A 56,254-nucleotide genomic window follows, 5' to 3' on the forward strand; every position below is an offset into this window, starting at 1 on the left:
AAAGACCTTCCTCTCCGCCGTCGCCCTCGCCGCAACCGTCATCTTCTGGCTTTGACGATCAATGAGTCTGGACCCTAAGTACTGGAACTTGGCAGTCATGAGGTCCGGAGAATACTGACCGAGAGAGACCGCTTCCTGGCCACCCAACTGCGTGAGCAGTGCTCAGCCCCTCCTGCATAACCCTCGAAAACAACGGAAAAATCCGGCCGCAGTCGGATGGGGAGAACGCTTTCGCGGGGAAAAGTGGCGGAAGCGGTGGGATTCGAACCCACGGTGGAGTCTCCCCCACGCTGGTTTTCAAGACCAGAGCCTTAAACCACTCGGCCACACTTCCTGAGCCCCTCATGGGCGCTGTCGGGCGCAGGATTAGCCTGACTGCGATACCCTCTGCAAGAGGGGCTTTTCTGCCGATGGGCCAGTGCACCCTTTTCTCGGACCCCACCAATCGCTATGATGCCGCAAAACGCCATCAAGGGCGACAGGCAGAAACATTCCCGCAGGGGATCAGGTCAGACGCGCCCTGGCAGGGGCCGCGCGAAACGGGGGCTTGTATGGCACGGGCAGCAATCGGGCAGGTGATGCTTGCGACTTTGGCTTTCGGGGCGCTGGTTGCCTGTCAGCCCGGGCAAGGGCCTTTTGCCGCAAAGGAAAAACCGGAGGCTGCGGCCAGCGTCGCAGCCAAGCCCGCCACCTCGGTCAAGCTGGTGGATCGCGACGTCGAGGCACCCGAAGTGTTTCAGGTGACCGATCTCGCCCTGTGGGATGGCCGCCCGTCGCTGGGTGGTGTCTGGGTCGCATCGCCCGATGCGATAGACCCGGAACGGGTGATCCTGCGCAATCCGGCCAATGGCAAGTTCGTGGTGGGGGCCCTGTTCAAGCGGGAACGCGACAATCCGGGACCCAAGCTGCAGATTTCGTCAGACGCGGCGGCGGCACTGGGGCTGCTTGCCGGGCAACCTGCCAAGGTGAATGTGACCGCCTTGCGGCGCGAAGAGGCCCCGGCCGCCCCCGATGCAAAGAAACCGCTGCTTGATGCTGCCGAAGGCCCGTCTGATACGGGGATTGCCGCCGTGGCCGGTGCTGCCATCGACAAGGCCGCCCCGCCCGCCAAGCCGGGTGCTGCGCCGGTGGTTTCGTCAGGGGCCAAGCCGGTCGTGTCGAACCCCATCGCGGCAGCCCCGATCAGCGGCGGTCAGGCTGCCAAACCTGCGGCAACCGCCGCAAAGCCCGCAACCCCGGCCGCATCGTCTGGCAACCATCGGATCCAGATTGGCATCTTCTCGGTCGAGGCCAATGCCAAGCGCGCTGCCGATACCCTGGGCAAGGCAGGCATCACCCCCACGGTGAAAAAGGGCGAGACCCAGGGCAAACCACATTGGTCCGTCACGGCCACGGGCGGCGGCGACAAGGCGGCCCTTCTCGCCAAAGTGAAGGGTCTGGGCTTTACCGACGCCTATCTTCTGTCGAAATGACCGGCGGGGCCGCATGGGCGGCCCGGCCTGACCGGAGGGATCATCCCATGTTCAAACGTTTCGGCCTTGCACTGGCCTTGCTCATGTCCTCGGCCCCCACCTGGGCTTTTGAAACCCAGGCCACCGCCGCCTGGGTTTATGACATGACAACGGGCACGGTGCTGTTGGACAAGAATGCGCAGACGCCGATCCCCCCGGCCTCGATGTCGAAACTGATGACGCTGAACATGCTGTTCGAAGGGCTGCATGACGGGCGCTATCAGACCGGCACGGAATTCAGCGTGTCGGAAAAGGCCTGGAAGATGGGCGGATCGAAGATGTTCGTGAAGCCCGGCGACCGGCCCACGGTCGATGATCTGATCCATGGAATCATCGTCAATTCCGGCAATGACGCCTGTGTCGTTGTGGCGGAAGGCATGTCGGGCAGCGAAGAGGCCTTTGCCGCGCGGATGACCGAACGCGCCCGCGAATTGGGCATGGAGAATTCTTTCTTCGCCAATGCCTCGGGTTGGCCGGACCCCGATCATCGGATGAGCGCACATGATCTGGGCCTGCTCGCGGTGCGGCTGATCGAGGAATTTCCCGAATACTACCCCTATTTCGCGCTGACGGAATACAGCTATCAGGGCCGCGTGCCTGCCAACAGCCAGAACCGCAACCCGCTGCTGCGGATCAAGGGCGGCGACTGGAAGGCAGACGGGCTGAAGACCGGCCACACGGAGGAAGCGGGCTACGGGCTGGTTGGCTCGGCCGTGCAAAATGGCGGGCGGCGCATCGTCTTTGTGATTTCGGGGCTGCCGACAGACCGGGCCCGCGCCGAGGAAAGCGAACGTATCTCGAACTGGGCCTTCCGCGAATTCACCATGAAAACGCTGGCCAAGGCGGGCACCCGCGTGGCCGAGGCCGAAGTCTGGATGGGCGAGGCCGAAAAGGTGGGCCTGGTGCCCGCCGAAGATCTGGCCCGGCTGATCCCCGCCGTGGCGCGGGACAAGATCACCGCCGAAGTGGTGTATCAAGGCCCGATCAAGGCACCGATTGCCAAGGGTGACCCGCTGGCCGAACTGGTGCTGCATGTGCCGGGCATGCCAGAGGCGCGCGTGCCACTGGTGGCCGAAATCGACGTGGCCGAAGGTGGGTTTTTCACCCGGCTGACCACGGCAGCGCGGGTTCTGATGGGTCGGGTCTTTGCGCCGGACGCCCCGGCCACCTGATGCAGGGACGCTTTCTCAGCTTTGAAGGGATCGACGGTTCTGGCAAAAGCACCCAGGCCCGCCGGTTGGCTGATGCCTTGCGTGCCCTTGGCGCGACCGTGACCCTGACGCGTGAACCGGGCGGCAGCCCGGGGGGCGAGGACATCCGGCGGCTGGTGCTGGAAGGCGATCCTGATCGCTGGTCGGCCGAGACCGAAATCCTGCTGTTCACCGCAGCCCGGCGTGACCATCTGGAAAAGACCATCCGTCCGGCTTTGGCACGGGGTGAAGTGGTCATCACCGACCGTTTTGCCGACAGCACCCGGATGTACCAGGGCATATCGCGCGGTGATCTGGCGGTGACGGTGGACAGGCTGCATGATCTGATGATCGGGGTCGAACCCGATCTGACCCTGCTGATCGACATTGATCCCGAAGTCGGCCTGTCGCGCGCGGTGGCCCGTCAGGGCAGCGAACAGCGGTTCGAGGAGATGGGCCTTGCCCTACAGGCCCGGATGCGCGCGGGTTTTCTGGCGCTGGCCGCAGCGCATCCGGCGCGGTTCCGGGTGATCGATGGTGCGCGATCGCCCGATCAGGTTGCTGCCGATGTGCTGGCAACTGCCCGCGCCCATCTGGGGCTTTGACCGATGCCCTCGGTCTATCTGGCGGATTTCCCTGAACCCGACCGGGTGGAAGGCGCGCCGCATCCGCGCGAGACGACGCATCTCTTTGGCCACGCGGCACAGCAGGCCGAATTCCTGCGCGTGTACAAGGCCGGGCGGCTGCATCACGGTTGGCTGGTGACCGGACCGCGCGGCGTGGGCAAGGCGACGCTGGCCTGGAAACTGGCGCGGTTTCTGCTGGCCACCCCTGCCGATGATGGCGGCATGTTCGCCCCCCCCCCGCCCGAAACGCTGGATATCGCCGCCGACCACCCGGTTGCGCGCCGCATGGCTGCCTTGTCAGAACCCCGGCTGTTCCTGCTGCGGCGCGGGCTGAACAATGGCGAAACCGCCGTCACCCAGGATATTCTGGTGGGCGAAGTGCGCAAGATGAAGGATTTCTTCGCGATGACTGCGCCGGATGGCGGGCGGCGCGTGGCCATCATCGATGCGGCCGATGATCTGAACACCAACGCGGCCAATGCGCTGCTGAAATTGCTGGAAGAGCCCCCCGAAGGCGTGACTTTCTTCCTGATCTCGCATCAACCCTTTCGCCTGCTCCCCACGATCCGGTCACGTTGCCGCGAGTTGCGGCTGGGGCCCTTGGCTCCGGACGATTTGGCCGCCGCGCTGGCACAGGCCGGGGCCGAGGTTGGTGATGCGCAGGCGCTGGCTGAGCTCGCGGGCGGCTCTGTGGGCGAGGCTTTGCGCGTGCTGAACCTGGATGGTGCCGACATCTATGCCACCCTGGTGCAATTGTTCACCGCCCTGCCCCGCATGGATCGTGCCCGTGCGCTTGGCCTGGCCGAAACCGGTGCGGGCAAGGGCAACGAGGCGCGCTTTGATCTGGCGGTCACGCTGATGGATCTGTTGCTGGCCCGGCTGGCCCGCAGCGGCACCAGTGGCACGGCGCCGCCCGAAGCAACCGCAGGGGAAGCACGGCTGCTGGCGCAGCTTGCCCCCGACCCATGGGCGGGGCGGGCCTGGGCGGAACTGGCGCAAAGCCTTGCCGCCCGCGCCCGGCGTGGCAAGGCTGTCAATCTTGACCCTGCCGCACTTCTCATGGATATGTTCCTTCAGATCGAAAAGACGGCGGCCTTCCTCGCCGCAAGGTGATGCATGACCCCGCCCGAAATCATCGACAGCCATTGCCATCTGGATTTCCCGGATTTTGAAGGCGACCTGCCCCGCATCATTGATGCGGCCCGCGCAGCGGGCGTGCGCCGCATGGTGACGATCTGCACCAAGATGCAGAACGAACCCAAGGTGCGCGCGATTGCCGAGGCCTTTGACGGCGTGTTCTACGCAGCGGGTTTGCACCCGATGAGCGTGGCCGATCAGCCCGCCGTCACGTTGGATGAGCTGATCGCGCTGACCCGGCACCCCAAGATGGTGGGGATCGGCGAAACCGGGCTGGATTATCACTATACCGCCGACAGTGCCGAGGCGCAGAAGGTCTCGCTCCGGGTTCATATCGCGGCGGCACAGGAAACCGGCCTGCCGCTGATCATCCACGCCCGCGCCGCGGATGAGGATATGGCCGCGATCCTGACCGAATGCTGGCGCGAAAAACCCTATGGCTGCGTGATGCACTGTTTTTCATCCGGTGCGGCGCTGGCGCGGGCAGCATTGGATCTGGGGTTCTATCTGTCGATGTCGGGGATTGCGACCTTCCCGAAAAGTCAGGAACTGCGCGACATTTTCGCGGCGGCACCGCTGGACCGCATCCTTCTGGAAACCGACAGCCCCTATCTTGCGCCGGTGCCCCATCGCGGCAAACGCAATGAACCGGCCTATACTGCCTTCACGGCAAAGACGGGGGCATCGCTGTTCGGCCTGTCGGTCGAGGACTTTGCGGCGGCCACCACTGCGAATTTCGAACGTCTGTTCACAAAGGCAGCGATACGGGTGCCCGCGTGACCCTGCGCTTCACCATTCTGGGCTGCGGGTCGTCGGGCGGCGTGCCGCGTCTGGGGGGCGATTGGGGCGATTGTGATCCGTCCAACCCAAAGAACAGCCGCCGCCGCTGTTCCATGCTGGTCGAACGGCTGGGGCAGGATGGCGCGACGCGGGTCTTGATCGATACCTCGCCCGACATGCGAGACCAATTGCTCGATGCCGGGGTGGGCGTGCTGGATGCGGTGGCCTATACCCATAGCCATGCCGATCACGTTCATGGCATCGATGACCTGCGCCAGATCGTGTTCAACCTGCGCCGCCGTCTGCCGGTCTGGGCTGATGGCCCTACCCAGGGTGCGCTGATCGACCGGTTCGGCTATGCCTTTGTGCAACCTGCCGGATCGCCCTATCCGCCGATTCTTGATCTGAACACGATTGATGGCCCCTTCACGGTGGATGGCGCAGGCGGGCCGGTCACGCTGACACCCTTCCGTGCCGATCACGGGTCGATGGACGCGCTTGGTTTCCGGATTGGCGGACTGGCCTATCTGCCCGATGCCGTGGCAATCCCCGAAGAGAGCTGGTCGCATCTGAACGGGCTGGAGGTCTGGGTGATCGACGCATTGCGCCGCAAGCCGCATCCGACCCATGCCCATCTGGCGTTGGCGCTGGATTGGCTGGCCCGCGCGCGGCCGCAGCGTGGCGTTCTGACCAACATGCATGTCGATCTGGACTATGCAGCCCTTTGCGCCGAATTGCCGGCCCATGTCACCCCGGCCTATGACGGGATGCAGATTACCCTGCCCGCAGCATGAGCGCCCTGATTGACGTCATCCTGCCGGTCTTTCTGGTCATCGGCGCGGGCTGGCTTGCCGCGCGGCTGGGGCTGATCTCTGATGCCGCAGTCGATGGGCTGATGCGCTTTGCCCAGGGCTTTGCCGTCCCGGCCCTGCTGTTTCAATCCATTGCGCGGCTGGACCTTTCGGCCAATCTGGATGTCGGGCTGTTTGCCAGCTTCTATATCGGGGCCTTCACCGCCTTTGGGCTGGGTATTCTGGGCGCACGCTTACTGGGCCGCCCCGGGGTCGATGCGGTGGCCATCGGCTTTGCCTGTCTGTTCTCGAACTCACTGCTGCTGGGCGTGCCGATCACCGAACGGGCCTATGGCACCGGGGCATTGGCTGCGAATTATGCGATCATCGCCATCCATTCGCCGCTGCTTTATGGCGCGGGGATCACCTTGATGGAACTGACACGCGCTCATGGCCAAGGCCTGTCGGCCCGACGGCTTGTCGCGCAAGTGCTGCGCGCGATCTTCCGCCAGCCGATGGTCCTGGGCATTTCCGCCGGCTTTGCGGTGAACCTGACCGGGCTGCCCTTGCCCGGATTTGTGTGGGACGGGATAAAGATTCTGGGCAGCGCAGCGATCCCCACCGCACTTTTCGGGCTGGGGGGCGTTCTTTACCGCTACAAGCCCGAAGGGGACAGCCGGGCCATTGCGATGGTGATGGCACTTTCACTGATGATCCATCCGCTGATCACCTGGCTGCTGGGGAGTTTTGTATTCGCCCTGACCACCGATCAGATCAGGTCGGCGACATTGACGGCTGCCATGGCGCCCGGCATCAACGCCTATCTCTTTGCCCATCTTTACGGGGTGGCCAAAAGGGTGAATGCCTCTGCCGTCGCATTGGCCACTGCGGCCTCGATCGGCACGATCTGGTTCTGGCTACATCTGCTGCCCTGACCACAAGGGCAAGTCCCGCAACGTGGCGCAACGCCCCCCGCGCGCAAGCGCGGAACCAGTCCTGAAATGATCCGGGGGCCGATTGGCCCCCGGATCATTTCAGGACATCACAGTGACACCGCTTATTGCGGTGTCACACCGCGCAACCGTTCCGACCGCCGCCGCAGAACCTCGACGGTTGCCAGCAAGGCGATCGAGATCAGCACCAGGATCGTGGCAACCGACAGGATCGCCGGGCTGATCGCCTCGCGGATTCCGTTCCACATCTGGCGCGGGATGGTCTGTTGTTCCGGGCCTGCGATGAACAGCACTGCCACCACTTCATCAAAAGAGGTGACAAAGGCAAATAGCGCGCCCGAAATCACCCCCGGCAGGATCAGCGGCATCACGACCTTGAAGAAAGTCCGCGTCGGCGATGCGCCCAGCGATGCGGCTGCCCGGCTCAGCGATTGGTCAAAGCCGATCAGCGTGGCCGTCACCGTGATGATGACAAAGGGGATGCCAAGCGTGGCATGGGCAAGGATCACCCCGGTATAGGTGGAAGTCAGACGTCCACATTCCACCGCGATGATGCCACAGGGGTTGGAGTAGAAGAAGAACAGCCCCGTCGCGATGATGATGATCGGCACGATCATGGGCGAAATTAGGATCGCCATGATGACCCGGCGATAGGGCATTTCATTGCGCGACAGGCCCAGAGCGGCCAGAGTGCCCAGAACAGTGGCGACGATGGTGGACCAGAAGCCGATGATGATCGAATTCTTCGCCGCCTTGATCCAGGTCGCATTGGCCCAGCTGTCTGCCCACCAACTGCCATCCCGCGCGGCCTCGGGCGCGGCCATGCCTGCGGTCAGCAGCAGGTCATACCAACGCAGGCTGTAGCCCTCGGGATCCAGCGTCAGCATCTTTTCGGTAAAGGTGAAATAGGGTTCGGCATTGAAGCTGAGCGGAATGATGATGAGGATCGGCGCGACCAGAAAGAAGAATATCGCCACACAGATCGCGTGATAGGTGTAGTACCAGATACGCTCGAGCGGGTCGGCATAGACGGGCAAGGCCATTGCGGGTCTCTCTGCTGCGGGTCGGCCGAGGGCGCTGCCCCCGGACCCCCGGGATATTTGAACCAGGATAAAGGGCAGGCGCGACGGCGCCTCAGCCCAGTTTCAGTTTGTCGATGCCGACCAGACGGTCATAGAGCCAGTAGAGAACCAGAACCCCGGCCAGCAGCATGGCCGAAAGGGCTGCCGCCAATGACCAGTTGGATTTGGTCATGTGGAACTGGATCAGGTTCGAGATGAGCTGGCCATCGGCCCCCCCAACCAGTGCGGGGGTGATGTAATAGCCCACGGCAAGGATGAAGACGAGAAGCGATCCGGCCCCGATCCCCGGCAGGGTGAGCGGCAGATAGATGCGGCGGAAGGTTGTCCAGCTGGTTGCCCCAAGGCTGCGGGCGGCGCGGGCATAGGTGGGCTTGATCGTGCGCATCACCGAATAAAGCGGCAGGACCATGAAGGGCAGCAGGATATGTGTCATCACGATGATCGTGCCGGTCTGGTTGTAGATCATGCTGAGCCGCCCGTCATCCGACACGAGGCCAGCCGAGACGAGGATGTTGTTCACCACCCCCTGCCCCTGCAGCAGAACGATCCAGCTGGTCGTGCGCACCAGAAGCGAGGTCCAGAAGGGCAGCAGCACAAGGATCATCAGCAGGTTGGCCTTGGCCATCGGCAGCGTGGCCAGCATATGGGCGATCGGAAAGGCCAGTACCAGACAGACAAAGGTGATGATTGCCGACAGGATGAAGGTCTTGCCAAACAGCCAGAGATAGATGCGCTGATTTTCGGGCACCTTCTCAACGCCGCCATCGGCGGTGCGCTGGTAATCGGTGGCAATCAGATAGAAATCGGTGGTGTAGGGATGGGCGGCATCGCGCATGGCCTGCCAGATCAACGCATCCCCCCATTTTGGATCAAGCGCCAGCATCGCCTCCTTATAGCGCGGCTGCAGCTTGTCGGCACTCCGTGCGGCGGCAGTGAACAGGGACCGGGTTCCGGGCACGGTATAGTTGATCCGGGTGCCCGCCTCGCCTGCCGTCTTGTCGGCCTTCATCTGCTTCAGATCGGCGGCCAGCGCGGCGAAAGCGGCCTCATCGGGTTCGGCACCCGCTTCGGTGCTGTCAAACCACGCGGTCACCTGCGGGGATGCTTTGGAAAACCCGTCATGATGGATCGAGCGTTGCAGCATCTGGCCGATGGGCAGAATGAAGGTCACCACAACAAAGAGCAGAAGCGGCGCGACCAGCAGAAAGGCGCGGCGTCTGGCCCGTGCCTGGGCCGTTGCCAGCGCCGTCTTGAGCGGGCGGCCATCAGAGGTGGTAAGTGGCGGAGAAATATCAGTCATCGTCAGTCCTTATGCCAAGGCTGAAGCGCGGCAGGGCTGCGGAAGGAAAGCGGGCCGGGGCGTTTTGCTGCGCCCGGCCCGCTGGGGTCATCAGTTGGCGGCAAGCCAGGCGTTGAAGCGCTCGTTCAGCTCGGCATCACGGTCAACCCAGAAATCGGCCGAGGTCAGCAGGGCGTTTTTCAGGTTTTCCGGCGCGGTGGGCAGATGCGGCGCCATCACCGTCTTGCCGTCCTTGAACAGCAGTTCTTCCTTCATGGCCGACTTGCGGGCCGGACCATAAGAGATGTGCTGGGCCTGGGCGCGCAGACCTTCGGTCGAGGTGGCGTAACGGATGAATTCCATCGCCTGTTCCATGTTCGGCGCACCCTTCGGCACGACATACATTTCGTTTTCGTAGATCTGGCCATCCCAGACGATGTTGAAGGGTTTGCCTTCATTGATCGCTGCGGCAAAGATACGGCCGTTATAGGCAGTGGTCATCGCCACTTCGCCATCCGCCAGAAGCTGCGGAGCCTGAGCGCCGGCTTCCCACCAGACCACATCCTTCTTGATGGTGTCGAGCTTGGCGAAAGCGCGATCCACGCCTTCCGGAGTGCCCAGAACGGCATAGACTTCGGATGCCGGAACGCCATCCCCCATCAGAGCGAGTTCCAGAACGGCCTTGGCGCCCTTGCGCAGGCCGCGCTTGCCGGGGAACTTTTCCAGATCGAAGAAATCGGCTGCGGTCTTGGGGCCTTCCGGGAACTTGCTGCTGTCATAGGCAAAGACGTTGGACCAGATATCGGTCGAAACGCCGCATTCGGTGATTGCACCTTCCAGGAAATCCTCGGTCGCCGGGGTGCCGTCGGCACCCGCAGGCAGCGTAGCCGGATCGATGGTTTCCAGCAGACCTTCGTCGCACAGGCGGATCGCATCGGCATATTCAACCGAAGCCACGTCCACGGTCACGTTGCCGGCTTCGACCTGGCTCTTGATCACCGGGGCCGGGTTGTCGCTGTCGGTCATCACGGTCGTGATGCCGGTCTTGGCCATGAAGGGTTTCACATGGCCTTCGGTCTGGGCTTCGCCATAGGCGCCGCCCCAGGACATGACGGTCAGCGTGGTTTCTGCCTGCGCGGCATAGGCCACGACCGTCAACGCGGTGGTCAGGGCAAGAAGTTTCTTCATTGCAGTTAGCTCCCAGTTGTCTTGAGGTTATCGGACGATGTCTAAGCCGCGTCCTTGCAGCACCCGGATCGGGCCCGTGGCCGGGCCCGCACCGGAATTTCTTACATGGGGTCAAGCGCCCTGGCATCCGCCGGGTGCCAACCGACCTTGATCTTTTCGCCCGGGGTCAGGCGGGTCTGGCCCAGGGTGTTGCGCATCTTCATCACGAACTCATCCTGACCGGCAACCCGAAGAACCGCCCGCAGGATATCGCCCATATAGATGATTTCCAGCACGGTCGCGTCGATCATATGGGCACCGGTCGGCATCATCTCGGGTTTGAATTCCACGCGCTCGGGCCGGATCGACACCAGCGTTTTCTGGCCCTTCTGGGTCACGTTCACAGGGGTTGCATCAATCAGCTCGCCCGTGGCCAGACGCACCAGCGCCTTGCCGTCACCGAGTTCCTCAACCGTGCCGGGCAGCTTGTTGTTTTCGCCGATGAACTGGGCGACGAAACTGTTTTCGGGACGTTCATACAGGTCGGCGGGCGGCGCAAGCTGCTGGATCTTTCCATCGTTGAACACGGCGACACGGTCCGACATGGTCAGCGCCTCGCCCTGATCATGGGTGACATAAACCACCGTAATGCCAAGGCTTTCGTGCAGATGTTTTATCTCAAACTGCATGTGTTCGCGCAGCTGCTTGTCCAACGCGCCCAGAGGTTCATCCATCAAGACCAGCGCCGGATCAAAGACCAGCGCGCGCGCCAGTGCGATACGCTGCTGCTGACCGCCCGAAAGCTGCGCCGGGCGACGATTGGCAAAAGACCCCATCTGGACCATGTCGAGCGCGCGCTTGACCTTGGCTTCACGTTCATCCTTGCCCAAGCCCCGCACTTCGAGCGGGAAGGCCAGATTTTCACCGACCGTCATATGGGGGAACAGCGCGTAATTCTGAAAAACCATGCCGATCCCGCGCTTGTGCGGCGGCATCAGGTTGATGTTGCGGCCATCCAGCCGGATTTCGCCATTCGTTGCGGTTTCGAAGCCCGCAAGCATCATCAGACAGGTCGTCTTTCCCGATCCCGAAGGGCCAAGCATGGTCAGGAACTCACCCTTGCCGATGCTCAGGTTCAGATCCTTCACGACAAGCGAAACGCCATCATAGCTTTTCTGCACGCGATCAAAAACGACGAAACCGTCGCTGAGGGCTTTGCTCGTCACCCTTGTCTCCCTGTGGTTCGGCAGGTCTTCCTGCACTTCTTGACCCGACTAAAGCGGATGGTCCCAGGCATTGCAATGCCAATCTGTCCGACCATAGTGTCGTAGCGTCAGGGTCCCAAAACCGGAAATAAAACGACCTGTCTGCGACGCTGAGCGGCGAAAACTTCAACTGGTCGTAAATCTGCAAGTCCTGTCGCGATCCTTGCACCGCAAGACCCCGTCCGCGGTCGCCGGGGACGAATCGACATGAATGACAAACAGAGGCTAGCGCAGTTTTTATTGATTGACCAAACAATAAACCAACACGACCTTGCAGGTCAAGCTGTTGGCAACAGCCGGATTTCTGGTGAACCGGCGGGTTGCGACAGGCCTGAAACGACAAAGGCGCCACCCATACGGGAAGCGCCTGTGTCACAAGAGTGGTGCGGATGAAAGGACTCGAACCTTCACGGGAGTTACCCCACAGCGACCTCAACGCTGCGCGTCTACCAATTCCGCCACATCCGCATGATCTGGCTTGGTAGCGGGGTGTTTATCCAAGGGGCGCGGGGAAGAAAAGAGGTTTTCCACACCGCGCCAGAAAATTTTCGTCCCCCTCAACCGGTTGCCCGCTGACCGTTATTGCCCGATGATCAGCCGAGGCAGCGCGGTCGCAAATGACACTGCACTGGAAGCAGCCGAGGCAGGCGCGATCTGTGCCTGGGTTGTGCCAACAGCTTCGGGCTGCGTGACAGGTGCCGGGGCCAGCGCGGACTCGGTCACCGGCGCGGCGGGCGCAGGCGCGAGAACGGGCAGCGCCGGGGCCGGAGCGGGGGCATCGGTCCGCCCGTTCAGCATCAGGACCGCCTTGCGCAGGATCTCGCCCCGGTCAGGCGTCGCTGGGGCCAAGGCATTCACTGCCCCCCCTGCCCCGGCAATTTCAAACCAGCCCAGTGCCAGATCGGGGCGGCGCGTCGCTCCAATTCCGTCGGTCAGGTGGTAGCCCGGCAATTCGGCATAGCCGGGTTCCCCCAAAGCGGCGAGAACAAGCGCCGAACCAAGCGCCACGTCCATGTCATCGGTTTGATAGCCGGTGCCAAGGCAGATCTTTGCGGTGCCCGAAAGTTGCGCAGGCGACATGCCGGAACCGGCGATGAACTGGGTCACGCCAGCAAGAACTTCGGGCGCAGGGCGCAACGACACCGCCGTCACATGCTCCTTCAGCACCGGGCCGAACCCTTTGCACTGCGCGACGATATCGGTCGGGTTGGCCCCCGGCACGGCACGGGCCAGCGTTTCGCCCTGCTGTACGGCCGCCGCGCGGGTCAGGCAGAACTGCTCGGACAAGGCCTGCCCGGCATCGGTCAGCCCGGCCAGAGTGACGTAACCGCCATTCTGGTTGGTCTTCAAGGCGACCGTATTGCAATGCGAAGACAGGGATACCAGCGTCCCGCCAAAGCTCGGCAGCGCCGCCGGGGCGGGTGCCACAGGGGCGGGTTCTGCCACCAGTGCCGGAAGGGCGGGCGCAGGGGCCGGGGCGGGAGTCGCAGCAGCAATCCCCGCGCCAGCAACCGCTGCGGCACCGGCAGTCGCAGCGACCAGACCGGCCCCCGGAACGCCTGCCATTTCATCGCGCTGAACCAGCAACAGCCCCTTCATCCCCATCGGGTGGGTGGACAGGATCTGCATAACCTGCGGACCACCTGCAACAGACCGGTGATAGGCGGTCACCAGCAGGGTGCGTTCATAATCGGTCAGTTGCCCTGTGGGCGGATAGCCCAGCGTCGCCTGATATTGCGATATGGCCGCCCGGCTTTTCGGCCCGATCGACCCGTCCGGCGTGCCGACGGCATAACCGAAATGATTCAGCGCAGTCTGCACCTCGCGGTTCTGTTCACGCTGTGCGGCAGAAATGCCGCTGGACTTCGTGGTCGAGGATTTTGATGATTTACGCGGCGCGGTGGCCTGTTTGCGGCGCTGCTGGTCCTTGGCGATGGCGTGGCCGATCAGACCGCCGACAATGGCCCCCGCAATCGCATCTCCCGCATCGGCCTGCACCGGGGCGGCTGGGGTCAGGGCCAGGGCCGCAGCCAATGCGCAGGTGGTTGCAACTGTCATCGCTTTCATAGCAAGTCTCCGTCAAAAGGCGTTGTCCAATTGACCCGAGCCTAGCACGGTTGCCACGGGAATCGAGCGGAAAACGCCGCAGCCAAGGGAATTGCCATGATCGAATGGACCCATATGCCGGGCCAAAGCCCCTATGCCGAGACGCTGGCCGCAATGGAGGCCCGCGCCGCAGCGATTGCCGCAGGCACCGCGACCGAGGCGATCTGGCTGTTGGAACATCCGCCGCTGTACACTGCGGGCACCTCGGCCCGGGCCGAAGATCTGGTGGAGCCTGATCGTTTTCCGGTCTTTCAGGTCGGGCGTGGCGGGCAATATACCTATCACGGGCCGGGCCAGCGGATCGTCTATGTCATGCTGGATGTGAAGAAACACGGCGGCGATGTGCGCTGCTTCGTGCGGCATCTGGAACAATGGGTGATCGCAGCCCTTGCGGAATTCAACGTGACCGGCGAAATCCGCCCCGGTCGGGTTGGGGTCTGGGTGCCGCGCCCCGACAAGCCGCGCCGCCCCGATGGCAGCCTTGCCGAAGACAAGATTGCTGCCCTTGGGATCAAGATCCGCAAATGGGTCAGCTTTCACGGCATCTCGATCAATGTCGAACCCGATCTGTCGCATTTTGGCGGCATCGTCCCCTGTGGCATCCGCGATCATGGCGTGACCAGCCTTGTCGATCTGGGGCTGCCGGTCACCATGGCCGATCTGGATGCGGCGCTGATGCGCACCTTTGAGTCTGCGGTGACCAACGCCGCCACCTGCCCCGCCTGACGGCCGCTAAAGCGGGCGGAACAGGAAATCGGCGATATCTTGCGGCACCTCTTCGGGCCTGTATAACCCGCGCGCCCGATGCGCCTGAAGGATATCGGAGAATCTTGGCGCAACGGCAATCCAGACAAGACGGGTGGTATTCACGATATCTGCCTGTTCGATACGACCATAATTCGTCACGCCATAATAGCGGGTGTCTGCGTAATGCGTGGTTTGCGGCTGCAGGTAGATCGACGACAGCGCGTGTGACTCGGGATGCACCAGAATGATGGTCGTGCCGACGCCTTGCTTGAACACCATACCCCGAAACTCGCGCTGCTTAGGCGTTTTGCGAGACCACCCGCTTTGCTTTGGTTGCGGAAAATCGAAAGCCCGCAGAATCCGACTTTGGCTTAGCGACTTGATCTGCACCACAGTCCGCGCGACATAGCCATATCTGCTCATCGACCGCCGAAAGAAGGTGTAGTGCCCGTCGGGCAGCCCAGGATCTGGAGCAAAATGGCTCTCTGGCAGGCCAGTATACTGCGCGACCTGCATCAGCCCGGCCATGACCGTCGGCAGCGGTGGCATCTCGGGGGGCGGAAACGGCCAGGTCTCGGTCAGGATACGGGCATCCGTACCGAAATAGAGACAGATGCGCTGCAACAGATTGGGCTTGGGGAAGGACTCCGCTTTGAGCATGCGTTGGAACTGCACCTTGCCCAGGCCCAGATCGCGGGCCGCCTGCGCAAGCGACAGGTCGCGCGCGGCGCAAAGCCGTCTCAGATTCTCTCCGAAGATTGCGAGAACTGGCACCTGACCACCCTGAAATCGCACCTTTCGGCGCCTGATATCCCGATGGTAACAAATTCTTCAGATTTCACCAGCGAAGCGGTGGGCGTTGGGTGGCTTCGCCTCAATATCTGGTCAGAGACAGGATCAGGAAGCGATCTCCCTGATCCTCAGATGCTTATTTTTTCACCGATGCCAGATAGGCCGCCATGTCTTCCGCACCCTTTGCCAGCTTGAAGGTCATTTTCGACTTGGCGGCGGGGTCCTTGGTTTCGGCTTTCAGCCAGGCAGCCGGGTCGGTGACATAGGCCGCCAGGCTGGCCTCATCCCAGACCTTGCCGGTTGCGCCGACGGCCGCGATCGACTCGCCATACTTGAAGCCGTCAACACTGGCCACCTTGCGGCCGATCACGCCATAGAGGTTCGGCCCAGTCTTGCCGCCCTTCTGGATTTCGGTGCCGTCATCGGCCACGATCATGTGGCACGCCTTGCATTTCTTGAAATCTGCCTCGCCCTTGGCCGCATCCCCCGCGGCAAAGGCCGGGGCGGTCAGGGTGATCGAGGCGAGAAACGTGGCAATCAGGCTGGGCTTCATGGGATTGTCCTTGGCTGGGCCCTTGCGGGCTTGTAAGCGGGTTGTATCGGGCCAGGCACCGACGCTGCCACAGGATTGTATCCCATCCCATGAAGCGCCGCCGACGCGACGGCCGCGACTATGCCGCAGTTTAAGCCAAGCCACCAATACGACAATAGGACAGGCTGTCGCGTCTGGCGCGTGGGAACGATCGCGTAGCCTCAAGGTATAAACTCTGTTACCCCCAAAGTGCTTTGCGACACTGGAAAATTGGCATCGTTTGTACTAGTTTTCTAATACCACTTGAATACCAACACAACACCACTTCAAAACCAAGCAGCATCCCTTATGAAGGGAACAAAGGGAACCAGTGCGATGTTCGAAGGAGTCATCGATACACGGACTGCATGGGCGGCCCAACCAATTGCTGCCCCTGTTGACCAACTCTCCCCGGCGGAGCGCCTGCGGTTGGCCGCGACGATTGTCGAAGGCGTTGGGTACGCTTTGGCGGGTGATGCGAAAACGATCCGTGTCGCGCGCCTGCTCCTGATTGCAGACGAACTCGAAAAACTCGCTGCGAACACGGAGTGACAGGTCGCAATCTCGCTGCGAACACGGAGTGACAGGTCGCAATGATGCCAAGGCTGCCCTTTGCCGGGGTTGCCGTAGGGTATACAGGGCCACGGCTGCGTTAAAACTTGTCAGTTAACCAATTTATGCTAGCGTTCCGACAGTTCCAAACCGCGAAATTCCCTTAACGGGATCGGGGTACGAAATGTCGGTACTGGGTGTGTTCGGCCTCAATCTTCGGCGCTTGTGTGAAGCGCGCCAGATCAGCTATGCGCAGGCCGCACGCGACCTTGGGCAGGGCAAGGTGCAATTTCAAAGGATGTTGCGGGGGGAGTCCTTTCCCAAACCAAACCTGTTGCAGCACATCTGCCGATATTTCTCCACCGATGCCCGCATACTGACCGAAGCCTGGCCCTTCGCAACCGAAATTCAGCACCCGATCAATCAGTTGCCGATTCAAAGGGCCATCGACTACGCTATTCCCGTGCAGGACTACATGCCTGCGCACAGCGAGTTGAAAGACGGCCTGTATCAAGTCTGGCGCATGTCTTTTGCCTATCCTGGCCGGGTCGCCAGGATTCTATACAGGGTGCATACCTCCCAAGGCGCTCGACTTGTAAAGTATTTCGACCAGTTGGAACTATGCCCCCATCTGATTGCCGCACGCCAAGGCGTGGCCAGTCGCGCACCCCGCGCCCGCGAAGTACGCGGTTTCGTGCTGTCGGCACCTGAAGGGCATTCGGTCATCATGTTCAACTTGCCGCCAAAGCAATGGGTCAGCCATATGTTCCTTTCTGCCCATTACAACGGCAACGATGGCAGTCTGACGGGTGTTCTCATGTTTGGCCGGAAGGAATATGCCGAAGTCAACAGAATGTCCCGGGTGGTGTGGGTGCCGGTCAGGCCAAACCTGACCGCCGTGATCCGGGCGGGGCGCGAACCCGTCTGGCACGATATGGATACGCTGCCTGAATTCTTGCGCCACGAACTGTCGCGCCCTATCGGCTGATCGCCCTTGACGTGTCGCGGCAGGGTTTGGCGCAAGGCCCCGCGTCACTTCGCCGCAGCGGCAGGTTGCCCCCATCGGCGCTTTTCCTGATCCAGATCAAAGTCAACGATTGCCGCGCCGCCTGCCGCACTCTAAGAATGAGGCATAAGGCGGCGGATTCCGATCCGACCGCAGCAACGGGATACGCACTAGACAGCAGACGGGAGACGCCAATGGCGGACGCAGCCATTCATGGCCACGACCATGATACACGCGGGTTCTTTACCCGGTGGTTCATGTCGACCAACCACAAGGATATCGGCATCCTTTACCTCTTCACCGCAGGTCTGGCCGGACTGATCTCGGTGGCCTTCACGGTGTTCATGCGGCTCGAGCTGATGGAACCGGGCGTGCAGTATATGTGTCTTGAAGGCACTCGTTTCGTGGCAAATGCCGCCGAGACCTGCACACCGAACGGACATCTCTGGAACGTGTCGATCACCGCGCATGGCATCCTGATGATGTTCTTCGTGGTCATTCCGGCACTGTTCGGGGGCTTTGGCAACTACTTCATGCCGCTGCAGATCGGTGCGCCGGACATGGCGTTTCCGCGCCTGAACAACCTGTCCTACTGGCTCTATGTCGCAGGCACTTCGCTGGCCGTGGCCAGCGTGTTCTCGCCGGGGGGCAATGACCAGCTGGGGTCGGGCGTGGGCTGGGTGCTTTACCCGCCGCTTTCGACCAATGAAGGCGGGTATTCGATGGACCTTGCCATCTTTGCCGTGCACCTGTCCGGTGCCTCGTCGATCCTGGGCGCGATCAACATCATCACCACGTTCCTGAACATGCGCACCCCTGGCATGACCATGCACAAGGTGCCGCTGTTCGCCTGGTCGGTCTTCGTGACTGCCTGGCTTATCCTGCTGTCGCTGCCGGTTCTGGCAGGCGCCATCACCATGCTGCTGACCGACCGCAACTTCGGCACCACCTTCTTCCAGCCCTCGGGCGGCGGTGACCCGATCCTGTATCAGCACATCCTGTGGTTCTTCGGCCATCCGGAAGTGTATATCGTGATCGTGCCGGGCTTCGGTATCGCCAGCCAGGTGATCGCCACCTTCTCGCGCAAGCCGATCTTCGGCTATCTGCCGATGGTCTATGCGATGGTCGGCATCGGTGTTCTGGGCTTCGTCGTCTGGGCGCACCACATGTACACCGTCGGCATGTCGCTGACCCAGCAGGCCTATTTCATGACCGCCACCATGGTGATCGCGGTGCCGACCGGCATCAAGATCTTCTCCTGGATCGCGACCATGTGGGGCGGCTCGATCGAGTTCAAGACGCCGATGCTGTTTGCGCTCGGCTTCCTGTTCCTGTTCACCATCGGCGGCGTGACCGGCATCGTGCTGAGCCAGGCCGGGATCGACCGCGCCTATCACGACACCTACTATGTCGTGGCGCACTTCCACTATACCATGTCGCTGGGTGCGGCCTTCTGTATCTTCGCCGGGATCTACTTCTGGTTCGGCAAGATGTCGGGCCGTCAGTACCCGGAATGGGCGGGCAAGCTGCACTTCTGGGCCTTCTTCATCGGTGCCAACCTGACCTTCTTCCCCCAGCACTTCCTGGGCCGTCAGGGCATGCCGCGCCGCTACATCGACTATCCGGAAGCCTTTGCCTTCTACAACTACATCTCGTCGATCGGCGCCTTCCTGTCCTTCGCCTCGTTCCTGTTCTTCCTCGGCATCGTGTTCTACACGCTGTTCGCCGGCAAGCGCGTGACCGAGAAGAACTACTGGAACGAATATGCCGACACGCTGGAATGGACCCTGCCCTCGCCGCCGCCCGAACATACGTTCGAGCAGCTGCCGAAGCGCGAAGACTGGGACAAGGGCCACGCCCACTGATCCCCGCTTGATCTGAGAAAAGGCCCCGGTGCGAACCGGGGCCTTTTTTGTTGCGCGCGCGAATGAAACGGATGGCAGGTGACACGCGGCAACCCCGACGGCACACCAAACGAAAAAGGGACAGGCCAGCTTTGGCCTGTCCCTTTTCTGTCTATGGGGGCCGAAAGCCCCCTCGCCTATTTCAGCGCGATCAGATCGCGCGACGACAGGCTGAGTGTGACCTCGCTGCCAAGGGCCGGTGGCGGCATGTCAGGGCGGTTGAACGTATCCAGCGCGATGCGGTTGCCCTCTACCTCGGCGGTCAGACGGATGACCGACCCCAGAAAATGCACTTCGGCGACCTTGGCAGACAGCGTAATATCCGCGCCCTCGGCCAGACCAAGCCGCACGGCTTCGGGGCGGGCAGCATAATCGCCACGGGCCAGCGTCGAGCCGCCAATGCGTCCTTGGGCATCGGTGCTGAACAGGTTCAGCTGGCCCACGAAATTCGCCACAAAACGGGTGCTGGGCTGATTGTAAATCTCGAACGGCGTGCCAACCTGATCAGCGACACCGCCATTCATCACCACGATCCGGTCGGAAATCGACAGCGCCTCTTCCTGATCATGGGTCACGAAGATGGTGGTGATCCCCAGATCGCGCTGGATCGCACGGATTTCATTGCGCAGCGAGACGCGCACCTTGGCATCCAGTGCTGACAGCGGCTCGTCCAGCAGAAGCACTTGCGGCTTGGGGGCCAGCGCACGGGCCAGCGCCACGCGCTGCTGCTGTCCGCCCGAAAGCTGGAACGGATAGCGCGCCCCCAGATCGGGCAGACCGATCAGGGCCAGCATCTCGGCCACGCGGGCCGCAATGGCGCTGCGGTCCATCCCCTTGATCTTCAGGCCAAAGCCCACATTTTCCGCCACGGTCAGGTTGGGAAACAGCGCATAGGCCTGAAACACCATGCCGATATTGCGCTGGTTCGGGCGCTTTCCGACCACATCCTGACCACCGATCAGGATGGCCCCGGACGAGGGCTGTTCAAAGCCCGCAACCATGCGCAGGACTGTTGTCTTGCCGCAGCCCGAAGGACCCAGCAGCGAGATGAACTCGCCCTTCTCCACGCCAAGCGAAAAGTCTTTCACCACGCGATTTGCGCCGAAGGATTTTTCCAGATGAGACAGGTCAAGAAACGGCATCAGGATTGCGCCTTCGTATGTTTGGACAGTCGGGTGACAAGCTGGATCAGGCCCATGCAGGCCCAGGTGATGGCAAAGGACAGCACGGCCAGCGCGAAGGGTTCATAGGGTTTGTTCGCGCCGATCCGCTGCAGATAGGGGCCGAAGGCGGGCCGGTCGAGAAGCGCAGCCAGGGTGAATTCGCCAATGACAATGGCGAAGGTCAGAAAGGCGCCCGACAGCACGGCTGGCACCACGTTGGGCAGGATTACCCGGCCCAGGATCGTGGCCCACCCCGCGCCAAGGCTTTGCGCCGCTTCGGTCAGAGTGGCCACATCAATGGTGCGCAAACCGGTATCGACGGCGCGATACATATAGGGCAGCGCCAGAACGGTATAGCCAAAGGCCAGCAACAGATTGGTGCCCATGACCGTGCCGGTCAGCGGCAGCCAGCTGGAGGTGTTGTAAAGACGGATATAGCCAAAGACGATGACGATGGCCGGAATGACCAATGGCATCAGCGTCAGAAATTCGACATAGGGCCGCGCCCAGGGCATTTTCAGCCGCACCCAGAAGGCTGTTGGCACCACGATCAGCACGCCCAGCACAATGGTCACCAGCGCCATGCCGACTGAATAGGCAAAGGTGGCCTGAAATTCGGCGTCGCCAATGATCTTGGCATAGGCGTCCAGGCTGTAAACCCCGCGCCGCGCCTTAAGCGAGAATTCGGTCAGACCCAGCAGCGGGATGAAGAAATAGGCCAGTCCGAACAGCAGGACGATCCAGCCGGTGATGCGGGCATAAAGGCTCATTTCAGCCACCGTTCCGCGCGGATGCGCAGCCAGATATAAACGACATTGGCGATCCCGGTCACGATGATCATGCCGAAGGCCATGGCATAGCCCAGATTGGGATTGCCCAGAACATCACCGCGGATCTGTGCAAACAACTGGATCGGCACGATGTTCAGGCCAGAACCGGTCAGCGCGATGGCAGTGGCGACAGCGCCGAAGGCATTGGCGAACAGAAGTGCGAAAGTACCCAGAAGCGACGGGAACAGGATCGGCAGCGCGATCATCCGCCAATATTGCCCGACGGTCGCCCCCAGAACCTCGGCCGCTTCGCGCCATTCGCGCTTCAGCCCCTCCAATGCAGGGGTGATGATGAGGATCATCAGCGGTATCTGGAAAAACAGATAGGTGACCGTCAGCCCCCAGAAAGACAGGATGTTGAATCCAAGATCACGGCTCAGGACAATGCCGAAGTTGTTGCGCAGGAAGACCGTCACCAACCCGACCGGGCCGAAGGTGGCCAGAAAGGCAAAGGCCAGCGGCACACCGGCAAAGTTCGAGGCCACGCCGGAAAAGGTCATCAGCGGGGCCTTGATCCAGCGCGGCACAGCGCCAAAGACCACCGCCGCCGCCATGCCGAAACCGATCAGGCAGCCAAGCGCGGCCGAAGCCATCGAAATCTTGACCGACACCCAATAGCTGGACGGAATCGTTCCGGTATTCAGATCGCGCAGGTTCTGCAGGGTAAAGGCCCCTTGCCTGTCCTGAAAGGCCCCGATCACGATATGCAGTGTCGGCAGGATCAGGAACAGGGTGACGAAAACGACAAAGGGCAGCAGGCCAAGCCATGTCAATGGCAGTCGCCGCCTTGGCGCGGGCAAGGGCGCGGTCATGCGATGAAATGTCCCCGAAGCGGTTTCTTATGATTGGCAACCCCGGCCCGATGCGGTGATCGGGCCGGGGCGGATGTCAGCCGGAGATCCGGTTACTGGACGTTGGCGCCGACAACAGCATCCCAGCCGCCGGTGACGGCGGTCTTGTTGGCGTTCACTTCGTCCAGCGTCGGGAAGTAGGCGGCCTCATAGGCTTCTGCCGGGGGCAGCTTGGCCATGGCTTCAGCATCGAGCTTGCCTGCAGCGGCCATCGCGTTGAAGCGCGCCGGGTGGCAGTAACCCTTGAGCCAGAGATTCTGGCCTTCATCCGAATACAGGTATTCCATCCACAGCTTTGCGGCATTCGGGTGCGGCGCATAGGCGCTGATGCCCTGAACGTAGACACCGGCCAGAACGCCGGACTTGGGCACGACCACCTCGACCGGCGGGTTACCAGCCAGTTCATCGGCCCAGGACAGGGCGTTATAGTCCCATGCGATGGCGATCGGCGTCGCGCCCTGCGCGATGGTGCCGGCCTTGGCGATGACCGGAACAAAGTTGCCGGCCTTGTTCAGTTCGGCGAAGTAATCCAGACCGGCCTTGCCAGCGGCTTCACCGGCAGCAGCGCCCTTCGACAGGCCAGCCGCCAGAACACCCAGGATCGCCTGGTTCGAGGCGCGCGGATCGCCTGCCAGAGCAACCTGACCCGCATATTCGGGCTTCAGCAGATCAGACCAGTCCGCCGGGGTGTTGGCGACCAGATCCTTGTTCACGATGAAAGACATGACGCCATAATAGTCGCCATACCAGTAGCCTTCGGCATCCTTGACGCTGTCCGGAATCTCGTCCCAGGTCGAAACCTTGTAGGGCTGCAGCAGGCCCTCTTCCTTCATCGACGGGCCGAAAGCCAGACCCACGTCCACGACGTCGGGGGCCTGCGGGCCCTTGTTGTCCTTGTTGGCCTTGATGGCCTCCACCTCATCGGCCGACCCTGCATCGGGGTTCAGCTCGTTCACGGTGATTTCCGGGTACTTGGCCTTGAAGCCGGCAATCACGCCGCCGTAGTTGCACCAGCTGTGCGGCAGCGCGATGGTGGTCAGCATACCTTCGGCCTTGGCGGCGGCTTCGATCTCGGCCAGCGACTGCGCGCTCACCATGCCGGTCGAGGCCAGCAGCGCCGCAACCATCACCCCTGCGGTGGTTTTCTTCAGCGTCATCTTCATCTCCCTTGGGCACGCGGGCCCGGTTCGTGACCTTCGCGTCTTATTCTTCCTGTGTGACAGTTTCATGCAACTGCACCCAGAGGCGATCTAAGCGCGGAAAAACCGGTGGCGCAACAAATCCGTTACGATCTTGTTACTTTTTCTTCATGGCGAGCTAGGAAAGAACGATAAATTTCAACACTCAGTCGAATAAAAAGGAAACGGGCGCCAGATTGGCGCCCGGATCAGATGTTCTTTTCGGCGCGAATCGCCGCGCCGCAGGATCAGGCCTCGACGAAAAGCCCCTCGTCCTTGACGATCTTGTAGGCCTCATCCAGCGACAGCTTGGCCCGGGCGATCAGTTCGTCGATCTCGGCGGTCGTGATGACCAGCGGCGGGCTGATGATCATGCGGTCATAGACATGGCGCATCACCAGATTGTTCTTGAAGCACCGTTCGCGGGTCTTCAGGCCCACCGTGCCGGGCTTGGCCGCGAACTTGGCGCGCTTTTCCTTGTTCGGGGTCAGTTGCAGGCTACCCATCAGGCCCACCAGCTTGGTGTCGCCCACCATCGGATGATCGGCCAGCGCGTGCCAGCGTTCGGCCAGATAGGGATGGGCCACATCGCGCACATGATCGACGATCTTTTCTTCCTCGATGATGCGCAGGTTTTCCAGCGCCACTGCCGCCGCCACCGGATGCCCCGAATAGGTATAGCCGTGGTTGAAATCGTCATCGGCATTGCCGACGACATGGGCAATCTCGTCGCAGACGATCGATCCGCCGATCGGCTGATAGCCCGAAGACAGGCCCTTGGCGATGGTCATGATATGTGGCTTGATCCCCATGGTCTGGCTGCCGAACCAGTTGCCGGTGCGCCCGAAGCCGGTGATCACCTCGTCCACGATCAGCAGGATACCATACTTGTCGCAAATGCGCTGGATTTCCGGCCAATAGGTGCTGGGGGGCACGATCACGCCGCCTGCGCCCTGGATCGGTTCGCCGATAAAGGCCGCGACATTTTCAACGCCCAGTTCAAGGATCTTCGCCTCAAGCTCCTGCGCGCGGGCCAGACCGAATTCCTCGGGCGTCATCTCACCGCCTTCGGCCCACCAATGCGGCTGGCCGATATGCACGATGCCGTCGATGATGCCGCCGGTGGCATGGATCGGGGCCATGCCGCCCAGGCTGCCACCACCCATGGTGGACCCGTGATAGCCGTTGCGGCGCGCGATGATGGTGCGCTTGCCCGGCTGGCCCTTCACATCCCAATAGCGGCGCACAAGGCGGATATTGGTGTCATTCGCCTCGGACCCGGACGAGGCGAAGAACACATGGTTCAGATCGCCCGGTGCCAGTTCGGCCAGCTTGGCCGCCAGCGCGATGGCCGGAACATGGGTCGTCATGAAGAAGGTGTTGTAATAGCTCAGTTCTTCCATCTGGCGCGCGGCAGCCTGTGCCAGTTCGTGCCGGCCATAGCCCACATTCACGCACCACAGGCCCGCCATGCCATCGATGATCCGGTGGCCTTCGCTGTCGTTCAGCCAGACGCCCTTGGCACCGGTGATGACCCGCACGCCGCGCTTGGCCAGCGCCCCGTCCGAAGTGAAGGGGTGCATGTGATGCGCCGCGTCCAGCGCCTGCAGCTCTGCCGTGGGCAGGTGATTGGTGATCTTGTTCATCTTGGCCTCGCGATCTGGGTGGCAGGTCCGGTCACCGGATTCGCCCGCCTTGCCGCCAGAGTAAGGGGTTTCCCCCGGACACGCAAGAATTTGATCAAATTCACATGCGCGCCCAGTTTGCCGGATCAGGGCAGCGGGGTCCAGATCACATCGTCGATGCGTGGGGCATGGGTGGCCAGCATCACCAGACGGTCAAAGCCCAGGGCAATCCCGCTGGCAGGGGGCATCAGGGCAAGGGCCTCCAGAAAATCCTCGTCCAGCGGATAGGTTTCGCCATAGACGCGCTGCTTCTCGGCCATTTCCAGTTCGAACCGGCGGCGCTGTTCGACCGGGTTGGTCAGTTCGCCAAATCCATTCGCCAGTTCCACCCCGCAGGCATAAAGTTCAAACCGTTCCGACACGCGCGGATCGTCGGGTGCGCGGCGGGCCAAGGCCGCCTCGGCCGCGGGATAGCGATCCAGGATGGTGGCGCGACCCTGGCCCAGATGCGGTTCCACCCGCTCTGACAAGACCCGGCTGAACAGATCCGACCATGTGTCGTCAGTGGCGCGGCGCAGGCCCGCCGCATCGACTGCAGCGGCCAGTCGTGCCGTATCGGGTTCGCCCTCTGCATCCAGCGTGGCCAGCAGGTCGATGCCCGCATATCGGCTGAAGGCCTCGGCCACCGACAGCCGTTCAGGCGCGGCGAAGGGATCGCAGGTTGCCCCATCCCAACAAAACAGGCCGCTGCCCGCCGCCGTCGCGGCCAATTGCATGAATTCCATGCAATCCTGCATCAGAACCGTATAGTCCTCGCCCACGCGATACCATTCCAGCATGGTGAATTCGGGGCTGTGGCGCGGCCCCCTTTCGCGGTTGCGCCAGACATGGGCAAAGCTGGCAATCCGGGTTTCGCCTGCGGCCAGCAGCTTCTTCATCGCAAATTCGGGCGAGGTATGCAGATACATCGGCTGCCCCTGCCCGTCATTGCCGATCAGGGTGGTGGCAAAACCGTGCAGATGCGCCTCATTGCCGGGGCTCAGGGCAAGGGCGGCCGGGTCTACCTCCAGAAAGTCATGCTCGGCCAGCCACTGCCGCAGCCCGGCCAGAATCCGGTTGCGGGCCAGAAGGGCGGGTCTGCGGCCTTCATGCACGGCGGGTTTCCACCATTCAAGCCGGGCTGATCGGGTCATTTTCGCCTCTTTTGGCTGGAAATCGGGGCAAGATGGCGCTAAGAGCGGCGCAATCGCGCGGGCCCTGTGGCATCGCGCCCGCCTGACATAAACAAGGATTGTCCCGTGGTCAAAGTCATCGCCTCCAGCCTGCGCAAAGGCAATGTCGTCGAACTTGACGGCAAGTTGTATGCCGTTCTCAAGGCCGAAAACTTCCATCCCGGTAAAGGTACGCCGACGACCAGCGTGGACATGCGCCGCATTTCCGATGGCGTGAAGGTGGCAGAACGCTGGCGCACCACCGAAATGGTGGAAAAGGCCACCGTGGACGAACGCGAATACGACTTCCTCTATGAAGACAGCGAAGGCTTCCATTTCATGGAGCCGAACACCTATGAACAGCTCGTCGCCACCCCCGATGTGGTGGGCGATGACAATGTGTTCCTGACCGATGGCATCAAGGTCTATCTGCGCACGTTCGAAGGCGTGCCGATCGCTCTGGAACTGCCGCAAAAGGTGGTTGTGGAAATCACCGAAACCGAACCCGTGGTCAAAGGCCAGACGGCCTCGTCCTCGTACAAGCCCGCGATCTGTTCGAACGGGATCCGCGTCATGGTGCCGCCACATATCGGGCCGGGCACCCGCATCATCATCAACACCGAAGACCGGTCCTATGTCGAACGCGCCAAGGACTGATCTGCACATCTGACCCATTCAGACAGGCCCGGGGGAAACCCCGGGCCTTTGTCATTTCGCGCCCCACGTTTCGCGGCACCCCGCGTCGCTTCTGGCACAGCCGCCCGGCCATCACGGCCCTAGCCTTGGCCTGCGCGATGGAAGGAAGCCCCGGATGCCAGCCCCGAAACAGACCCTGACCGGTATCCTGTGCCTGAGTGCCGGGATCGCGGTGTTTTCGGTGCAGGACCTGATCCTGAAGCTGATTTCGGGCGACTATCCGCTGCATCAGGCCATGCTGTTGCGCAGCGTCACCGCCTTTCCCATGTTGCTGCTGATCGTGCGCTGGATGGATGGCAGCCTTACCGGGCTCGTCAGCCCGACCTGGCCGCTGATGCTGATGCGCGGCCTGCTGAATTTCAGCGCCTATACTGCCTATTATCTGGCGTTGGCCGCGCTGCCCATGGCGACCACCGTGGCGCTGTATTTCACCGCGCCGCTGCTGATCGTGGTGATGTCGGTGGTCTTCTTGCGGGAAACGGTCAGCCCGGTGCGCTGGCTGGCGGTGCTGGCCGGGTTTGGCGGCGTGTTGCTGATGGTGCGGCCCGGCGGGACGCTGTTCGACTGGGCGGCGGTGCTGCCCGTGTTCTGCGGCGCGGCCTATGCGGGCAGCATGATCCTGGCCCGGGTGATGGGCACGCGCGACAGCGCGGCGGCCATGGCCTTCTGGGGCAATGTGGCTTTTCTGGCCTGTGCGGCGGTGCTGGCGCTGATCTGGGGACGTGGCACGGCGGCCGAAGGCGTGCATCCCTCGCTCGCCTTTCTGATCCGGCCATGGGTCTGGCCCGCCTTTGCCGATTTCGCGTTGATGAGCCTATGCGGCGTCATCGCTGCCGTGGGGCTGACGCTGCTGACCCACGCCTACCGGATCGCGCAAAGCTCGGTCGTGGCGCCGTTCGAATTCACCTTTGCCTTCTGGGGCATCCTGTGGGGCTGGCTGTTCTGGGGCGATCTGCCCGATGCCCTTGGCTGGCTGGGCATTGCCGTCATCATCGGCGCGGGGATTTATGTCCTGCGGGCCGAACCCGCCCCCGACACCAGCGCTTGATCGCCCTCAATCCGGCGCCGCTTCGAACCGGATCATCGACGCATCAAAGGCGTCGATATTGGTCAGGCGCAGCGCAAGGTATTCAGGGGCCGTGTCTTCGGGAAATTCGGGGTCTGGCTGGAATTCCGGATCAACCAGCCAGATACGGGCCGTGCGGGTCGCCGTATCCATTTCGATGCGCAGCGACGCCGGGGCCCCATCCGCAGTGCCAAGGATCAACACATCCTCATCGGGGTTGAAATCGTCGATGGTGATGGCGCGGGCCGAGACCGAGCCATCAAACTCATCATCAAAAGCGTCAAGGTCGCTGAAGTCGAAATCCCAGATCGCCAGGGTATCGGCCCCTGCGCCACCGGTCAGGGTGCTGGCATCGCGGTCAAACTGTTCGATCCGGTCATTGCCTTCGCCCCCTGTCAGGCGGTTGCCATCCCCGACAGCAGCCACATCGCCGGTTGATCGCGAGATGATTGTGTCGTCCCCAAGGCCGCCATCCAGACCGACACTGCCGCCATCGCCACTGAAGCTGAGCAGATCGTTGCCAGCCCCACCCTCGATCTGGCTGCCATCCCCATCGCCCGCAAAGATCGTGTCATTGCCGTCATCGCCAAAAAGATCGACATCCGGCCCGTATATCCGGATGAGATCGTCCCCTTCACCGCCCCGCACCGTTGCTTCGGCCATCAGACCATCGAGATAGCCGCTGTCATCGCGGCCTCCGGTGATCTGATCATCATCATCGCCGCCTTCGGCCAAGACCCCCGTATCGAGAATATTGAGGAAATCTTCGCCCGCACCGCCATAAAGGCTATCGCCAGCCACCATGCCATAGAGCGAGTCTTTACCCTCTTCGCCTGACAGATGCGACGGGCCGACACCCGTGGCAGGGCCGACATAATCGTCCAGTTCATCCAGATGCCACGAGGCCAGCGCATCATCGCCCGCCCCGCCGCGCAGCGTATCCTGCCCAAGCCCGCCAGACAGGCTGTCCTGGCCCTCACCGCCCTCCAGCAGATCATTGCCGCCTGCCCCATCCAGCAGATCATCGCCCGAAAGCCCCGACAGGCTGTCATCGGCATCGCTGCCGGTCAGAGTGTCATTGCCTGCGCCCTGCCCCGCGCCATCATCATCTGATGATGATCCACCCAATCCGGCAAAGCCAAGGCCAAACAAGGCCAGCATCAGCAGCAATGATCCAGACATCGGGCACCCCTTAACCAATCTGCAACCACCTAACGGCGCTTTGCGCGTTCTTGCAATCCGCCATTCGCGTCAAGGTGGAAACACCCTGATGCCGAAATGGAAAAGGGCCGCACCCTGCGGTGCAGCCCCTGAGCCCGTTGATCGGATGATCCGATCAGATTTCGTCCAGCGCCTCGACGGCCTTCTGCAGGTCGTCCTTGCTGATGTCCTTGTCGGTCACCTTGGCACCGGCCACGATGAAATCGACAACCTTGTCTTCAAAGATCGGCGCGCGCAGTTGCTGCTGCATCTGGGCATTCTTCTGCACGAATTCGAAGAAGGCACGCTCCTGGCCCGGATATTGACGGGCAGCATTCAGCACGGCCTGGGTCATTTCCGAATCCGTCACCTGCACATCGGCCTTGCGGCCCACTTCGGCGAGCAAGAGGCCCAGACGCACGCGGCGCTCGGCCAGCTTCTTGTGCTCGTCAGTGGTTTCGATGGAACCGTGGTTGTGGTCGTGAACCTCGGGGTTTTCCTCGTGCCAGAGCTGATGCGCGATCTGCGCAGCCTCGGCTTCGACCAGCGAGGGCGGCAGGTCGAACTTCACCTGCGCATCCAGCTGATCCAGCAGCGACCGCTTCAGAACAGCGCGCGCAGCACCCTTGTATTCGGCTTCCAGACGCTCGGCGATCTGGGCTTTCAGCGCTTCAAGCGATTCAGCGCCGAATTTCTTGGCCAGTTCATCGTCGATCTCGGCGGCCTTGGGGGCCTTCACCGCATGGACCTTGCACTTGAACAGGGCTTCCTTGCCTGCCAGATGCTTGGCGCCATAGCTTTCGGGGAAGGAAACCTTCACTTCGACTTCGTCATCAACCTTGGCGCCGACCAGTTGGTCTTCAAAGCCCGGAATGAAGGAACCCGACCCAAGAACCAGCGGATAGCCTTCGCCCTTGCCGCCTTCGAAAGCTTCGCCGTCAATGAAACCTTCGAAATCGATGGTCACCTGATCGCCGTCCTTGGCCTTGGCACCCTTCTTGCGGTCGTCAAAGGCCTTGGCGGTATCGGCCAGGTTCTTCAGCGCCTCTTCGACGGCTTCTGCTTCGGCCTTCACGACCAGACGGTCCAGCGTGATGGTGCTGGCATCGACATCCGGGATCGGCGGCAGGGCCTCATAGGTCATTTCGACGGTCACGTCCTGACCTTCTTTCCAGTCTTCGCCGCCCACCATCTTCACTTCGGGCTGCAGGGCCGGACGGTCGCCCGATGCTTCGAAATGGTCCTTCATCGCGCCATCGATGGCGTCCTGCATGGCTTCGCCCATGATGCGCGGGCCGAACTGCTTGCGCAGCATGGCCAGCGGCACCTTGCCCTTGCGGAAGCCTTTCATCTCGATCTCGGGCTGAGCCTCGAGCAGCTTCTGCTGGACTTTCGCGTCCAGTTCGGCCGCGGTCACCGTGATGGTGTAGCCGCGCTTCAGACCTTCGTTCAGGGTCTCGGTGACCTGCATGCTGTGTTCCGTCCTTCTCATCTCTCTGGTGCGGGTGGAGGGACTTGAACCCCCACGCCTCGCGGCGCCAGAACCTAAATCTGGTGCGTCTACCAATTTCGCCACACCCGCTTTCTTCAAAACGCGCACAGCCCTGCCCCGGAGGGAAGGCGCCGCGCGCGTCCCGAAAATCCGCGCCCTTCTAACAAAGCCACGCGCGGGATGCGAGAAGAAAAATGAAGCTGTGGGTCAGGCATCGCCCCTTGCTTGGGCGGATCGAATGCACGGTCCGGCTGGCAATCCAGCAAGACCCGGGAAGGCTGCGCAAAAACACCTTGGGTCGGGCGCATTCCTGCCATATTCTGCCACAAAAAGAGCAGAAGCAAAAACAACAGGTAAACGCCATGTCGTTCGAGACCCCGGTTCTGGCCGCAACTGCAGCTGCGGCCCATGCGATTCAAACCTGTCTGACCGCAGGAACCCCGGTGCTGACACTGGCCGGTGCGCTGCCGGTGGAACATCTGGTCCCGGGCGACCGTATCATCACCCGTGACGGCGCGCGGCGCCTGCTGGGTGTGAAGGTGCAGGAAAGTGCCGGTCCGATGGTGCGGGTTTGCGCCTCGGCCATCGGGGTGGACCAACCCGCCGATGACATGGTTCTGGGCGCTGCGACGCGCATTCTGGTGCGCGACTGGCGTGCCCGTGCCCTGAAGGGCTGCGATCAGGCCATCATTGCGGCCGACCGTCTGATTGATGGCGAATATATCCGGCGCGAGAATACGGGGCCGACAAAGGTGTTCCTGCTGGAATTCGATGCCCCTGTGGTCATCTATGCGGGCGGGCTGGAACTGGCCATTGCCCCGGCGCTTGAAACCGCCTGAGCGGGTTTTCATGGAAGAAAGCAAAGGCCCGCGCCCCGGCGCGGGCCTTCGTGTTACAGCCCCAGCTTGCGAAACACCTTTGGCAATTCTTCCGGCAGGTCTTCGGCGATCAGGCCGGGGCCGAAGGACAGCGCGCAGTCCACATGCAGCCAGGCGGCAGTGCAGGCCGCGTCAAAGGCACTGAACCCGCGCGCCAGCAACCCGGTGATGAAGCCCGCCAGAACATCGCCCGATCCGGCCGTGGCCAGCCATGGGGCCGCGCGATCATAATGGGCGGAATTGATGGCGCACCGCCCGGATGGATCGGCGATCACCGTATCCGGCCCCTTGAACAGCACCACACAGCCCGCCCTTCGGGCGGCCTCGCGCGTGGCGTCCACCTTGGAATAGGCCGGGCCTTTGCTGGCAGGGGCGTTCAGTTTTTCGGCGATGTCGGGAAAGAGCCGGGCAAACTCTCCACCATGGGGTGTCAGAACGCAGTCACCGTGCAGCGCCCCCATCACATCGGGCCGCTGTGCCAGCAGGGTCAGCGCATCGGCATCAAGAACGAGGTGCCTCGGTTCGGCCCCTTCCCCGGCACGGGCCCTCAGCGCGGCGGCCAGCAGTCCGGCCTGCCCGTCCCCGGTTCCCATGCCCGGACCAAGGCAAAGCGCATTGATCCGCCGGTCCTGCAAGAGATCGGCCAAAGCCGGAGCCGAGGGCACCTCACGCAGCATGATGGCATCCAGTCGCGCCGCATGTTCCGCCAGCGCCTCTGGCGGACAACCGACGGTCACCAGCCCTGCCCCGATCCTGAGCGCCCCCCGCGCCGCCAGCCGCGCCGCCCCGCCGCGACCAGAGGGGCCGGACAGGATGAATGCGTGGCCGTGGGAGTATTTGTGCGGAGCGCCCCTATAGTCGCCTGTCTGAGACTTGTCCAAGCCCGAGCTGAGGATGATGGGATCGGATGGTACCAGTTGCACGCGCTGAAACGGACGCGGCCCGCGTGCCCTTATGCCAATGTCCTTTACGGAAAGCATCACGCCGGCTTCCGCCCCCTCTGCGAGGTAGTGACCGACCTTCGCAAGATGGAACGTCACCACTTGTTCCGACGGCATGATCTGGCCAAGTCCGCGCCCGCTATCCGCGCACAGGCCACTTGGCACATCAATCGAGACGATGGCAGGCCGCCCCCCAAGACCCAGCTTGGCAAGGTCAGCCATGTCCTGAGCAAGCTTGCCGTCAATCAGGCGGCTCAATCCAGTTCCAAACAGCGCGTCAATGATCAAAGTTGAATGTGTTTCATAGCCGGACCGAAGCGAGTAACTGAATGGTTTGAATGCGTCATAGGGCATCACCTCCCCCATGCCCACCCACCGCTCATGATTTACCCGCGCATCCGGTGGCAGCCGCTCTGGGTTTCCGTGGAGGAAGACCTCCACCTCCCAGCCCCACTCCTTCAAAAGCCGCGCCACAACGAACCCGTCGCCGCCATTGTTGCCGGGACCGCAGAGGAGCACGGCCCGTTGCGAGGTTGTCTTTAGCTCCGGCCATTCCTCGAAGATCGCCTCGACCACGCCCCGCCCGGCGCGCTCCATCAGCTCCAGCCCGGTGACAGCGCCGGAATCGATGGCCGCTTGTTCAATGGCGCGCATTTGGGCAGCGGCCAGCAATTCTGTCATCTTTTCGACCCTTTTCCGTTCACAACCCGCACATGCACGCAGCATTTTGCACAAATATTGTGCAGTTGCCGATTTTTCGAAACCCCACCACGGCGCTGCACAGCCTAGCCAATTGTCGCCACGGCAGGGAAGTGGTCACTGGCCTGCAAGACGCGATTGCGAGGGAGACGGCCATGAAGAAGATCGAGGCGATCATCAAGCCCTTCAAGCTCGACGAGGTGAAGGAAGCCCTGCAGGAAGCAGGCATCCAGGGCCTGTCGGTGACCGAGGTCAAGGGCTTTGGTCGCCAGAAGGGCCATACCGAACTGTATCGCGGTGCAGAATATGTGGTGGATTTCCTGCCCAAGGTGAAGATCGAGGTCGTCCTGTCGGATGACATGGTCGATGCGGCAATCGAAGCGATCATCGCCGCCGCCCGCACCGACAAGATTGGCGATGGCAAGATCTTCGTCAGCCCCGTCGAACAGGCGATCCGCATCCGCACCGGCGAAACCGGCGACGACGCAATCTGACGGGCCGCTGCCAGGGGCATGGATGCCTGACGCATCCCGCACCCCGGCCGCCCGTCCCCCCCACACCGGGCCGCAAGGCCCGTCCCCGAAACCCCAACCGAAAGGCAGCATGATGAGCGCGATTGCGAAGGCTCTGAAACTGATGAAGGACGAGGAAGTCGAATACGTTGACGTTCGCTTCACCGACCCGAAAGGCAAACTCCAGCACGTGACCATCGTTGCGGATCTGGTCGATGAGGACTTCTTCGAAGAAGGCTTCATGTTCGACGGCTCCTCGATCGCGGGCTGGAAGTCGATCGATCAGTCGGACATGAAACTGATCCCCGACGCGACCTCGGTCTATATCGACCCGTTCTATGCCGAGAAAACCATGTGCGTGCATTGCGACGTGGTCGAGCCGGACACCGGCGAGGCCTATGATCGCTGCCCGCGTCAGATCGCCAAGAAGGCCGAGGCTTACATGAAGTCCTCGGGCGTGGGCGATGCCGCCTATTTCGGCCCCGAAGCCGAATTCTTCATCTTTGACGACGTGCGCTATTCGGTTGCACCGAACAAGGTGTCCTATCAGATCGACGCCGAAGCGGCAGCCTGGAACATGGATACCGTCATCGAAGGCGGCAACCTGGCGCATCGCGCGGGCTACAAGGGCGGCTACTTCCCGGTGAACCCGGTGGACGAAGCCCAGGACCTGCGTGGCGAGATGCTGTCCACCATGAAGCGCATGGGCATCAAGGTTGACAAGCACCACCACGAAGTGGCGACCTGCCAGCACGAGCTGGGCATGATCTTTGGTGGTCTGGTCGAACAGGCCGACAACATCCAGAAATACAAGTATGTGATCCACAACGTGGCGCATGCTTATGGCAAGACCGTGACCTTCATGCCCAAGCCCATGAAGGGCGACAACGGGTCGGGCATGCATGTGAACATGTCGATCTGGAAAGACGGCAAGCCGCTGTTCGCAGGCGACAAATATGCCGATCTTTCGCAGGAAGCCCTGTGGTTCATCGGCGGCATCCTGAAGCATGCCAAGGCCCTGAACGCGCTGACCAACCCCTCGACCAACAGCTACAAGCGCCTGATCCCGGGCTTTGAAGCGCCGGTTCTGCGCGCCTATTCGGCCCGCAACCGCTCGGGCTGCGTCCGTATTCCGTGGACCGAATCGCCGAAAGCCAAGCGCGTGGAAGCCCGCTTCCCCGATCCGGCCGCGAACCCCTACCTGGCTTTCGCAGCCCTGCTGATGGCTGGCCTGGACGGCATCAAGAACAAGATTGATCCGGGCCCGGCTTCGGACAAGGATCTGTATGATCTGCCCCCCGAGGAACTGGCCGCGATCCCGACCGTCTGCGGCTCCTTGCGCGAAGCGCTGGAAGAGCTGGAGAAGGACATGGACTTCCTGCTGGCTGGTGACGTGTTCACCCGCGAACAGCTGGAGGCCTATATCGGCCTGAAGTGGGAAGAGGTCTATGCCTACGAGCATACGCCCCACCCGGTGGAATATGCGATGTACTATTCCTGCTGATCGGACCTTCCGATCTACAAAAAGGGCGCCTTCGGGCGCCCTTTTTCATTGCCCACAATTTGCCGCATTCCCTCCGCGCCTGCGCCTTCATCGACCGTTAGGCGGGTTCAACCGGTTAAGCATCGGTTAAGGACAGCGCCGGTCGCCTTGTCCCCAGTGACGGAGTATTACCATGGTTTCGGTTTCATCACGCCTTATCAAGTTTCTCATCCCGCGCCTTGTTCGGCATGTTCCGGGGCTTGACAGCGTTTCCCCCAGTGCAGCCCAACCTGCTGCCCGCCCCCGCCTGCCCAACCGGCCGGTTTCGGCGCAGGACCGGGCGGCAGATGCCGATCTGCGCCTGATGGCCGGATTGCGCGCCGATCTTTATCGCGTGGAAGAGGTGGCAGAGGCCACGGCTGAAAACAGCCCCGAAGTGCTGCGCTGGTCGGCGGCTGTGCTGAACATTATCCTTGTTCTGGTCGCCCTGCCCGTGGGCGTGGCCCTGATGATCCACGGATCCCTGCGAGGCGCCGATCTGGCCGTATCGGGCCGGGCCATGGCGTTGACCGGTATGTTGTTGGGGGTCATGCAGGTGGTGAATGGCTTGAACGGGGCAATCTGACCCCAGGTTCAGCCCCTCAGCCGGGCCTGCAATGCCAGAAGATCGGCCCAGGCCTCGCGCTTCTGATGCGGCTGGCGCAACAGATAGGCCGGATGCAGCATCGGCAGAACCGGCAAACCCCAGACCTGCTGCCACTGCCCGCGCAACCGGGTGATCCCCCGCTGTCGCAGCACCGCCTGCAAGGGGGTATTGCCCATCAGCACCAGCATATCGGGTGCCGCCAGTTCGACATGGCGCTGCAGGAAGGGCACCATCATCGCCATTTCCTCGGGCGTGGGTTCACGGTTCGACGGCGGCCGCCATGGCATCACATTGGTGATGTAAAGGGCCGAGCCCGGATCCGGGCTTTCGCGCCCCAATCCGATGGCAGCGAACATCCGGTCCAGCAATTGCCCCGCGCGGCCGACAAAGGGGCGACCTTCGATATCCTCGTCGCGGCCCGGCGCCTCACCGATCAGCATGACCCGCGCGCCCTGCTGACCATCGGCAAAGACCGTGTTGCGCGCACCCTTTTTCAATTCGCAATGCGGGAAGGCGGCGATGGCGGCGTGCAGATCCTGCAGCGTTATGGCTTGGCGGGCGGCAGTCTGCGCGGCCTGCGCTGGATCGATCTTTGGCGCGGCCACCGGTTCGGGCGGCGGCGGGGCGGCCGCGCGGCGCGACGCGGTGGCAGGGACTTCGCGCACCGGCTCGGCCAATGCATAGCGATCCACCGGTTCATCGGCCACCGGGTCAACCGCACCCAGCTCCTGCAACCACAGAAGTGCCGCATGCGCCGCATGCCAGTCAGACAGGATGTCGGCCCCGATTCCCATGGTGGCCACACTAGGCCCGACAGACCAGCACAGCAACCGGTGCCGAATTGCCCGATTGATCCGCCCCCACGCCCTGCCTATAACGCGCCAACCGCTGCCGAGGAGGGAGGCCCCCATGTCATTCCGTGCCCGTCATCTGCTTGGCATCGAACATCTGGCCCCGGACGAGATCCGTGCCGTGCTGGATCTGGCCGAACGCTATGTCGATCTGAACCGCCGCACGATAAAAAGTTCGGATGCGCTGTCGGGCATGACCCAGATCAACATGTTCTTCGAAAACTCCACCCGCACCCAGGCCAGCTTTGAGCTGGCAGGCAAGCGGCTGGGCGCCGATGTGATGAACATGAGCGTGGCGCAATCCAGCGTAAAGAAGGGCGAAACGCTGATCGACACGGCGCTGACGCTGAATGCCATGCACCCCGATCTGCTGGTGGTGCGGCACCCCCATTCGGGCGCGGTCAATCTGTTGGCCAGCAAGGTGAATTGCGCAGTGCTGAATGCGGGTGACGGGCGGCATGAACACCCGACTCAGGCGCTGCTGGATGCGCTGACCATCCGCCGCGCCAAGGGCCGCATCCAACGGCTGACCGTGGCGATCTGCGGCGACATAGCGCATAGCCGGGTGGCGCGGTCGAACCTGATCCTGCTGGGCAAGATGGAAAACCGCATCCGGCTGATCGGCCCGCCAACGCTGATGCCTTCGGGCGTGTCGGAATTCGGCTGCGAGGTTTATGACGACATGCGCGAGGGGCTGAAGGGCGCCGATGTGGTGATGATGCTGCGCCTTCAGAAAGAGCGGATGGATGGCGGTTTCATCCCGTCCGAGCGGGAATATTACCACCGCTACGGCCTTGATGCCGAGAAGCTGGCGGTGGCCTCCCCCGAGGCCATCGTGATGCATCCCGGCCCGATGAACCGCGGCGTGGAGATCGACGGCGAGATCGCCGATGACATCAATCGCAGTGTCATTCAGGAACAGGTGGAAATGGGCGTGGCCGTCCGCATGGCCTGCATGGACCTGCTGGCCCGCAACCTGCGCGCCGAACGGGGCGCGCGCGCGGTGGGTGCCTATGTCTGACGGATTGATCCGCGGCCCGGCGCCTTTGGCCGAGGGTGAGGAGTTGCGCGCAACCTTCGCGCCCGACCGCACCACCTATCTGCGGCGGGTTCTGATCCTGATCGTGCTGTTCGGAGCACTGGCGGGGGCGATCCTGCTGGCGCTTGGCAATCCCTATCCCTGGACCGGGCCGGTGGCCGCACTTCTGGGCGTGGGTGTGCGCGGCTGGTATCTGGCATCCGAGGCGCTGGCTGCCACATGGCGCCTGACCGACCGCCGCCTGCTGGGCCCGGCCGGTCAGGTGGTGCCGCTGTCTTCCATCGACCGGGTGCAGACAGTGTTTGGCGACGTGCTGGTGATCACCCGCGCGGGCGACAAGCATCTGCTGAAATACCTGCCCGATGCCCCGGCGGTGATCGCCCGGCTGCAGGAGGCCCGCGCATGACCCCGCTGCCCGGCGAAACCCTGCTGTGGGAAGGTCGCGCCCTGCCGGGCCTGCGCCCCCGGATCGACAAACCGGCGAATATCCTGTTCGGGCTGGCGATGATTGCCTTCGCGCTGTTCTGGATGGACCGCGCGCTGCGCGACGGCGGGATCATGTGGCTTGCGGGCCTGCCCTTTCTGGGCTTCGGGCTGCGGATGGCGGTCGTGCCGGTCTGGGGGCCACGCATCGCCGCGCGCCTGTCACGCTATGCACTGACCGACCGCCGCGCCCTGATCGAAACCCGATGGCCGCTGATCGGATCGCGCTGGCACAGCATGACGATCACCCCGGCCACTCTGGTTGATGCCGATGGCAGCCCGATGACCCTGACCCTGCGCAGCGCATTGGCCGGACCGCGCGGCACGGCGGATGAAACCCTGATCTTTCACCGGCTGGACGATGGCGCCGAGGTTCTGGCGCTGATCCGCCAGATCCAGCGCAACACCGCAGGAGGTGCGCCATGACCCCCGATCCCGACCGCAAGCCCAGCAAGGCCGAGATGCGCCAAGGCGGCATGGTCGCATTGGCCGTTCTGGTGTTTCTGGCCGTTCTGACCACCCTGTTCGTCGTCTTCGGTGGCTGATGCCCGCCGCAGCGCTTTTCCCTGATGCCCCTGCCCCCGGATGGCCCGCCATGACCCTGCACTTTACCAATGCCCGGCTGATCTGCCCCGAAACCCTGACCGATGCGCCGGGCAGCCTGACGGTCGATGCAGGCCTGATCGTGGCCCGCGACGCCCCGGCCCCCGAAGGCGCGCAGATCGTCGATTGCGGTGGCAAATGTCTGGCCCCCGGTCTGGTCGATCTGGGGGTGAAGATCGGTGAGCCGGGCGAACGGCACCGTGAGAGTTTCCGCTCTGCCGGGCTGGCAGCGGCGGCGGGCGGCGTGACCACGATCATAGCCCGCCCCGATACGATGCCGGTGATCGACACGCCGGAATTGCTGGAGTTTGTCACCCGTCGCGCCGCCGAGGCCAGCCCCGTGCGCATCCGCCACATGGCCGCGCTGACCAAGGGCCGCCTGGGGCGCGAAATGACCGAGATCGGCTTTCTGCTGGATGCCGGGGCCATCGCCTTTACCGATGCCGATGCCGTGGGCAGCGACACCAAGGCGCTGTCGCGCGCCTTCACCTATGCCCGCAGTCTGGGCGCGCTGGTGATCGGCCATCCGCAGGACCCGGGCCTGTCGAAAGGGGCCGCCGTGACCAGCGGCAAGTTCGCCTCGCTGCGCGGCCTGCCCGGGGTGCATCCGATGGCCGAACGCATGGGGCTGGAACGCGATCTGGCGCTGGTCGAGATGACGGGCGTGGCCTGGCATGCCGATCAGATCACCACAGCCCGCAGCCTGCCCGCGCTGGACCGCGCCCGCGCGGCCGGGCTGAATGTCACTGCCGGGATTTCGATCCATCACCTGACGCTGAATGAACTCGACGTGGGCGATTACCGCACCTTCTTCAAGCTGACCCCACCTTTGCGATCCGAGGAGGATCGGCTGGCCATGGTCGCGGCGGTGGCCGACGGGGTGATCGACATGATCTGTTCAATGCACAGCCCGGCGGATGAGGAAAGCAAGCGCCTGCCCTACGAAGAGGCGGCCTCGGGCGCGGTGGGGCTGCAAACCCTGCTGCCCGCCGCGATGCGGCTCTATCATGTCGGGCATCTGAGCCTGCCACAGCTTTGGCGGGCGATGGCGCTGAACCCGGCGCGGCGGCTGGGCCTGCCGCAGGGACGGCTGTCCGGCGGCAGCCCGGCCGATCTGGTGCTGTTCGATCCCGATGCGCCCTTTGTGCTGGACCGCTTCACCCTGCGGTCCAAATCGAAGAACACCCCCTTTGACGGGCAGCGCATGGAAGGTAAGGTGCTGGCCACCTATGTCGGCGGCGCAGCCGTCTTTCAGGCAGGAGAGTGACCCTTGGCCCCTTTGACCAGTGATCCGACCACGCTGCTGCTGGTGGCGCTTCTGGCCTATCTGCTCGGCTCGGTGCCGTTTGGCATTGTCATTACCCGGGCCATGGGTCTGGGCGATCTGCGTCAGATCGGTTCGGGCAACATCGGGGCCACCAATGTGCTGCGCACCGGCAACAAGGCAGCGGCGGCGGCGACACTGGTGCTTGATGCCGCCAAGGGCGGGATTGCCGTGCTGATCGCCCGGGCGATGGTGGGCGAGGATGCGGCACAGGTCGCGGCGCTGGCCTCGTTCCTCGGGCATCTGTTCCCGGTCTGGCTGCGGTTCAAGGGCGGCAAAGGCGTGGCCACCTTCCTTGGGACGCTGCTTGCCCTGTCCTGGCCCATCGGTCTGGCCTGCTGCGCCACCTGGCTGGTTGCGGCGGCGCTTGGGCGCATCTCGTCTCTGGCGGCGCTGGTCGCGGCAGCCAGTTCGACCTTCTGGATGCTGGCGCTTGGTCAGGGCCGGATGCTGTTTCTGGGCATCATCCTGACATTGCTGGTCTTCTGGCGCCATTCCGCAAATATCCAGCGGCTGCGCGCCGGCACGGAACCAAAGATCGGCCAGAAGTAACGCGGCTCAGACAAGCCGCGCCGCGCTGTAGATCGGGGACAGGCTGCGCTTCCAGGGGCCTTCATAGGCCGCCAGATAGCGATCCGCCTGCACTGTGCCGCTGTCCAGATTTTCGACCAGCGGCTTGAGGAAGCGTTCTTCCCCAAGCCCGCGCGCCGCCAGACCGGCATGCGACAGGCCCACCGCCGCGCGTGCCAGATCGGCCAGCTTCACCCCCCCGGCCTGCCCGTTCAACGCCGAGACCGAGGCCGCGACCCGCAAGCCTTCGCGCGTTTCGGCATCGAAGCCCTTCACCAGATCCCATGCTGCATCCAGCGCGGTCTGGTCATACATCAGCCCGACCCAGAAGGCCGGCAGCGCGTTGACATGCACCTGATCGCCGCAATCGGCCCCGCGCATTTCGATGAACTTCTTCACCCGCGCCTCGGGGAACACGGTGGTCATGTGATCGGCCCAATCGCTCAGCGTGGGTTTTTCGCCGGGCAGCGCGGGCAATTCGCCCTTCAGGAAATCGCGGAAGCTCTGGCCAAGCGCGTTGATGTAATGCCCGTCGCGATAGACGAAATACATCGGCACATCCAGAACCCAGTCCACATAGCGCTGGAACCCCATCCCCGGTTCAAAGGCAAAGGGCAACATGCCGGTGCGGCTGTCATCCAGACCGCGCCAGATGCGCGACCGCCAGCTGCGGTGCCCATTGGGCTTGCCGTCGAAGAAGGGGCTGGAGGCAAAGAGCGCCGTCGCCACCGGCTGCAGGGCCAGCGCCACGCGCAGCTTCTGCACCATGTCAGCCTCAGAGCTGTAATCGAGGTTCACCTGCGTGGTGCAGGTGCGATACATCATCTGCGTGCCATGGGTGCCGACCCGCCCCATGTAATCGGTCATCAGCCGATAGCGGCCCTTGGGCATGACCGGCATTTCTTCGTGCTGCCATTCCGGCGCCGCCCCAAGGCCCAGAAAGCCCACGCCCCAGCCTTCGGTAACGGCGCGCACTTCATCCAGATGGGTCTGCAATTCGGCTGCGACCTGGTTCATGTCAGACAAGGCCGCGCCCGACAGCTCGAACTGCCCGCCCGGCTCCAGCGAGACATTGGCGCCATTGCGGGTCAGACCGATGATCTTTCCCTGTTCCAGCACCGGTTGCCAGTTGAAGCGCGCGGCCAGCCCCTCAAGCAGCGCCTTGATCGACACCGCACCCTCATAGGGCAAGGGGGCATGGCTGTCTTCGAGGAAGCCGAACTTTTCATGTTCGGTGCCGATGCGCCAGCGATCCTTGGGCTTGCAGCCTGCCTCCATCATTTCGGCAAGCTGTTCGAACCGTTCGATCAGGCCGCCACCGGATTGGGGAATGGACATCTGCAGGCTCCGTTCAAGGCGAGGGGTCGAGGCATAGGGGTATGCGTGGGCTCAGGGCGCCCAGAGGTGCCGCGCGGCGGCGGTCAAGTCAAGGCAGGTTTCACGGCGGCGCGATCACGCCTGCGCCAGAGGATCGGGCCCAGTTCCTCGCGCGGGGCAAGGCCGGGTCCGCCCGGAGGCGGGTGCAGCGCGGCAATCAGGCCCGCCGCATCCAACCCCGGCAAGGCCGCAAAGGCATCAAACAGCCGGTCTGCGCCATTGGCCGCCACCGGCACCAGCAGCGCCTGCCCATCGGCCTGTTTCAGCCGCCAGAAGCGTTGCCCGCCACGGCTGAGCAACCGCAATTCGATCAGATCGTCGAGCGAGACATATCCGCCGCCGGTCGGCCCCAGATAGGCCAGTTGCTGTTCGTCAACCTCGACCAGCCCCGGCTGATCCTGGATTGCCGTGGCAAAGCGCAGCCGACGCAGGGCAATCAGCGCCAGGCCCGCCCCAAGCAGCGCCAGTGCGATGCCAAGCGGCAGCAAGATCCAGCCGCCGCGCAGCCCCAGCCAAAGGCCAGCGACCAGGACGGCCAACGCAAAACCGGTTTCGCCCCAGCGGGCCAGCAGCGCCCGCGCCTCGGGTCGGATCATCGCCATCTCCTAGCTTTCCGGGTGGAAGCTGAAACTGATCGCGTAACGGATCAATGACAGATTGGGGATCGCCCGCGCGGCAGATCGGCTGCGCTGGTCGAAATCATGGGCGATGATGATGCCCCGCAGCGCGGTGACTTCTTCTTCGTCCATAATGTCACCCATATAGCCCAGCACCTGCCCGATCACGCGCGCATCGGTTTTGCCCGCCTTCAGCTCGATGACGACCAGACTGCCCACCGCATCACGGGCCAGAATGTCGATGAAGCCCGAGGCGACGGCACGTTCCACCCCACCATCAATGATGACAAGCCCGGGTTCCAGCGCGGCGATATCCTCGCGCAGTGCCTGTTGCAGATCGCGTTCGAGCGACAGGCGCTGACCTTCGGGCGTGGCCGCACCTTCGGCGCTTGCCAGCCCCTGAGGCGGGCCATCGTCGCCCATTGCTCCGAGAAAGCGCGCGTAAAGAGTGGCGGCGCTTTTGGCAGACATCAGCCCCTTGAACAGGCTGCCGCCGATTTCAAGCCGTGAGGGGTTCGGCTTGCCAAGACGTTCATCGGCGCTGGAATAGGTCAGATCACGGATCAGATCGGGCAAACCGCCACGCGCGACGATGGCATCCAGCGTTTCGCCATAGGCGCGTTCGATCTTGCGCAATTGTGCCATCTGGGTGGCGCGGGTGTTCTCGGAATATTGCTCGGCCTCCAGCCAGGCGCGGTAATCATCCCGCATGGCTCGACTCCGCAGGGCTGGTCCAATCCCCAAGGGCGGCCTGCCACAGGGTCAGCGCGGCGATGGCGGCCGTTTCGGCGCGCAGGATGCGGGGGCCCAGACTGGCCTGCACCACCTGCGGCAGCGCGGCCAGCCGGTCACGTTCACGCCCGGAAAACCCGCCTTCCGGCCCGATCAGGATGGCCCATGGCCCGCCCGGCTGCCCGGACAGCGCGGTGGCCAGACCGGCCTCGGCCTCGTTGCACCACAACAGGCGGCGATCTTCCGGCCAGGTATCCAGCACCCGGTCCAGTGGGCGCAGATCATCGACCGGCGGCAAATGGGTCGCCCCGCATTGTTCCGCCGCCTCGCGCGCATTGGCCTGCATCCGGTCGCGGTTCAGCCGGTCAGCATTGGTATAATCGGTCTGCACCGGGCATAGCCGCGCAGCGCCCAGTTCAACCGCCTTTTCCACGATGAACACGGTTTCCGCCTTCTTCACCGGGGCAAACAGCAGCCACAGATCAGGCGGCACCTGCAAGAGCCGGGTCTGATGGTCGCAGACCAGCACGCCCCGACGCTTGTGCGCCTGCGCCACATGGGCGCGGAATTCGCCATCCCGACCGTTGAACAGCAAAACCGCGTCGCCCTCTTGCCGCCGCATGACGGCGAAAAGATACATCGACTGATCCTCGTTCAGGGCAACCGATTGCCCCGGGCCAAGCGGCTGGTCTACATAGAGCCTGATTTTCGCATCCTGCATGATGGGGCCAGACTATGACCGAGCGCGGCGAAACGCCAGAGCCAGACCGCATCGTCGCCGATGCCCCGCCCGGCAACTGGGTGGATCGCCATGCCCCTGCACGCACCCGGCCCTATCTGCGCCTGAGCCGGGCAGACCGGCCGATTGGCACCTGGCTTTTGCTGCTGCCCTGCTATTGGGGGCTGTTTCTGGCCGCAGCCGCCGATCCGGCGGGCCTGGGCTGGTATGATCTGTGGATCTTTCTGGGCTGCACGCTGGGCGCCGCGATCATGCGCGGCGCGGGCTGCACCTGGAATGACATCACCGACCGCGATTTTGATGCCGCAGTCGCGCGTACCCGGTCTCGCCCGATCCCTTCGGGGCAGGTCAGCCTGCGGCAGGCGGTGATCTGGATGGCGGTGCAATGCGCCATTGGCGCGGCGATCCTGTTCACCTTCCCGCCCATGGCCATCGGCCTTGGTATCGGATCGCTGGCGCTGGTGGCCATCTACCCCTTTGCCAAGCGGTTTACCTGGTGGCCCCAGGCCTTTCTGGGGCTGGCCTTCAACTGGGGGGCACTGGTCGCCTGGGCGGCGCATGACGGCAGCCTGAGCGCGGCCCCGGTGGTGCTTTGGCTGTCGGGCATTGCCTGGACGCTGTTTTACGACACGATCTATGCCCATCAGGACAAGGAAGACGATGCGCTGATCGGGGTAAAATCCACCGCAAGACTGTTTGGCGATGCGCAAACCGGGGTCTGGCTGGGGCGCTTTCTGGTGATTTCGGTGCTGCTGGCCATGCTGGCCGCCGTGCTGGCGCTAGTGCGGGGGCCGATCCTGCCACTCGGGATTGCCCTGAGCGGGGTCTGGGCCTTCGGCCTGCATCTGCGCTGGCAACTGGGGCAGCTTGATACAACCAATACGGACAACTGCCTGAAATTGTTCCGCTCGAACCGCGACGCGGGATTGATCCTTGCGCTGTTTCTTGCCGGTGCCGCACTGGTTTGATTGATCCGGGGCGCCTTCCCGGCGTAGGGAAGACCAGCCGTTAAGATTACCAGGGCCGTACCATATGCGAATCCCGTCCTCCATGCTGACCACCACCGCCTTTCTGGGCGGCGCGGTCGCGTCGATTGTGGTGGCCTGGACCGCCGCCATGGTGATCGAAAACCGATCCGAGGCACTGGTGCGTTCGCGCCTTCTGGCCGAGGGGATCACATGGCCTTCTATCCGGGCCACCGGGCTGCAATTGCGGCTGTATGGCACAGCCCCGAACGAGGCGGCGCGCTTTCGCGTGGTCAATCTTGCGGGCAGCGTGATTGACGCGGCGCGCGTGCGCGACCGGATGGAGGTGGCCCCGGTGAAGGCCATCGAAGCGCCACGGTTTTCGGTCGAAATGCTGCGCTATCCCGATGGTGTATCGCTGATCGGCCTGCTGCCTGCCGCTGTTGTCACGGATCCCAATGCCCCAGCCCCGCCCGAGCCCGACAAGGCGCTGGCGGCCGAAATCGCGGCGATTGCCGGGTCGGTTCCGGTGTCCGACATGCTGGAAACCGCCGCCTATCCTGCCCCCGAAGGATGGGAGGCCGCTTTGGAATTTGCGACGGCGGCGCTGAAACTGTTGCCCCGCGCCAAGATTTCGGTATCGGCTGACAAAGTGGCAATCACCGCGATTTCCGACAGCGACGCCCAGAAGCGGCGGCTGGAGGGCGAGATTGCCAAGCTGAAACCGCCGGGACTGGCGACCGAAATCTCCATTTCGGCCCCGCGCCCGGTGCTGACCCCTTTCACGCTGCGCTTCCTGAAAGATGCAAATGGCGCGCGGTTTGATGCCTGCTCGGCCGATACCGATGCAGCGCGCGACCGCATTCTGCAGGCAGGTGCCGCGGCGGGTGTGCAGGGATCCGTGATCTGCACCGTCGGCATGGGCACCCCAACGCCAAGCTGGGCCGATGCCACAGTGGCCGGGATCACGGCGATCAATACTCTGGGCGGCGGGTCGATCACATTCTCTGATGCAGATGTCACGCTGCAGGCTGAGGCTGGCGTATCACAGGCGCTGTTTGACCGGGTGGTGGGCGAATTGCAGACGGCGCTGCCCGCGACCTTCTCGCTCAAATCCTCGCGCCCCAGCACCGATGCCGCGCAGGCGGGCCCCGCCGAGTTCACCGCCACGCTGGCCGAAGATGGCCGTGCCGAATTGCGTGGCCGCGTGACCGACGATCTGCTGAAATCTGCGGTGGACAGTTTCGCCCGCGCCCGCTTTGGCGCGGACAAGGTTTATACGGCCACCCGGTTTGACGAAGAGCTGCCGGATGGTTGGGCCGTGCGGGTGTTGGCCGGGCTGGAGGCGCTGTCGATCCTGCATCATGGCGCGCTGACGGTGCGGGCCGATACGGTGAGTGTGTCAGGCATCACCGGGCGGCAGGACGGGCGGGCGCGGGTTGCGCAGATCCTGTCGGACAAGCTGGGCCAGGGCCAGCCCTTCAAGGTCGATATCCGCTATGACGAGGCGTTTGATCCCTTTGCCGCCCTGCCCTCGCCGCAGGAATGTGTGGCCGATCTGAATGCCATCGTTGCAAAATCGAAGATCACCTTCGCCCCCGGTTCAGCCGAAATCACATCTGACGCCAATGCCACCATGGTGGCGCTGACCGATGTGCTGAAATCCTGCCCGGCGCTGAAGCTGGAAATCGCGGGCCATACCGATGCGCAGGGTTCGACCGAAGGCAATCTCGCGCTCAGCCAGGCCCGGGCCGAAGCGGTGCTTCTGTCTCTGCAAGGGCGCGGGGCGCCGGTGGGCGGTATCCTGGCCAAAGGCTATGGCGAAGGGGCGCCCGTCGCCGACAACGGCACCGATGAAGGACGCGAGGCCAACCGGCGGATCGAATTCACCCTGATCGGTGCCCCTGCCCCGAGCCCCACAGAAACGCCCGCCGAAGATGCAGAGGCCCCGGCAGCAGGTGCCGCCGCCGCACCGGTCGATGACAGCCCTTCGATCGCCCCGCAAAAGATGACCTTGCGCCCCAAGCCGCGCCCCAAGCGCAACTGACGCACAGCCCAGGACAGACCCATGAACCGCAACGAATTCGTCATCGCCACGGCCATTGTCCTCATGCTGGCCTTCACGCTGGGCTGGTTTGCCAATTGGCTGGTTCACCGCTTCCGCCGCGTTTCTGCCGCCGATATGGGCGAGGTGGAGCGGTTGGCACAATCGCTGCACGAGGCCGAGGAAATGCGCGATCAGGCCATCCTCTATATCGAACAGCGCGAGGCAGAGCTGAGCAACCAGCTGGCCCAGACCGAGGCGGAATTGCGCGCCGCGATGGAAGGTCTGCGCGATGCCCGCCACGAGGCCGAGGAAATGCGCGCCTATATCGAACGGATGCATTCGAACGGCTGATCACCGCCCAAGCGCATCGCGCCCGGCAAGGATCAGCGGTCGCAAGCGCGCGATCCGGTTCAGCCGGGTCGCAGCTGTCTTGGCCCCGGAAATCTGCAACGCATGGCTGCGCTGACGGCCCGGCGTCAGGGCGGCGAAAGCCGCAGCCAGATCAGGATCGGCAGACATGGCCTGCTGCAACTCGGTCGGGATTTCGGTGGGCGTTTCGCGGGACGGTGGCCGCAGACCCGCCCGCGCATTCTGCATCGCCTGCGCCAGCAGATCACGGATCAGCCCTGCCCGGTCCGCCACCTGAGCGGCATCCCTAAATTGCAGCATGTCGGGATGGCGGGTGTTCGGCCCCTGCCGCTGCAACAGCCCCTGCGGATCGGATAGCAAGGCCGCATCCTGAAACGTGATCCTGAAATCGGATCGGAACGCCCCCAGCACTGCGATGTTGCGCCCTGCATGCATGTAACAGGGGTGGCCCCATTTCACCTGCTCGTCCAACCCGGCCCCCAGGCACAGGGCACGCAGCGCGGCCAGCCCGTCAGCCCAAAACCGCGCGGCACAATCAGGCGTCGCAAAGCGCGCACAGCGGCCGCAACCGTCACGGAAATAGGTGCCAATCTCGGTAATCATGGGTCCATCCTGCCATGGACACCACAAAGGCTCCAGCCTGATCTGCCTCCCGGCTGGCTGCTGGGGTAGTGGTTGACCTTGCCGCCCGCGCGGCGTATGGGCACCTGTGGCGCTTTGAGACCGGATTGCGGGCCACGTTAAACAAGCCGCTAAAAGGTGAGGGATGCGCCCCGAAGCCTGTGGTCTTCGGGGTTTTTTCATGGGCCGAAGGGGGCTGTGGGATGAGCAAGGATTGGAAGACACGCACGACACTGGTGCATGAGGGCAGCCGCCGCAGCCAATATGGCGAAATGGCAGAGGCGATCTTCCTGACCCAGGGCTTTGTCTATCCCACCGCAGAATCCGCCGAGGCGCGGTTCGTCAAAACCGGCGAGGATGAATTCATCTATGCCCGCTATGGCAACCCCACGACCCGGATGTTCGAAGAACGCATCGCAGCGTTGGAAGGCACCGAAGACGCCTTCGCCACCGCCAGCGGCATGGCGGCGGTGAATGGTGCGCTGGTGTCGATGCTGCGGGCTGGCGATCATGTCGTGTCGGCCCGGGCGCTGTTCGGATCGTGCCTGTACATCCTTGAAGAAATCCTTGGGCGTTACGGCGTCGAGGTGACCTTTGTCGATGGTGCCGATCTGGATCAATGGCGCGCGGCAGTGCGACCGGGCGTGACCAAGGCGGTGTTCTTCGAGAGCATGTCGAACCCGACGCTGGAACTGGTCGATATCCGTGGTGTGGCCGAAATCGCCCATGCTGCCGGTGCGCTGGTGATCGTGGACAATGTCTTTTCCACCCCGATCTTCAGCCGCGCCGTCGATCTGGGCGCCGATGTTGTCGTCTACTCCACCACCAAGCACATCGACGGACAGGGCCGCGCCCTGGGTGGCGTGGTCTGCGCCAGCCGCGATTTCACCCGCAAGGTGCTGGAACCCTACATGAAGCATACCGGCGGTTCGATGAGCCCGTTTACCGCCTGGATCATGCTGAACGGCATGGCGACGCTGGACCTGCGCTGCCGGGCCATGGCCGACAGCGCGCTCAAGGTGGCAAGCGCCCTGCAGGGCGATACGCGGTTGGGCCGGGTGATCTTCCCCGGGCTGGTCGATCATCCGCAGCATGATCTGGCGATGGCGCAGATGGGATCGGGCGGCACCATGGTGGCCTTCGAGGTGAAGGGCGGCAAGGATGCCGCATTCCGGGTGCTGAACGCGCTGGAGATCATCAAGATTTCCAACAATCTGGGCGATGCGAAATCCATCGCCACCCACCCGGCCACCACCACACATCAGCGCCTGCCAGAGGAACAGAAGGCCGCGCTTGGCATCACCCCGGGCCTGATCCGGCTGTCGGTCGGGCTGGAAGATGCGGGTGACCTGATCGCTGACCTGCAACAGGCATTGGCACAGGCCTGACCATCGGACTGCAGGCCCCAGCGCCGAAGGGGGCCTGCAATCATGCAGATTTTCTGCGCGGGGCCCCCTCTTGAAACACCGCGCCACATTCCCCAGATCATCCCTGCCGGGTGCCATGACGGGCCCGGTATTCCGCCAGCCCCGCAAGGGGGGGCCCACGCAAACGCATCGCTTGCAGAGGATGACCATGCGCAATTTCGATCTTGCCCCGCTCTATCGTGCCACCGTTGGCTTTGACCGCATCGCCGATCTGATGGACCGGGTGCTGGCCGCCGATGTGGCCCAGCCGACCTATCCGCCCTACAACATCGAAAAGACCGACGAGAATGCCTATCGCATCTCGATCGCCGTCGCCGGTTTCACCCCCGAAGATCTGGGGGTCGAGGTGAAAGACGGCGCGTTGGTGGTTTCGGCCCGCAAGACGGCCGAGGAAACGCCCCGCACCTATCTGCATCGTGGCATCGCCACCCGGGCGTTTGAACGCCGCTTCGCGCTGGCCGATCATGTCCGTGTGACCGGGGCCACCCATGAACATGGCATGCTGCATGTCGATCTGGTGCGCGAAATGCCCGAGGCCCTGAAGCCTCGCCGCATCGCCATCGCCAGCAGCGCCCCTGTCGCCGCCGATGTGGTGGATGCCGCCGCCGTGAACTGATCCCCGGCAAAATGATCGCAAGGCCCGGTCACTTGACCGGGCCTTTTGGCATTCTTGCCCGACAGCTCAACGCGGCAGGCTGGCCGCCAGACGCATCAGGTTCACCGCTTCGACCCGATAGCCGAAGGGATCATCCCCCCGCGCGCCTTCGGCCAGGGCGATGGCCTGATCCCAGCCCCAGCCATTCAGATATTGCCCGCCGGTCAGCAACTGGCCAAAGCCCGCGATGGCGGCAGCAAAGCGCGCCTCGGCGTCGGGGGCTGCCGTTCCGTCCAGGATCGGGGTGGCAATCAGCTGGCTGTCAGCCTGACCCGGCGCTTTCCAGCGCAGTTTCAGGAACCCCAGTTCATCCGACGCGTCCGCTGGCACCTGACCTTCGGGGGCCGCCCCATAGCGCAGCGGATCGGTCAGCCGCGCCGCGCTGCCCTGCGGAGTGATTTCATACAGCGCCGTGACCTGATGGCCCGCCCCGATTTCCCCCGCATCAACGCGATCATTGTTGAAATCCTCGCGTGCAAGCGCCCGGGTTTCATAGCCGATCAGCCGATACTCAGCCACCTTGGCCGGGTTCCATTCCACCTGCAGCTTCACATCATCGGCCAGCGGGAACAACGCGCCGGACAATTGATCCACCAGCACCTTACGCGCCTCTTGCGCCGTATCGATATAGGACGCCATGCCATTTCCGGCCTGTGCCAGCGCCTGCATGGTGGCATCATCCAGATTGCCGCGCCCGAAACCCAGAACCGACAGATAGGTACCCCCTTCGCGCTGACGCGCAATGAAGGTTTCCAGTTCTGCAGGATCGCTGATACCCAGATTGAAATCCCCGTCGGTGGCCAGCAGAACCCGGCTGACCTCACCGGGGGCGGCCATCAGCGCGGCCTGCTGATAGGCCAGCGTCAGCCCTTCGGCCCCTGCCGTGCCGCCACCAGCCGCCAGCCGGTCCAGTGCTGCGGAAATTGCAGCGGTCTCGCTGGCCGCTGTCGGCTCCAGCACCACGCCTGCCGAACCGGCATAGGCCACCAGCGCGACCTGATCGCCTGCGCGCAACTGCGGCAGCACCAGACGCAGCGCCTGTTTCAGCAGCGGCAGCTTGTCCGGCGCATCCATGCTGCCTGACGTATCCACAAGGAACACAAGGTTCAGCGGCGGGCGGTCCGCCACCTCTGGAAGGCGGCCCTGCAGCCCGATGCGCACCAGCCGGGTGCCGTCGTTCCACGGCGTCGGAAAAACCGTGACATCGGCGCGAAACGGATCGCTGCCGGTGGGCTGCGGATAGGCATAGGGGAAATAGTTTACCATCTCCTCGATCCGCACTGCCGCAGGGTCGGGCCATTCGCCTGCCTGCAGAAAGCGGCGGATCAGGCTATAGGCCGCCGTATCCACATCGACCGAGAAGGTGGATACCGGGTCTTCTTGCACCAGACGCACCGGATTGGCCGGGGCATTGGCGAAGCTTTCGGTATCGGCCATCTCTGGCGCCGCCGCTTCGGTCTGGGGCAGCGCCGCCCGGCGTGCCATCGGTTCGGCAAAGGCGGGCGCCTGCTCCATCAGAACCATCGGTTCTTCGGCTGCCATCGGCTCTTCCATCGCCATGTCCGACAGGGCTTCGGCCGGCTTTGCGGGGGCTGCGGCCGGGGCCTGCGCCGCCATGGGCGCGGGGGCAGGATCAGGGGTTTGCGCGGCCACAGGTTCGGACCTAGGCAGCGAGGGCAGCGGCGGCGACAGCGGCGCATCCTGCCGCAAGGCAGGGGCCACCGCCACCAGCGCCACCGCAAGCGCGGCAGCCGAGGTCGTTGCCGCCAGTATCCTGGCGGAGGAAAGTCGGGTCATCATGGCTTTTGCTCCGGTCAGCCATCCCGCCTTTCGGGGATGGACCTGACTGGAACGCGGCGCGGGCTCGTTTTCTTGGAGCTGGTCGAAATTATCCAGCGCCGCCGACAAGGCCGCCAGCCGGGCCGCATCCTGCGCGGGCGGCAGACCGCCCCGCAATGCTGCCTTGAGCATGTCCAGCTCATCGGTCATTCCGCTGCCTCCCCTTCCGCAATGCGGCGCAGCCGCTTCTTCACTTCCGACATGCGCCAGGCCACCGTGCCTTCTGACAGACCCAGAACCTGCGCCGCCTCGGCTTGGGTCATCTCTTCGCCCAGAACCAGCGCCACGGTTTCGCGCAGCTCGGGGCTCAGCCTGGCCATCGCGCCTTCCAGCCAGGCCAGTCTTTCCCGCTCTTCCGCGATCATTTCCTGGCGCGAGATTTCCCAATCGCCCCAGCCATCCGCAGCACGCGCCCGCGTTGCCCCGCGCCGTCGCATATCCGCCGCCGCATTCACCACCACCCGATAAAGCCAGGTGGTGAACTTTGCCTCGGCCCGCCAGCCACGCAGCTTGGCAGGCAAAGCCGCGCATATTTCCTGCGCCAGATCCTGCGCATCCGCCGCCGAACCGGTCAGCCGCCAGCCCAAGCCATAGATGCGATCGTAATGCCGGTTCACCAGCGCCGCGAAGGCGGCACGGTCACCGCCTGCGGCGGCCAAAGCCAGGGTTTCATCATCCGTATCCATGTCTGCCACAGTAGCTGTGACGCAACCTGTGGCGCAATCCTTGGCAGGCCACCGCAAAAGCCCCTTGCGCGGACCACTGCCAGTGCAGATATGTCCTTCAACCTTTGGAGGATGCCGGTTGCAACGGATCAGTTTGCCCGAACGTCCCGATTGGCGCGCCAAGGCGGCCGATCTGGGCTTCACCTTTGCCGACATGCATGGCGAACCCTATTGGGATGAAAGCTCGGCCTATCGATTCACGCTGGCGCAGGTCGAACAGGATATCGAAGACCCGGCCACCGAACTTCATGCGCTCTGCCGCGAGGCGGTGGGCCGGATCCTTGCCGATGAGACGCTGATGGCCCGCATGGGCCTGCCCCGGGCGCATTGGGATTACATCGCGGCCAGCTGGGCTTCGGCCGAACCCGAACTGTATGGCCGGATGGATCTGGCCTATGATGGTGCAGGCCCCGCGAAACTGCTGGAATACAACGCGGATACGCCAACCTCGCTATACGAATCCGCCGCCTTCCAATGGCTGTGGCTTGAAGATCAGCAGGCCGCACGGGTGCTGCGCGCGGACAGCGATCAGTTCAACCGCATCCACGAGGCGCTGGTCGAACGCTTTGCCGCGATCTTTGCGCCCGAAACAGATGTGCATTTCGCGGCCATTGCGGGCAATCCCGAAGATTACGCCACGGTCGAGGCCATGGCCTGGGCCGCGCGCGAGGCAGGCTTGGGCGCGCATTACACCGATCTGGAGCGTATCGGCCTGACCGCGACCGGACAGTTTGCCGATGGCGAAGACCGGGTGATCGGCGCGCTGTTCAAGCTCTACCCCTGGGAAGACCTGTTTGCCGATGATTTCGCGGCCCATCTGGGCAGTTCGGGCTGCCGCTTTGTCGAACCGCCCTGGAAGGCGCTGCTGTCCAACAAGGCGATCCTGCCAATGCTGTGGAAATTCTTCCCCCGCCATCCCAATCTGCTGCCCGCCTTCTTTGCCGAGGATGTGGCGGCAGGCCTTGCGCCGGAGGCGGCACAGGCACTTGGCAACGGCCATGTCGAAAAGCCGATCTTTTCGCGCGAAGGGGCGGGCGTGCGGATCATGCTGGGCGGGCAGGTTCTGGAACGCTCGGCCAACAGCGAATATGATCATCATCCGCGCATCCTGCAGGCCTATGCCCCCCTGCCCGACATGGGCGGCGCCCATCCGGTGATCGGCGCCTGGATCGTGGGGGAAACCTGCGTCGGCATGGGTCTGCGCGAAGATGCCAGCCGCATCACGCAAGACCTGTCGCGCTTCAAGCCGCATTTCATCGAAGGGTAACCCGTGCCATGAAACGTTCCCGCCTTGTCCCGCTTGCGCTTCTGGGCGCTGCTGCCTTCGGCCTTTCGGCCTGTCAGGAAGAGGCGACCGACGCCGCCAGCTTCGATACGCTGGACAGCTGCCTTGCCGCAGCCAAGGCGGATGGCTGGTTCACCGAGGCAGATTGCCGCGACAGTTTTACCACGGCACAGGCCCTGCATGATGAAACCGCCCCGCGCTATGCCAGCAAGGACATCTGCGAAGAACAGCATGGGCAAGGGGCCTGTGGCACTGACAGCGTATCGGGCAGCAGCGGCGGCGGATCGATCTTCATGCCATTGTTGATGGGCTATCTGATCGGCAGCGCGCTCGGCGGGGGCCGCCCGGTGGCACAGCCGCTGATGGGGCGGGCGGGCGGTGGCTTTGCTACCCCCGGCGGCACGGCCATCGGCAATCTGAACGGGGCGGGCAAGATGCCGGTTCAGGCCTTCGCCAAGGCCCCTACCACCAAGGGCCTGCCCCCGATGACCCGCGCCGCTGTCGCAGAACGCGGCGGCTTTGGCAAATCCGCTACCCGCCCCAGCAGCGGAGGCTGACGCCTAGATCGACCAAAGGGCAAGGCCATCGCAGCCCTGCCCTTCATCTTGGTGCAGATATCCTCGGGGGAAGGGGCAGTGGGGGCAGAGCCCCCAGCTTCCCTGGCCCTCAGAAGCTCAGGCAGATGTATTTCATCTCCAGATAATCTTCCATGCCGTGACGGCTGCCCTCACGCCCCAGACCCGACTGTTTCACCCCGCCAAATGGCGCGACTTCGGTGGAAATGATGCCGGTATTCACCCCGACAATGCCATATTCCAGCGCTTCCTGAACGCGGGTGATGCGGCCGATGTCGCGAGAATAGAAGTAGGAGGCAAGGCCGAAGATCGTCGCATTGGCCTTCTCGACCACCTCTTCTTCGGTCTCGAAGCGGAACAGCGGGGCCAGCGGGCCGAAGGTTTCCTCGTTCGTCACCAACATTTCATCGGTAACGCCCGCCACCACCGTCGGTTCAAAGAACGACCCGCCCAGATCATGCCGCTTGCCGCCCGTGACAATCGAACCGCCCTTGGCCAGCGCGTCCTGAATATGTTCTTCGACCTTCTCGACGGCAGCCATGTTCACCAGCGGGCCAGTGGTCACGCCCGCTTTCAGCCCGTCGCCCACATTCAGCTTGGCCACGGCCGCAGCCAGTTTGGCGGCGAAGGTGTCATAGACGCCGGCCTGCACATAGATCCGGTTGGCGCAGACGCAGGTCTGGCCGTTGTTGCGGAACTTCGACATCATCGCGCCTTCGACCGCCGCATCCAGATCGGCATCGTCAAACACGATGAAGGGCGCATTGCCGCCCAGTTCCATGCTGCATTTCATCACCTGATCCGCCGCCTGACGCAGCAGGATGCGGCCCACTTCGGTCGAACCGGTGAAGGTCAGCTTGCGCACGATCGGGTTTTCGCAGAATTCCTTGCCGATATCCGACGACCGGGCCGAGGTGATGATCGAGAACAGCCCCTTGGGCAGGCCCGCGCGTTCGCCCAGCACAGCCAGAGCCAGCGCCGAAAGCGGGGTTTCCGCCGCCGGACGGCCGACAAAAGCACAGCCCACGGCAATCGCCGGGGCGCATTTGCGGGTGATCATCGCATTGGGGAAGTTCCACGGCGTGATGGAGGCCACCACCCCGATCGGCTGTTTCAGCACGGTGATGCGCTTGTCGCGCAGATGGCCCGGAATGGTTTCGCCATAGACGCGCTTCGCCTCTTCGCCGAACCATTCGATGAAGCTGGCACCATAGGCGATTTCGCCCTTCGCTTCGGCCAGGGGCTTGCCCATTTCAGCCGTCAGGATCGCGCCCAGATCATCCTGGTTGGCCATCATCAGATCGAACCATTTGCGCATGATCTGCGCGCGTTCCTTGCCGGTGCGCGCGGCCCATTCCTTTTGCGCCACCTGTGCAGCGGCAATGGCGCGGGCGGTCTCGGCGCGGCCAAGGTTGGGCACGGTGCAGATCACATCGCCCCGCGCGGGGTTGCGCACGTCGAAGGTGGTGCCGTCATCGGCA

54 protein-coding genes, 3 tRNA genes, 1 pseudogene and 1 riboswitch (1 of these 59 cut by a window edge) are annotated in these 56,254 nt (G+C 63.3%); of the genes and pseudogenes, 30 read left to right on the forward strand and 28 right to left on the reverse strand.

Annotated features, from left to right (window positions below; genetic code table 11):
• Positions 1–244: 244 nt before the first annotated feature.
• Positions 245–334, reverse strand: a tRNA-Ser gene (locus V6590_RS13120).
• A 217-nt stretch (positions 335–551) separates the two neighbouring features.
• Here V6590_RS13120 and V6590_RS13125 point away from each other — a divergent pair.
• The 7 genes from V6590_RS13125 to V6590_RS13155 are packed head-to-tail and all read left to right on the forward strand — an operon-like array spanning position 552 to position 6,970.
• Positions 552–1,472: an SPOR domain-containing protein gene (locus V6590_RS13125; RefSeq protein WP_335423808.1), complete on the forward strand. Its 921-nt coding sequence runs from the start codon at positions 552–554 to the stop codon at positions 1,470–1,472.
• Positions 1,473–1,519: 47 nt separating this feature from the next.
• Positions 1,520–2,683 (forward strand): D-alanyl-D-alanine carboxypeptidase family protein, encoded by a 1,164-nt coding sequence (locus V6590_RS13130; protein ID WP_335423810.1) that lies wholly within the window; start codon positions 1,520–1,522, stop codon positions 2,681–2,683.
• On the forward strand, positions 2,683–3,306 hold the full coding sequence (tmk, locus tag V6590_RS13135; protein WP_335423812.1) for a dTMP kinase: 624 nt from the start codon (positions 2,683–2,685) through the stop codon (positions 3,304–3,306). The genes V6590_RS13130 and tmk overlap by 1 nt, the downstream gene beginning before the upstream one ends.
• A 3-nt stretch (positions 3,307–3,309) precedes the next feature.
• Positions 3,310–4,440 (forward strand): DNA polymerase III subunit delta', encoded by a 1,131-nt coding sequence (locus V6590_RS13140; protein WP_335423814.1) that lies wholly within the window; start codon positions 3,310–3,312, stop codon positions 4,438–4,440.
• 3 nt (positions 4,441–4,443) lie between these two features.
• Positions 4,444–5,244 carry a TatD family hydrolase gene (locus tag V6590_RS13145; RefSeq protein WP_335423816.1) on the forward strand — a complete coding sequence of 267 codons (801 nt, stop codon included), beginning with the start codon at positions 4,444–4,446 and terminating at the stop codon, positions 5,242–5,244.
• Positions 5,241–6,038: an MBL fold metallo-hydrolase gene (locus tag V6590_RS13150; protein ID WP_335423817.1), complete on the forward strand. Its 798-nt coding sequence runs from the start codon at positions 5,241–5,243 to the stop codon at positions 6,036–6,038. The genes V6590_RS13145 and V6590_RS13150 overlap by 4 nt, the downstream gene beginning before the upstream one ends.
• The gene (locus V6590_RS13155; protein WP_335423819.1) at positions 6,035–6,970 is read left to right on the forward strand and encodes an AEC family transporter; all 936 of its coding nucleotides are present in this window, start codon (positions 6,035–6,037) and stop codon (positions 6,968–6,970) included. Before V6590_RS13150 ends, V6590_RS13155 begins: the two co-directional genes overlap by 4 nt.
• A 122-nt stretch (positions 6,971–7,092) precedes the next feature.
• Here the strand turns inward: V6590_RS13155 and V6590_RS13160 are convergent, their stop codons facing one another.
• From V6590_RS13160 to V6590_RS13185, 6 genes are all read right to left on the reverse strand, one after another.
• A complete protein-coding gene (locus V6590_RS13160) occupies positions 7,093–8,031 on the reverse strand; it encodes an ABC transporter permease (RefSeq protein WP_335423821.1) in 939 nt (312 codons plus the stop codon).
• Between the two features lie 91 nt (positions 8,032–8,122).
• On the reverse strand, positions 8,123–9,370 hold the full coding sequence (locus V6590_RS13165) for an ABC transporter permease (protein WP_335423823.1): 1,248 nt from the start codon (positions 9,368–9,370) through the stop codon (positions 8,123–8,125).
• 90 nt (positions 9,371–9,460) lie between these two features.
• Positions 9,461–10,537 carry an ABC transporter substrate-binding protein gene (locus tag V6590_RS13170; RefSeq protein WP_335423825.1) on the reverse strand — a complete coding sequence of 359 codons (1,077 nt, stop codon included), beginning with the start codon at positions 10,535–10,537 and terminating at the stop codon, positions 9,461–9,463.
• Positions 10,538–10,638: 101 nt separating this feature from the next.
• The gene (locus V6590_RS13175; RefSeq protein WP_335423827.1) at positions 10,639–11,742 is read right to left on the reverse strand and encodes an ABC transporter ATP-binding protein; all 1,104 of its coding nucleotides are present in this window, start codon (positions 11,740–11,742) and stop codon (positions 10,639–10,641) included.
• A 420-nt stretch (positions 11,743–12,162) separates the two neighbouring features.
• A tRNA-Leu gene (locus V6590_RS13180) sits at positions 12,163–12,249 on the reverse strand.
• Positions 12,250–12,360: 111 nt separating this feature from the next.
• A complete protein-coding gene (locus V6590_RS13185) occupies positions 12,361–13,848 on the reverse strand; it encodes a peptidoglycan-binding domain-containing protein (protein WP_335423829.1) in 1,488 nt (495 codons plus the stop codon).
• A gap of 87 nt (positions 13,849–13,935) precedes the next feature.
• Between V6590_RS13185 and lipB the strand changes: the two are divergent.
• A pseudogene (gene lipB, locus V6590_RS13190) lies at positions 13,936–14,613 on the forward strand (lipoyl(octanoyl) transferase LipB); the annotation flags it as partial.
• Positions 14,614–14,619: 6 nt separating this feature from the next.
• Here the strand turns inward: lipB and V6590_RS13195 are convergent.
• Both V6590_RS13195 and V6590_RS13200 read right to left on the reverse strand, forming a co-directional pair.
• Positions 14,620–15,408: a helix-turn-helix domain-containing protein gene (locus tag V6590_RS13195; RefSeq protein WP_335423831.1), complete on the reverse strand. Its 789-nt coding sequence runs from the start codon at positions 15,406–15,408 to the stop codon at positions 14,620–14,622.
• Between the two features lie 154 nt (positions 15,409–15,562).
• Positions 15,563–15,979 (reverse strand): c-type cytochrome, encoded by a 417-nt coding sequence (locus V6590_RS13200; protein ID WP_335423833.1) that lies wholly within the window; start codon positions 15,977–15,979, stop codon positions 15,563–15,565.
• A gap of 354 nt (positions 15,980–16,333) precedes the next feature.
• On the opposite strand from V6590_RS13200, the gene V6590_RS13205 reads away from it, so the two are divergent.
• The 3 genes from V6590_RS13205 (at position 16,334) to ctaD (ending at position 19,420) form a co-directional block, all read left to right on the forward strand.
• A complete protein-coding gene (locus V6590_RS13205) occupies positions 16,334–16,549 on the forward strand; it encodes a hypothetical protein (RefSeq protein WP_335423835.1) in 216 nt (71 codons plus the stop codon).
• Between the two features lie 184 nt (positions 16,550–16,733).
• Complete coding sequence (locus tag V6590_RS13210) at positions 16,734–17,537, forward strand: helix-turn-helix domain-containing protein (RefSeq protein WP_335423837.1); 804 nt, start codon at positions 16,734–16,736, stop codon at positions 17,535–17,537.
• Positions 17,538–17,749: 212 nt separating this feature from the next.
• Positions 17,750–19,420 (forward strand): cytochrome c oxidase subunit I, encoded by a 1,671-nt coding sequence (gene ctaD, locus V6590_RS13215; protein ID WP_335423838.1) that lies wholly within the window; start codon positions 17,750–17,752, stop codon positions 19,418–19,420.
• A gap of 176 nt (positions 19,421–19,596) precedes the next feature.
• Here the strand turns inward: ctaD and V6590_RS13220 are convergent, their stop codons facing one another.
• From V6590_RS13220 to epmA, 6 genes are all read right to left on the reverse strand, one after another.
• The gene (locus V6590_RS13220; RefSeq protein WP_335423840.1) at positions 19,597–20,601 is read right to left on the reverse strand and encodes an ABC transporter ATP-binding protein; all 1,005 of its coding nucleotides are present in this window, start codon (positions 20,599–20,601) and stop codon (positions 19,597–19,599) included.
• Positions 20,601–21,392: an ABC transporter permease gene (locus V6590_RS13225; RefSeq protein ID WP_335423842.1), complete on the reverse strand. Its 792-nt coding sequence runs from the start codon at positions 21,390–21,392 to the stop codon at positions 20,601–20,603. The genes V6590_RS13220 and V6590_RS13225 overlap by 1 nt, the downstream gene beginning before the upstream one ends.
• On the reverse strand, positions 21,389–22,264 hold the full coding sequence (locus V6590_RS13230) for an ABC transporter permease (RefSeq protein ID WP_335423843.1): 876 nt from the start codon (positions 22,262–22,264) through the stop codon (positions 21,389–21,391). The genes V6590_RS13225 and V6590_RS13230 overlap by 4 nt, the downstream gene beginning before the upstream one ends.
• A gap of 92 nt (positions 22,265–22,356) precedes the next feature.
• A complete protein-coding gene (locus V6590_RS13235) occupies positions 22,357–23,460 on the reverse strand; it encodes an ABC transporter substrate-binding protein (RefSeq protein WP_335423845.1) in 1,104 nt (367 codons plus the stop codon).
• A 269-nt stretch (positions 23,461–23,729) separates the two neighbouring features.
• A complete protein-coding gene (locus V6590_RS13240; protein WP_335423847.1) occupies positions 23,730–25,127 on the reverse strand; it encodes an aspartate aminotransferase family protein in 1,398 nt (465 codons plus the stop codon).
• 125 nt (positions 25,128–25,252) lie between these two features.
• Complete coding sequence (gene epmA, locus V6590_RS13245) at positions 25,253–26,299, reverse strand: EF-P lysine aminoacylase EpmA (RefSeq protein ID WP_335423849.1); 1,047 nt, start codon at positions 26,297–26,299, stop codon at positions 25,253–25,255.
• Between the two features lie 105 nt (positions 26,300–26,404).
• Between epmA and efp the strand changes: the two genes are divergently transcribed.
• Both efp and V6590_RS13255 read left to right on the forward strand, forming a co-directional pair.
• Positions 26,405–26,974, forward strand: a complete 570-nt coding sequence (gene efp, locus V6590_RS13250) for an elongation factor P (protein WP_335423851.1) — start codon at positions 26,405–26,407, stop codon at positions 26,972–26,974.
• A 154-nt stretch (positions 26,975–27,128) separates the two neighbouring features.
• Positions 27,129–28,061, forward strand: coding sequence for a DMT family transporter (locus V6590_RS13255; RefSeq protein ID WP_335423853.1), 933 nt, complete (start codon positions 27,129–27,131; stop codon positions 28,059–28,061).
• A gap of 6 nt (positions 28,062–28,067) precedes the next feature.
• On the opposite strand, the gene V6590_RS13260 is transcribed toward V6590_RS13255, so the two are convergent.
• The 3 genes from V6590_RS13260 to V6590_RS13270 all read right to left on the reverse strand — a co-directional run bounded on the left by V6590_RS13260 (position 28,068) and on the right by V6590_RS13270 (position 30,861).
• The gene (locus tag V6590_RS13260) at positions 28,068–29,261 is read right to left on the reverse strand and encodes a calcium-binding protein (RefSeq protein WP_335423855.1); all 1,194 of its coding nucleotides are present in this window, start codon (positions 29,259–29,261) and stop codon (positions 28,068–28,070) included.
• A gap of 154 nt (positions 29,262–29,415) precedes the next feature.
• Positions 29,416–30,750: a trigger factor gene (gene tig, locus V6590_RS13265; RefSeq protein ID WP_335423858.1), complete on the reverse strand. Its 1,335-nt coding sequence runs from the start codon at positions 30,748–30,750 to the stop codon at positions 29,416–29,418.
• A gap of 26 nt (positions 30,751–30,776) precedes the next feature.
• Positions 30,777–30,861, reverse strand: a tRNA-Leu gene (locus V6590_RS13270).
• Between the two features lie 272 nt (positions 30,862–31,133).
• Between V6590_RS13270 and V6590_RS13275 the strand changes: the two genes are divergently transcribed.
• Positions 31,134–31,610 carry a Hint domain-containing protein gene (locus V6590_RS13275; protein ID WP_335423860.1) on the forward strand — a complete coding sequence of 159 codons (477 nt, stop codon included), beginning with the start codon at positions 31,134–31,136 and terminating at the stop codon, positions 31,608–31,610.
• A gap of 53 nt (positions 31,611–31,663) precedes the next feature.
• On the opposite strand, the gene V6590_RS13280 is transcribed toward V6590_RS13275, so the two are convergent.
• On the reverse strand, positions 31,664–33,271 hold the full coding sequence (locus V6590_RS13280; RefSeq protein WP_335423861.1) for an NAD(P)H-hydrate dehydratase: 1,608 nt from the start codon (positions 33,269–33,271) through the stop codon (positions 31,664–31,666).
• Between the two features lie 173 nt (positions 33,272–33,444).
• Here V6590_RS13280 and V6590_RS13285 point away from each other — a divergent pair, with 173 nt between their 5' ends.
• From V6590_RS13285 to V6590_RS13295, 3 genes are all read left to right on the forward strand, one after another.
• A complete protein-coding gene (locus V6590_RS13285) occupies positions 33,445–33,783 on the forward strand; it encodes a P-II family nitrogen regulator (RefSeq protein WP_291239295.1) in 339 nt (112 codons plus the stop codon).
• A 112-nt stretch (positions 33,784–33,895) separates the two neighbouring features.
• The gene (glnA, locus tag V6590_RS13290; protein ID WP_335423865.1) at positions 33,896–35,305 is read left to right on the forward strand and encodes a type I glutamate--ammonia ligase; all 1,410 of its coding nucleotides are present in this window, start codon (positions 33,896–33,898) and stop codon (positions 35,303–35,305) included.
• A 172-nt stretch (positions 35,306–35,477) separates the two neighbouring features.
• Positions 35,478–35,909: a hypothetical protein gene (locus V6590_RS13295; protein WP_335423867.1), complete on the forward strand. Its 432-nt coding sequence runs from the start codon at positions 35,478–35,480 to the stop codon at positions 35,907–35,909.
• An 8-nt stretch (positions 35,910–35,917) separates the two neighbouring features.
• Here V6590_RS13295 and V6590_RS13300 read toward each other — a convergent pair whose 3' ends face one another.
• On the reverse strand, positions 35,918–36,724 hold the full coding sequence (locus tag V6590_RS13300; protein WP_335424134.1) for a uracil-DNA glycosylase: 807 nt from the start codon (positions 36,722–36,724) through the stop codon (positions 35,918–35,920).
• Between the two features lie 115 nt (positions 36,725–36,839).
• On the opposite strand from V6590_RS13300, the gene V6590_RS13305 reads away from it, so the two are divergent.
• Genes V6590_RS13305 through plsY form a run of 6 tightly spaced genes read left to right on the forward strand, consistent with a single transcriptional unit; the run spans position 36,840 to position 40,782 of the window.
• On the forward strand, positions 36,840–37,802 hold the full coding sequence (locus V6590_RS13305; protein WP_335423870.1) for an aspartate carbamoyltransferase catalytic subunit: 963 nt from the start codon (positions 36,840–36,842) through the stop codon (positions 37,800–37,802).
• A complete protein-coding gene (locus tag V6590_RS13310; RefSeq protein WP_335423872.1) occupies positions 37,795–38,226 on the forward strand; it encodes a hypothetical protein in 432 nt (143 codons plus the stop codon). The genes V6590_RS13305 and V6590_RS13310 overlap by 8 nt, the downstream gene beginning before the upstream one ends.
• Entirely contained in the window at positions 38,223–38,729 is a 507-nt protein-coding gene (locus V6590_RS13315; RefSeq protein ID WP_335423874.1) for a hypothetical protein, read from the forward strand. The genes V6590_RS13310 and V6590_RS13315 overlap by 4 nt, the downstream gene beginning before the upstream one ends.
• Positions 38,726–38,848 carry a hypothetical protein gene (locus V6590_RS13320; protein WP_335423876.1) on the forward strand — a complete coding sequence of 41 codons (123 nt, stop codon included), beginning with the start codon at positions 38,726–38,728 and terminating at the stop codon, positions 38,846–38,848. The genes V6590_RS13315 and V6590_RS13320 overlap by 4 nt, the downstream gene beginning before the upstream one ends.
• A gap of 50 nt (positions 38,849–38,898) precedes the next feature.
• Positions 38,899–40,173 carry a dihydroorotase gene (gene pyrC / locus V6590_RS13325; RefSeq protein ID WP_335423877.1) on the forward strand — a complete coding sequence of 425 codons (1,275 nt, stop codon included), beginning with the start codon at positions 38,899–38,901 and terminating at the stop codon, positions 40,171–40,173.
• A gap of 3 nt (positions 40,174–40,176) precedes the next feature.
• Entirely contained in the window at positions 40,177–40,782 is a 606-nt protein-coding gene (plsY, locus tag V6590_RS13330) for a glycerol-3-phosphate 1-O-acyltransferase PlsY (protein WP_335423880.1), read from the forward strand.
• A 6-nt stretch (positions 40,783–40,788) separates the two neighbouring features.
• Here plsY and V6590_RS13335 read toward each other — a convergent pair whose 3' ends face one another.
• The 4 genes from V6590_RS13335 to V6590_RS13350 form a co-directional block, all read right to left on the reverse strand.
• The gene (locus V6590_RS13335; protein ID WP_335423882.1) at positions 40,789–42,138 is read right to left on the reverse strand and encodes a glutamate--cysteine ligase; all 1,350 of its coding nucleotides are present in this window, start codon (positions 42,136–42,138) and stop codon (positions 40,789–40,791) included.
• A gap of 83 nt (positions 42,139–42,221) precedes the next feature.
• Positions 42,222–42,773, reverse strand: coding sequence for a hypothetical protein (locus V6590_RS13340; RefSeq protein ID WP_335423884.1), 552 nt, complete (start codon positions 42,771–42,773; stop codon positions 42,222–42,224).
• A gap of 9 nt (positions 42,774–42,782) precedes the next feature.
• Positions 42,783–43,505: an endonuclease NucS domain-containing protein gene (locus tag V6590_RS13345; RefSeq protein WP_335423886.1), complete on the reverse strand. Its 723-nt coding sequence runs from the start codon at positions 43,503–43,505 to the stop codon at positions 42,783–42,785.
• On the reverse strand, positions 43,495–44,247 hold the full coding sequence (locus tag V6590_RS13350) for a 16S rRNA (uracil(1498)-N(3))-methyltransferase (RefSeq protein WP_335423888.1): 753 nt from the start codon (positions 44,245–44,247) through the stop codon (positions 43,495–43,497). Before V6590_RS13350 ends, V6590_RS13345 begins: the two co-directional genes overlap by 11 nt.
• A gap of 14 nt (positions 44,248–44,261) precedes the next feature.
• Between V6590_RS13350 and ubiA the strand changes: the two genes are divergently transcribed.
• The 3 genes from ubiA to V6590_RS13365 all read left to right on the forward strand — a co-directional run bounded on the left by ubiA (position 44,262) and on the right by V6590_RS13365 (position 47,628).
• The gene (gene ubiA, locus V6590_RS13355) at positions 44,262–45,233 is read left to right on the forward strand and encodes a 4-hydroxybenzoate octaprenyltransferase (RefSeq protein ID WP_335423890.1); all 972 of its coding nucleotides are present in this window, start codon (positions 44,262–44,264) and stop codon (positions 45,231–45,233) included.
• 82 nt (positions 45,234–45,315) lie between these two features.
• Entirely contained in the window at positions 45,316–47,277 is a 1,962-nt protein-coding gene (locus tag V6590_RS13360) for an OmpA family protein (RefSeq protein ID WP_335423892.1), read from the forward strand.
• A 21-nt stretch (positions 47,278–47,298) separates the two neighbouring features.
• Positions 47,299–47,628, forward strand: coding sequence for a hypothetical protein (locus V6590_RS13365; protein ID WP_335423893.1), 330 nt, complete (start codon positions 47,299–47,301; stop codon positions 47,626–47,628).
• On the opposite strand, the gene V6590_RS13370 is transcribed toward V6590_RS13365, so the two are convergent.
• Entirely contained in the window at positions 47,629–48,249 is a 621-nt protein-coding gene (locus V6590_RS13370; protein WP_335423895.1) for a YdeI/OmpD-associated family protein, read from the reverse strand.
• A 96-nt stretch (positions 48,250–48,345) separates the two neighbouring features.
• Positions 48,346–48,422: riboswitch (SAM riboswitch) on the forward strand.
• Between the two features lie 48 nt (positions 48,423–48,470).
• Between V6590_RS13370 and metZ the strand changes: the two genes are divergently transcribed.
• Together metZ and V6590_RS13380 are read left to right on the forward strand one after the other, a co-directional pair.
• Positions 48,471–49,655, forward strand: a complete 1,185-nt coding sequence (metZ, locus tag V6590_RS13375) for an O-succinylhomoserine sulfhydrylase (RefSeq protein WP_335423897.1) — start codon at positions 48,471–48,473, stop codon at positions 49,653–49,655.
• Between the two features lie 187 nt (positions 49,656–49,842).
• Entirely contained in the window at positions 49,843–50,310 is a 468-nt protein-coding gene (locus tag V6590_RS13380) for an Hsp20 family protein (RefSeq protein ID WP_335423899.1), read from the forward strand.
• 66 nt (positions 50,311–50,376) lie between these two features.
• On the opposite strand, the gene V6590_RS13385 is transcribed toward V6590_RS13380, so the two are convergent.
• Together V6590_RS13385 and V6590_RS13390 are read right to left on the reverse strand one after the other, a co-directional pair.
• Positions 50,377–52,320: a vWA domain-containing protein gene (locus V6590_RS13385; RefSeq protein ID WP_434063264.1), complete on the reverse strand. Its 1,944-nt coding sequence runs from the start codon at positions 52,318–52,320 to the stop codon at positions 50,377–50,379.
• Positions 52,321–52,334: 14 nt separating this feature from the next.
• Positions 52,335–52,874 carry an RNA polymerase sigma factor gene (locus tag V6590_RS13390; RefSeq protein ID WP_335423903.1) on the reverse strand — a complete coding sequence of 180 codons (540 nt, stop codon included), beginning with the start codon at positions 52,872–52,874 and terminating at the stop codon, positions 52,335–52,337.
• A 118-nt stretch (positions 52,875–52,992) separates the two neighbouring features.
• Between V6590_RS13390 and V6590_RS13395 the strand changes: the two genes are divergently transcribed.
• Positions 52,993–54,180, forward strand: a complete 1,188-nt coding sequence (locus V6590_RS13395; protein ID WP_335423904.1) for a glutathionylspermidine synthase family protein — start codon at positions 52,993–52,995, stop codon at positions 54,178–54,180.
• A gap of 8 nt (positions 54,181–54,188) precedes the next feature.
• Entirely contained in the window at positions 54,189–54,755 is a 567-nt protein-coding gene (locus tag V6590_RS13400; RefSeq protein WP_335423907.1) for a DUF1190 domain-containing protein, read from the forward strand.
• A 109-nt stretch (positions 54,756–54,864) separates the two neighbouring features.
• Here V6590_RS13400 and V6590_RS13405 read toward each other — a convergent pair whose 3' ends face one another.
• Positions 54,865–56,254, reverse strand: the 3' portion of a protein-coding gene (locus tag V6590_RS13405) for an NAD-dependent succinate-semialdehyde dehydrogenase (RefSeq protein ID WP_335423909.1). Its footprint extends 89 nt past the window's final position; the window shows 1,390 of its 1,479 coding nt (coding positions 90–1,479); the start codon falls outside the window, past its right edge; it ends in the stop codon at positions 54,865–54,867.

The sequence above is a fragment of the Gemmobacter denitrificans genome (genome assembly GCF_036964905.1).
Classification (GTDB): Bacteria; Pseudomonadota; Alphaproteobacteria; order Rhodobacterales; family Rhodobacteraceae; genus Gemmobacter; species Gemmobacter denitrificans.

Coding starts and splice junctions, on each gene's coding strand:
- tig (WP_335423858.1), bottom strand. CDS start 30,750: ATGCAGGTCACCGAGACCCTGAACGAAGGTCTGAAGCGCGGCTACACC.
- V6590_RS13260 (WP_335423855.1), bottom strand. CDS start 29,261: ATGTCTGGATCATTGCTGCTGATGCTGGCCTTGTTTGGCCTTGGCTTT.
- V6590_RS13155 (WP_335423819.1), top strand. CDS start 6,035: ATGAGCGCCCTGATTGACGTCATCCTGCCGGTCTTTCTGGTCATCGGC.
- tmk (WP_335423812.1), top strand. CDS start 2,683: ATGCAGGGACGCTTTCTCAGCTTTGAAGGGATCGACGGTTCTGGCAAA.
- V6590_RS13300 (WP_335424134.1), bottom strand. CDS start 36,724: ATGGGAATCGGGGCCGACATCCTGTCTGACTGGCATGCGGCGCATGCG.
- V6590_RS13315 (WP_335423874.1), top strand. CDS start 38,223: ATGACCCCGCTGCCCGGCGAAACCCTGCTGTGGGAAGGTCGCGCCCTG.
- ubiA (WP_335423890.1), top strand. CDS start 44,262: ATGACCGAGCGCGGCGAAACGCCAGAGCCAGACCGCATCGTCGCCGAT.
- V6590_RS13230 (WP_335423843.1), bottom strand. CDS start 22,264: ATGACCGCGCCCTTGCCCGCGCCAAGGCGGCGACTGCCATTGACATGG.
- V6590_RS13385 (WP_434063264.1), bottom strand. CDS start 52,320: ATGCTCAAGGCAGCATTGCGGGGCGGTCTGCCGCCCGCGCAGGATGCG.
- V6590_RS13275 (WP_335423860.1), top strand. CDS start 31,134: ATGTCGTTCGAGACCCCGGTTCTGGCCGCAACTGCAGCTGCGGCCCAT.
- V6590_RS13320 (WP_335423876.1), top strand. CDS start 38,726: ATGACCCCCGATCCCGACCGCAAGCCCAGCAAGGCCGAGATGCGCCAA.
- V6590_RS13140 (WP_335423814.1), top strand. CDS start 3,310: ATGCCCTCGGTCTATCTGGCGGATTTCCCTGAACCCGACCGGGTGGAA.
- V6590_RS13210 (WP_335423837.1), top strand. CDS start 16,734: ATGTCGGTACTGGGTGTGTTCGGCCTCAATCTTCGGCGCTTGTGTGAA.
- V6590_RS13220 (WP_335423840.1), bottom strand. CDS start 20,601: ATGCCGTTTCTTGACCTGTCTCATCTGGAAAAATCCTTCGGCGCAAAT.
- V6590_RS13380 (WP_335423899.1), top strand. CDS start 49,843: ATGCGCAATTTCGATCTTGCCCCGCTCTATCGTGCCACCGTTGGCTTT.
- V6590_RS13285 (WP_291239295.1), top strand. CDS start 33,445: ATGAAGAAGATCGAGGCGATCATCAAGCCCTTCAAGCTCGACGAGGTG.
- metZ (WP_335423897.1), top strand. CDS start 48,471: ATGAGCAAGGATTGGAAGACACGCACGACACTGGTGCATGAGGGCAGC.
- V6590_RS13350 (WP_335423888.1), bottom strand. CDS start 44,247: ATGCAGGATGCGAAAATCAGGCTCTATGTAGACCAGCCGCTTGGCCCG.
- V6590_RS13305 (WP_335423870.1), top strand. CDS start 36,840: ATGTCATTCCGTGCCCGTCATCTGCTTGGCATCGAACATCTGGCCCCG.
- V6590_RS13255 (WP_335423853.1), top strand. CDS start 27,129: ATGCCAGCCCCGAAACAGACCCTGACCGGTATCCTGTGCCTGAGTGCC.
- V6590_RS13235 (WP_335423845.1), bottom strand. CDS start 23,460: ATGACGCTGAAGAAAACCACCGCAGGGGTGATGGTTGCGGCGCTGCTG.
- V6590_RS13200 (WP_335423833.1), bottom strand. CDS start 15,979: ATGAAGCCCAGCCTGATTGCCACGTTTCTCGCCTCGATCACCCTGACC.
- V6590_RS13170 (WP_335423825.1), bottom strand. CDS start 10,537: ATGAAGAAACTTCTTGCCCTGACCACCGCGTTGACGGTCGTGGCCTAT.
- V6590_RS13400 (WP_335423907.1), top strand. CDS start 54,189: ATGAAACGTTCCCGCCTTGTCCCGCTTGCGCTTCTGGGCGCTGCTGCC.
- V6590_RS13205 (WP_335423835.1), top strand. CDS start 16,334: ATGTTCGAAGGAGTCATCGATACACGGACTGCATGGGCGGCCCAACCA.
- V6590_RS13360 (WP_335423892.1), top strand. CDS start 45,316: ATGCTGACCACCACCGCCTTTCTGGGCGGCGCGGTCGCGTCGATTGTG.
- V6590_RS13130 (WP_335423810.1), top strand. CDS start 1,520: ATGTTCAAACGTTTCGGCCTTGCACTGGCCTTGCTCATGTCCTCGGCC.
- V6590_RS13185 (WP_335423829.1), bottom strand. CDS start 13,848: ATGAAAGCGATGACAGTTGCAACCACCTGCGCATTGGCTGCGGCCCTG.
- pyrC (WP_335423877.1), top strand. CDS start 38,899: ATGACCCTGCACTTTACCAATGCCCGGCTGATCTGCCCCGAAACCCTG.
- V6590_RS13280 (WP_335423861.1), bottom strand. CDS start 33,271: ATGACAGAATTGCTGGCCGCTGCCCAAATGCGCGCCATTGAACAAGCG.
- V6590_RS13365 (WP_335423893.1), top strand. CDS start 47,299: ATGAACCGCAACGAATTCGTCATCGCCACGGCCATTGTCCTCATGCTG.
- V6590_RS13125 (WP_335423808.1), top strand. CDS start 552: ATGGCACGGGCAGCAATCGGGCAGGTGATGCTTGCGACTTTGGCTTTC.
- V6590_RS13225 (WP_335423842.1), bottom strand. CDS start 21,392: ATGAGCCTTTATGCCCGCATCACCGGCTGGATCGTCCTGCTGTTCGGA.
- V6590_RS13295 (WP_335423867.1), top strand. CDS start 35,478: ATGGTTTCGGTTTCATCACGCCTTATCAAGTTTCTCATCCCGCGCCTT.
- V6590_RS13145 (WP_335423816.1), top strand. CDS start 4,444: ATGACCCCGCCCGAAATCATCGACAGCCATTGCCATCTGGATTTCCCG.
- V6590_RS13240 (WP_335423847.1), bottom strand. CDS start 25,127: ATGAACAAGATCACCAATCACCTGCCCACGGCAGAGCTGCAGGCGCTG.
- V6590_RS13335 (WP_335423882.1), bottom strand. CDS start 42,138: ATGTCCATTCCCCAATCCGGTGGCGGCCTGATCGAACGGTTCGAACAG.
- V6590_RS13390 (WP_335423903.1), bottom strand. CDS start 52,874: ATGGATACGGATGATGAAACCCTGGCTTTGGCCGCCGCAGGCGGTGAC.
- ctaD (WP_335423838.1), top strand. CDS start 17,750: ATGGCGGACGCAGCCATTCATGGCCACGACCATGATACACGCGGGTTC.
- V6590_RS13340 (WP_335423884.1), bottom strand. CDS start 42,773: ATGATCCGACCCGAGGCGCGGGCGCTGCTGGCCCGCTGGGGCGAAACC.
- glnA (WP_335423865.1), top strand. CDS start 33,896: ATGAGCGCGATTGCGAAGGCTCTGAAACTGATGAAGGACGAGGAAGTC.
- V6590_RS13165 (WP_335423823.1), bottom strand. CDS start 9,370: ATGACTGATATTTCTCCGCCACTTACCACCTCTGATGGCCGCCCGCTC.
- V6590_RS13310 (WP_335423872.1), top strand. CDS start 37,795: ATGTCTGACGGATTGATCCGCGGCCCGGCGCCTTTGGCCGAGGGTGAG.
- V6590_RS13160 (WP_335423821.1), bottom strand. CDS start 8,031: ATGGCCTTGCCCGTCTATGCCGACCCGCTCGAGCGTATCTGGTACTAC.
- V6590_RS13370 (WP_335423895.1), bottom strand. CDS start 48,249: ATGATTACCGAGATTGGCACCTATTTCCGTGACGGTTGCGGCCGCTGT.
- V6590_RS13345 (WP_335423886.1), bottom strand. CDS start 43,505: ATGCGGGATGATTACCGCGCCTGGCTGGAGGCCGAGCAATATTCCGAG.
- epmA (WP_335423849.1), bottom strand. CDS start 26,299: ATGACCCGATCAGCCCGGCTTGAATGGTGGAAACCCGCCGTGCATGAA.